Genomic DNA, 57671 nt, shown 5'->3' with positions numbered 1-57671 from the left:
GTGCGAACTTTCCAGGAGAAGATCGATTCCTGCGCTGCGATGATCGTGGTGATCCTGCCGCTCCCTCTGCGCGGGGACCGATAGGTGTCTGAGGCAGGCTGGCCCCTCAATCCTGGGTCTGGTGGGTTGCTGCTTACTTGCCGGCCAGCCACCGCCCAAGTCCGGCTCCGGCCGCAGCGCCGACACCGAATCCGCCCGTGGTTGCAGTGGCCGTCACGTGAACCGCGGCGGGCGGGCACAAAATCGATGCTTTAGCGCCTCCGACTGCGCCGAGGGCGGCTCCGGCGAGCGCGCCGATGCCTGCGCAGATTCGCTCCTCGGGAGATGTGCTTTCGCTGAGGATGGTCTGGTACTTCTTGTTTGCTCGAGCTGCCGATATCGCCATGCTCATGATCGAAACCTCGTCTCACCCTGAGTGTTTGAATCATTGCACAAAGCGAAGGCCTTGGGAATTTGTCGATCGAGGTCTGGTATGCGAGCGGGCTCTGTCACTCGGTTGCAGGTTGTGTATCCGAGTTATTGGCGCCGGTGTCACGGAGGGCGGCAAGCGTTGCCATGGCGCCGTCACGCTGAGAGGTGAACGTGTCGGGATCACGCTCCGCTAGTTCGTGGAAGTATTTGGCGCCCTCGGTGGCCACGGCGACCACGTGGTCGCTGGTCTCGCCAGTGGTGACGGCGAGGCTGCCGATTTTCCAGAGCGACGCAGCCAGGTAAGGGAGATAGTCGTCGCGGTTGACGGTGGCCAGCTCGCGGTAAAGCTCGACTGCTTCCTTTGCCATGATCAGAGCTGCGGCCGGCTGGTCCGTCGATGACAGCCAGATCGAGTGGTTATAGACCGACGTGGCTAGTTGGGACAGGTAGGCATCGCGGTTCGCGGCCGTCAGTTCGCGCCGCAGTCCGAGGGCCTCCTGGCTCGTAGCCAGGGTCTCGTCCATTTGGCCCATCTCCGCCTCCCGGAACGAGTGGTTGTACAGCGACATCGCCAATGACGGCAGGTAGGTCGTGCGGTCGATATCTACCACTCTGCGATAGATATCGACGGCTTCCTGGCTCGCGGTCAGGGCTTCGGCCGGATTGCTGGCTGCGGCTTGCCGGATCGCGTGGTTGTACCAGGCTGAGGCCAAATGGGGCAGGTAAGTGTCGCGATCGGCGTCGGCCAATTCGCGGTAGAGGCCGACGGCTTCCTGACTCGCAGACAACGCCTCGGCCGGCATGTCGGCAGCCGCTAGGCGGTTCGCTTGGATGAACAATGACTTGGCCAGGTCCGGAAGGTGAGCGGCGCGATCGCCGGCGACCAACGTTCGCCGCATGTCAGCGGCCTCTCGGCCGGCGGCTACGGACTCGGCCGGCTGACCCGTTTCCGTCAGGCGGTTCGCGTGGTTGAAAATCGACCTCGCCAGGTGAGTCAGATATTTGTCGCGATGGACGTCAGTCAGTTCCCGATACCGGTCGACGGCCTCCTGGCTAATGGCCAGAGCGTCGGCCGAGCGATCGGCATGAGCTAACCGGATGGCGTGGTTGCTCAGCGAAGCCGCCAGATGATGCGAATAGTCGTCCCGGTTGATAGCGGTCAGCTCGCGATAGAGATCGACGGTTTCCTGGCTTGCCACCAGGGCCTCGGTCGGTCGGCCCGATTCCGCGAGCCGGATCACGTGGTTGTAGATCGATGTGGCCAAGGTGGGTAGATAGGTGCCCCGGTCGGAGGCGGTCAGTGCGCGCCGCAGGTCGACGGCCTCCTGGTTGGTGGCCAGGGCCTCGGCCGGCCGGTCCGCGGCCGCCAGCCAAATCGCATGGTTGTACAACGCCAGGGCCAGCGCGGGAAGGTGGACGTCTCCGTTGGCAGCGACCAGTTCCCGGAACAGGTCGACCGCTTCCCGGCTCGTCCGCAGCGCCTCGGCCGGTCGGCCCGCGCCCGCCAACCGGGTGGCGTAGCTGTCGATCGATCCGGCCAGGCGGGCCTGATAGGCGTCTCGGTGGACCTCGGCGAGTTCACGATAGAGATCAACAGCTTCTTGACTGGCTGCTGCCGCTTCAGCTTGCAGGTCGTTGTCCGCCAGATGGAGAGCCTGGTTACTCACCAAAGCGGCCAGCTTGGGCAGGTAGATCTCCCGGTTGGCGGCAGCCAGTTCACGGAGAAAATTGACGCACTCCCGGTCGGCGGCTATCGCCTCGGCCTTCCGGCCGGTCTCCGCCAGCCGGCTTGCGTGGTTTATCAGAGAGATGGCCAGATTGGGCAGGTAGGCGGCCCGGTTGGCAGTGGCCAGCGCGCCGTACAGATCGACGGCTTCCTGGCTCGCGGCCATTGCTTCGTCTCGTCGGCCTGCGCCCGCCAGTCGATTAGCATAGTTGGTCAGTGACAGCGCGAGGTCAGGCAGATAGGCGTCGCGGTTCACTGTGGTCAACTCCCGCCGGAAGTCGACCGCCTCCTGGCTGGCGGCTATCGCCTCGGCTCCCCGGCCAGCCTCTACCAGCCGTGTGGCGTGGTTGTTCACCGATGCGGCCAGGTAAGGCAAGTAGGCATTCCGATCGGCGGACGTCAACTCTCGATACAGGTCAACGGCTTCCTCGCTGATGGTGAGCGCCTCGGCCCGCCGGCCCGCTTCCGCCAGCACTACCGCGTGGTTGTTCAGTGACATCCCGAGGTTGGCGAGGTGGATGGCCCGGTTGCCAGCCGTCAATTCCCGCTGGAGGTCGACGGCTTCCTGGCTGACGGCGAGCGCCTCGGTCGGTCGGCCTGACTCCGCCAGCCGACCCGCGTGGTTGATCACTGATTGGGCTAACGCGGGCAGATGAGCCTTACGGTTGCCGGAGGCCAGCTCGCGCCGCAGGTTGACGGCTACTTGGCTCACTGCCTCGGCCTCGAGCCGCCAGCCGGTCTCCGCCAGCCATAGAGCGTGTGCGTTATGCCAGTAGGCGCGATCGGCCAAGGGGGTGTCGTCCGGAAAAGTGGCGACTATCCGAGCGGTCAACGCAGCAGCGAGCCGGCCAAGCTCGAGGGATGGAAACCGCACCTTGCTCGCCAGGCCCCGAGCGGTGGGCCAGTCGATGTCGGCCGTGCCGATCAGGGCGATCAGCCGCGGTGTGAACCGGCCGGGGAACTGGACGGCAACCTGCATGACCGCCTCAGCCATCACAGGCAGCGCCGCGCTCAGCACGGCACCGATCAACGCGTCCGCATCCGGTTGATGCACGCAGGCCCGCCCCAGCACCGTCAACGCCCGGACCGCCTGGTCAATGCCGACGCCCGCGAAGATCTCCGTGTATCGACCCGCGGCCGGACTCCGAAGCACTTCCACGGCCAGTGCCTCGGCCAGCAGATCGGGCTGCACGCTGCCGAGGCCGCCGCCGGACAGATCTCTCGGATACACGTGGGCTAGCCAGGTCGTGTACCGCTGCGCTAGGTCGGCCTCTGCGCCGGCTAGGGACGGCACCCGCCGTACCAGTCCGGCCACCTGCTCGTCGCCGCGGGCGCCCAGCAGGGCGGCCAGGCCGGCCAACTGTTGCAGCGCCAGATCGGAACCGGGCACCTCACCGGCCAGAAGCCCGAATCGGGCCGCCGTCGCACGCCAGTAGCGGGCCTCGTGACGCAGCACCTCAGCGAGCACGTCGAACCGACCTTGCCGGTAGCCTCCGTCGAGCACCGCCACTAATGCCTCGCCGTGCAAGCGCAATACCGCGGTGTCGACGTCCCACTGCCGGGCTGGTGCCGGCACCGCAGGACGACCCAGCCGATCCGCGAACGCGGTGATTGCCTCGGCCACGATCTGCTCCGGCGATCGTTCCTCCACCTGTGCGGGCAGTTCCAGCACATTGCCCGGCACGGTCAGCGCATCCACCAGGTGCCCCTGCTGCCGGTATGCCGCCGACAGCGACTGCCACCACAACCCGGCTGTACGGGCCAGCAGCAACAGACGCACGCCACTGGCCTGGGACGCCGTGCACAAGAGTTTCGCCAGCCCGGCCCGGTCCCGTGCCTCGGCGTAGTCCACAAGCAGCAGCGTGCCTGACCCGAACACGCCGGAGGCGATCAGATCGGCAGTCTCCGCCTCCGCGTCGGGATGCACGGCCGTCACCTGCCAGCCGTGCAGCCGCTCGGCGAAGTGCCAAGCCAATCGGGTCTTGCCGACTCCGCCGGCCCCGACCAGCAGGCGTACCACCGATTCGTCCCGATCGGACACCCATGTCTCCAACTGGCGTAACGCCCAGCCACGGCCGAAGAACGGGACCACATGTTCGCGAGGATCCAGCAGCAGGGCCACCGATCCCGGATACGCCGCCGAAGCGATGGCACCCACCAGCCGTGCTCTCAGTTCGCGCTCCCGGTGGCGAGAGGCCCACCGATCCGTGACCGTCGGGCCGAACGCGCCGATCACTGCGGCGGCCGCTGCGGAGACCACCGTCCAGCCGGCCTTGTCATCGGCCAGTGCCGCCCACGCTCCGACACCGGCCACCACCGCGGGCACGCCCGCCCACCACACGCGCCGAAGCCATCCGTTCTGGCCACCACCCACCTCACGACCGTACTGAACGCAATCGAACAAACACAGCATCGATCAGCCGGGGCCTCCACGCCCAAGGTGCTGGTCTCCTGAACCCGACGCAGTGCCGATCAGCACACCTGGATCATCGGCGGCAGGCCGGCGGCGTCGCCCGGCGGCACGCAACGTCATCGACCCGGCAGCACAAAGTAGTCGGAGAAAATCGGCAACCTTTCGTCTGGGCCAAACCACTAGATCACGAAGACGTTGATCTGGAGGAACTCACCGATGAAGCACGCAAAGACCGGCGGGCGCCGACGCGCCGTCCTGGTTGGCGTTACGGCGGCCGTGGTGGCCGGGGCGGTTGGGATCACCGCTACCGCGTTTGCCGGCAGTACGTCGCTCAGCGACAACTTCGAGGACGGGGACACGGCCGGCTGGTCGAAGTCCGGGGGTTCCTGGGCCGTCGTTACCGACGGCAGCAAGGCTCTGCGGCAGTCCGATGCCGCCAGTGCGCTGGCCCGGCAGTTCGCGGGGGACACCGGCTGGACCGACTACACGCTCAGCGCCAAGGTGCGGGCGGTGACCCTCAGCGGGAGCGCGGCCACGGCCGGCATCGCGGCTCGGGCCGGTGGCGCTCACGAGTTCGACCGGCTGGTGCTGGTGCCGGGCGCGGTTCGTCTCGAGGAAGTCAAGGGCTCGGCCGTTACCGTCCTGGGCAGCCTGACCCTCGCCTCGGCCGCGACCGGCTTCCACACGCTGCGCCTGGACGTCTCGGGCAGCACGGTGACCGGCTATGTGGACGGTGCCAAGGTCGGCAGCGGCTCGGCCAAGCTGACCAAGGGCCGGGTCGGCCTGATCACCACCTCGGCCGCCGCGTCCTTCGACGACGTCTCGGTGACCGCGCTGGCCGGCGCCCCGGCGACCACGGCGCCGACCGCGACGGCCACGGCTACCGCATCGCCGACTCCGACCAAGACCACCGCAGCGCCCACCACGGCTTCGCCGAGCCCGACAAAGACCGCCACCGCCACCGCCACGCCCACCGCGGTAGCCACCAGCTGGCCCAAGGCGACCGGCACCACCACCCTCACCGCGACCAAGGCCGTCAGCGGCACGTTCGACGGTGGGAACGTCGAGTTCATCGGCGGCGGCGCCCTCGGTGACGGCGGGCAGGACGAGGGACAGGACCCGTTGTTCCAGCTCGCTGATGGCGCCACGCTGTCCAACGTGATCATCGGGGCGCCGGCGGCCGACGGGGTGCACTGCGCGGGCAGCTGCACGCTGAAGAACGTGTGGTGGCTCGACGTGGGTGAGGACGCGGCCACCTTCAAGGGCACCTCGGCCAGTCAGACCATGACCATCGACGGCGGCGGCGCCATGCACGCGTCGGACAAGGTGTTCCAGCACAACGGGCCGGGGACGTTCGTCATCAAGAACTTCCAGGCCTCGGACATCGGCAAGCTGTACCGCTCGTGTGGCAACTGTTCGAAGCAGTTCGCCCGCAAGGTGCAGATCTCCAACGTCACGGTGACCGCGCCGCTGAAGACCCTGGCCGGGATCAACCCCAACCTGGGCGACACCGCCACGATCACCAACGCCACCATCATCGGCGGCAAGGCGACCAACGTGTGCGCCCTCTTCAAGGGTGTGACCAGCGGCGAACCGACGGAGACGAGCAACGTCCCGGACGGCGTCGCCTGCATCGCCACCGGCATCACCCTCAAGTAGACGGGATCGCGAGCCGGACCCTCGCGATCCGGGGAGCGCCGGTCCAGGACCATTCAGCCCGGCCCTGGACCGGCGCCCCGCACCTTTACAGACGCAGGGCGCCGGGTGCGAAGGCCGGCACCACCGGCTTGTGCGGTGCCACCGCGGCGACCCGCCGGTAGGGCTCGCCGAGCGCGGGGCGTGGGTCCTCGTCGCCGGCGTTCGGCCACATCGACAGGGCCCGTTCCGACAGCGCGGTGATGGTCAGGGACGGGTTCACTCCCAGGTTTGCGGCCACCGCCGAGCCGTCGATCACGTGCAGGCCGGGATGCCCGTACAGCCGGTGGTAGGGGTCTATGACGCCGCGCGCGGCGTCCTCGCCGATGGCGCAACCACCGATGAAGTGCCCGGTGACCGGGCGGCCGATCAGCTCGGTCATCGAGCCCAGCGGGACCCCGTCGATCTTCTCGGCGACCCGGCGCGCGACGTCGTGGGCGGCCGGGACCCAGACCGGGTTCGGCTCGCCGACGCCGGGCCGGCTGCGCAGGCGGCGCCCGAACAGGCCGCGTGACGTGTGCAGGGTGATCGAGTTGTCGAGCGGCTGCATTCCTAGGACCACGATGGTCTGCTCCGACCAGCCGCGCGGGGAGGCGAGCAGGCGCAGATCCTTCCGGTCCCGCCAGAGCTGCCGGATGCCGGCCAGCAGCCTCGATCGGCCGCCGGTGTCGTCCACCAGCACGGTGGCCAGCAACGCCAGGAGATTGCTGCCCGGGCCGTAGCGGACCGGCTCGACGTGGGTGCTCGGATCCGGGTGGATCGACGAGGTGATCGCCACGCCGCGGCTGAAGTCGGCGTCGCGCCGGCGGGTGCGCGCTCCCAGGATGGATTCCGAATTCGTCCGGGACAGCTCGCCCAGCCTAGGAGAGATGTGCGGGAGCCGCCCACGGTCCCGCAACCCGTGCAGCAGCCGCTGGGTGCCGAGGGCACCCGCGGCGAAAATCACCTGCCCGGCGGTCAGCTCACCCTTGGCGATCCCACCCGTTTTGCGGGTACGGACGGAGAAGCCCCCACCCGTAAGAGCCCGCACATCGGTGACGGTGGTCAGCGGCCGCACCTCGGCGCCGGCCTGCTCGGCCAGGTAGAGGTAGTTCTTGACCAGGGTGTTCTTGGCGCCCACCCGGCACCCGGTCATGCAGGCCCCGCAGAGCGTGCAGGCCCGCCGCTCCGGCCCGGCACCCCCGAAGAACGGATCCGCGATCGGCACACCCCGCTCCTGGGAGCGGCCGGCCGCATGAGGGTGATCGGGGATCACGTCAGTCTTGGAGGGGGACGCGAACAGGACGCCCACCGGCGTACGGCGATAGGTCTGCTCTGCTCCCAGGTCTTGGGCCACCGCGCGCAAGGCGCGGTCGGAGGGCGTCTCCACCGGGTTTATTGTCACGCCCAGCATGCGTTTGGCCTGGTCGTAGGCGGGGGCGAGCTCGGACTTCCAGTCCGTGACGGCAGACCACTGTGGATCGGCGAAGAAGGCATCGGGCGGCTCGTAAAGGGTGTTGGCGTAGCCGAGGGAGCCGCCGCCCACGCCGGTGCCGGACATGATCATGGCGTGCCGCAGCAGGGTGAGCCGCAGGATGCCGTAACACCGCAGGGCCGGTGCGTAGAGATATCGGCTCAGCCGCCAGGACGTCTCGGCGAACTCGTCGTCGGCAAAGCGGCGGCCGGCCTCCAGGACCGCCACCCGGTAGCCCTTCTCCGTCAGGCGCAGGGCACTCACGCTGCCACCGAAACCCGACCCGATGATCACGACATCGAAATCATGCGCCATGGCGTACGGTGGCATCGTTGTTGGCGGCATGTCAATAAGCGGAGGCGGCCCGTGCACCATCATCGGCAGGGCAGTGGCAGTCCGATCGTGCTGATTCACGGCATCGGCAGCCGGTGGCAGGTCTGGAAGCCGGTCCTGGATCGCCTCGCCGCATGGCACGACGTGATCGCGCTCGACCTGCCGGGGTTCGGCGGGACGCCGTTCGACGGGGTGCCCGGCTCGGTGCCGCACCTCGCCGATCGGGTGGCCGCGTTCCTAGGATCGCTCGGGGTGGAACGGGCGGCCGTCGGCGGCAGTTCGCTCGGCGGGGGAGTCGCGCTCGAGCTGGCCCGCCGCGGGCTGGCCCGGTCGGTGGTGGCGTTCTCGCCGGTCGGGTTCTTCGGATCGGCCGAGGCGGCCTGGTGCCGCACAGTCGTCGGCGGGGCGCGGGCGGCCGGCACCGCGCTCGGGCCGGCGCTACCGCGGTTGTTCGCCCGCCGGGCCGGGCGGGTGGCGCTGTGCGGGGTCTTCTTCGGGCGGCCGGGTGCGCTGCCGCCGGACGAGTGCCTGGCCGACGCCCGAGCGATGATCACGGCGCCCGGCTTCACCGGCGCGCGGCGCACGCTGGGGGAGTGGCGGCTGGCCGAGCCGATCACCGGCGTCCCGGTGACGATCGCCTGGGGCGACCGCGACCTGGTCCTGCCCTACCGCCAGGCGAAGCAGGCCCGGCGAATACTCCCGCAGGCCCGGCACGTCCGCCTGCCCGGCTGCGGCCACCTCCCCTTCGCCGACGACCCACGCACCTGCGGCCGCCTGCTATTGGAAGCGGCCTGACCGCGCCGCGGCCACGGATCCAGAATTGGATGTTCCCCGGCGGTCTTTACGTCGCGAAAGTTGTCGAGTGAGCGACTATCGACTGAGCGAAGACCCCGCCGACCTCGACCTGGAGCGCGTCATCCGGTGGATCAGCACCGACGCGTACTGGGCGAAGGGGCGCACCCGCGAGGTGATCGAGCGGTCGTTCGCCAACTCGTTCCCGGTCGGCCTGTATGCCCCCGGCGGGCAGCAGGCTGCGGTAGCGCGGATCGTGTCCGATCGCGCGACCTTCGTCTGGCTCTGCGATGTCTATGTCGACCCTGAGCACCGTGGCCGCGGCCTCGGCACCATGCTCGCCGACTGGAGCGTCGGGTGGGCCGAGCGACAGGGCATCAAGCGCGTGATCCTGGCAACCCTCGACGCGCATGGTGTGTATGCGAAGGCCGGCTTCGCGCCGATCGCACATCCGGAGCGCTGGATGGAGATCGACACCCGGCCACCGTTCGGCTAGAGCACGCCGCGCCTCGTGCGGTGGCGGTCCCGCTCGATACTGAACAGCTGGGCGTCCGGGTGGGCCATGCTTGCCATCCAGGCGAGACCGACGCCGTATCCGGTACCGGTTCCCCGATACGCCCGGCGCCGACTCCGGCCGCCAGCGTTTGAAGCAACCGGCCCGGCTGGGGCAGGCATGACGTCGTGAAGCCGTCCCGATGGGCGGCAGTCACCGCATGCACCACGTGAGCCGGTAGATCGGCAAGCGTTTCGTACTGCGCCTTTCCACTGATAGCCATGGATGAATGATGCGGCATTCCAGGTCCCGACGCGTCCGGATGCCGGGGTCAGCGGTCCTTGACCACGATGCCTAGGACGTGGGCCAAGGCGGGGGCCGCCTCGGCCAGCTGGGTGGGGTCGATTACCGCGCCGCGCAGGGCGTCCCAGCCCTGGGCTATGTCCAGCTCTCGGGCTCCTCGGAAGTCGAGCTTCTTCGCCGTTACCTTGTTGAAGCGGGCCCGGCGGATCGCTGAACCCGGGAACGTCACGCCGATCAAGGTTGCTTCGCCGAAGTCGACCTCGCTCAGGTCGCAGTCGCGGAACTCTACGTCCTGCAGCTTTGCGCCTCGCAGGTTGAGACTGTCGATCTTGCAGGACTGGATTACCACCCGGCGCCAGTACGAGCGGTAGGACTGCAGGCCGGCCAGGACGCTGTCCAGGATCGTGGTGTCGAGCAGCTGGGACTCGGCCCAGTTGCCGCCGATCCAGCGGCATCGGGACAACCACACGTCGTCCAGGCGGACGTGGTCGAACTCGCCGCCGCTGAACGTCACGCCGGTGATCGCACTCTCGCCGAATCTGGTGCCGGCCGCCTGTGCCTCCTCCAGTTCGACGCCGTCGAGGTGGACCTCGGTGTGGTCGCCGTCGTGGGTCAGGTCGCCGGTGAACGGCTGCAGGTGCCGGGCGTACGGCAGGGAGGCGAGGTCCTGGACTGCGGGCATGCCCGCGATCTTCGCAGGCCGCCCCGTCGGATCAGAAGCGGCCCGGCCCGGCGGATCGGGAACCGGTTGGGGCTGCGGAAGGAAACGGCTGGTTGGCGTCGGGTTGTCGACACTCGATCAGCCCTATTGGCAGGCTGCCAATAGGGCTGCTACGTTCGGGCGACACGCTGATGAGGGGACGCTGATGAGCCAGCCCCGCGCCACCACCATGACGCCCGAATCTACCATCTTCGATCTGTTGGAATGGGACCTTCTGGTCCTCACCGTCGGGTCCACCGACGGCGAGGACGGCGGCGGCAGCCATTCGCCGGCCGAGTTCGGCACCGGCGACGACCAGCCGGCCGAGGCCGACACCGGCACGGACGAGCCGGACGAGACGACCACCGGGGAGGACGGCGGCGGCAGCCACACGCCCCCGGCCGAGACGGACGACAAGATCGGATGAGCGGACCGCTGACGAAGCCGCGCGTCGTCATCATCGGCGCCGGCTTCGGCGGGATCGCGGCGGCGGCCGAGCTCCTCAAGCAGGGGCTCGACAACCTCGTCCTGCTGGAGAAGGCCGATCAGGTCGGCGGGGTGTGGCGGGACAACTCGTACCCGGGTTGCGCCTGTGATGTTCCGGCGCCGCTCTACTCGTACTCGTTCGCTCTGAATCCGCGCTGGTCGCGGCGGTTTCCGCCGTACGACGAGATTCTCGCCTACGCCCGGCGGACCGCCGACCGGTTCGGCGTGACCGAGCGGGTGCGGTTCGGCATCGAGGTCACCGACGCCGTCTGGGACGCGGAGGCCGAACGATGGCGCCTCACCACCAGCGCCGGCGAGGAGATCGTCGCCGACATCCTGGTGCCGGCGGTCGGGCAGCTCAGCCGGCCGTCCACCCCGTCGCTACTGGGCGTGGAGCGCTTCGCCGGCCGGGCCGTGCACACCGCGCGGTGGGATCCGAGCATTCCGATCGACGGGAAGCGGATCGCCGTCGTCGGCACCGGAGCCAGTGCGATCCAGCTGGTGCCGGCCGTCGCCGGTCGCGCCGAGCACGTGACCGTTTTTCAGCGCAGTGCGCCGTGGACGCTCCCCAAACCGGATCGGCGGTACGGGGCCGGGCGCCGGTTCGCGTACCGGAAGATGCCTTGGCTTTTGCGCCTGCCGCGGGCCGCCACCTGGGCGATGACCATCGTGACCGGCCTGGCCGTCACCGGGAATCGCCCGGCGGGGGCGTTCCTGCGCGGCGTCTCCGGCCTGCAGCGCCGCTGGCAGGTGCGGGATCCGGCGCTGCGCGCCCGGGTGACCCCGGACGAGCCGATGGGCTGCAAGCGGGTGCTGTTCACCAGCTCCTGGCTGCCCACCCTGGCCCGACCGGACGTCACGCTGGTCACCGAGAAGATCGTCGAGGTGGTCCCGGACGGCATTCGGACCGCCGACGGCACGGTGCATGCCTGCGACCTTCTGGTGTACGCGACGGGCTTCGCGGCCACCGAGTTCCTGGCTCCCATGCGGATCACGGGGCGTGACGGCCGCACCCTCGACGAGGAGTGGCGTGACGGTGCGTACGCGTACCTCGGGGTGGCTGTTCCGGATTTCCCGAACCTGTTCCTGATCTACGGCCCGAACACCAACACCGGCAACACCTCGGTGCTCTACTTCCATGAGGCCCAGGCGCGTTATCTGGCCGGGCTGGTCCGCCGGGTCACCGAAGGGCAGACCCCGCTGGAGGTACGCCGGGAGCGCGCCACCGCCTACGACGGCGAGATGCAGTCCCGCCTCGCCGGTAGCGTGTGGACCGGCTGCCAGAGCTGGTACCGGACGGCGACCGGGCGGATCGTGACTAACTGGCCGGGCATGGCGGGCGAGTACCGTCGCCGAACGTCACATGTGGATGACGGTGATTACACGGCCATAACGGCCCGAAACGAAACCGCTGGATGACTGCTAGCGTGGCGCAATGTCGTATCTGCGCCGGGGGCTGGCGCTGTTGATACTGCTGACCAGCGGCATGTCCGCTGCCAGTTGTAAGGGCAAAGAGGCTGACGAGTGGCTGACCGCCCAACTCGTCGACAACAAGATCGTGCTCACTGTCGGTGGACAGTGTGGGGCGCAGAGCTATCTGCGCCGCCTCGAGGTCGCCGACACCGTCACCCCCAATCCGTCCGGTTCTGGATCACCTCGCCATCTATTGTGGGCGGTTCGCCGCCTCGACCCCTCCACCGCCACCCCGACCGTGACCGTCGGCCAGGTGCCGACCGGTTTCGACGAACTCACCCCGATGGGGTCGCTGACCTGGCCCATCTCGCTCGACGTGTGGACAAACTTCCGGTACGGCGTGGACATCCCGCAGGGTGACCTCTCCGGCGGGGCGGCCAAGAAGTACGCACCGCAGCCGATCTGGAACGAAAAATCCGAGGTGCAGCCGCCTAAGTGCTGAAGTGGCGGGTCGCCGCCCGGACCAGGTCGGCGACGGTTCGGGAGCGGCTGTGAGCCGGCCAGGCGATGACCGCGATCACCGCCGGGGCGTCCACGACCGGCACGGCGACGAGGCCTTCGCGCAGGTTGGCGCGGCAGGACTCGGGCAGGATCGCGGTGGTGCGGCCCAGCGCGACCAGCTGCAACAGTTGGGTTTGGTTGTGGGCCTCGGCGCCGGGGCCGTCGGGGTACGTGCCGTCCGGGCCGGGCCAGCGGGCCGGCGGCAGCTCGGGCATGGAGGTGACCTCGGCCAGCCGGAGGTGTGGCCGGGTGGCGTACGGATGGGCGGCGGGCAGGATCGCGACCTGCTGCTCGGTGCTCAGGACCTCGGTGTCCAGGCCGGCCACCGAGTCGAACGGCTGATGCAGCAGCGCCACGTCGGCCCGCCCGTCGTGCAGAGCCTGATCGGTGTGCGATTCGCAGAGCAGTAGGTCGACCGGCACCGCCCCGGGCTCGGCGGCGTAGGCGTCGAGCAACTTCGTCAGCAGTTGGTCGGAGGTGCCGGTCTTGGTGGCCAGCACCAGCGAGGGCCGGCTCGTCCCGGCCTGCCGGGTGCGCCGGCCGGCCGCGGCCAGCGCGCCGAGGACCGCCCGCCCCTCGTCGAGCAGCACCGTCCCGGCCGCGGTCAGCGCGACCTTGCGGCTGGTGCGGTCGAGCAGGGTGGTCCCGAGCTGCTCCTCGAGCTGGCCGATCGCCCGGGACAGCGATGGCTGGGTGATGCCCAGGCGGTCGGCGGCCCGGCCGAAATGCAGTTCCTCGGCGACCGCCACGAAGTACCGCAACTCCCGCGTCTCCACCCGGCCACCCTACCGCCCGATCGATAGCCTGCGGCTATTGGTTGGTGCGGTTCAGGCTGTTGGTCCGGAGCCGGTGCGCGGCCAGGATCGGGGCATGAGCGAGAAGACGTATGCGCTGGTCACCGGCGCGAACAAGGGAATCGGGTACGAGATCGCGGCCGGCCTCGGTGCGCTCGGCCACGTCGTCGGTGTCGGCGCCCGCAACGAGCAGCGCCGCGACGATGCCGTGGCGAAACTGCGCGCGGCCGGGGTGGACGCGTTCGGGGTGCCCCTGGACGTGACCGACGACGCGAGCGTGGCGGCCGCCGCGGAACTGCTGCGGGAGCGGGCCGGGCGGCTCGACGTGCTGGTCAACAACGCCGGCATCATCGCCGACGTCTGGCCGGACAGCCCGTCGGTGATCACCCCGGCAATCCTGCGGTCAGTGCTCGACACCAACGTGCTCGGCGTCGTGCGGGTCACCAACGCGATGTTGCCGCTGCTGCGCCGCTCGGCCCACCCGCGGATCGTCAATCAGTCCAGCCACCTCGGCTCGCTGACGCTGCAGACCACGCCGGGCGTCGAGTTCGGACCGGGCAGCGGGGCCTACACGCCGTCGAAGACCTTCGTCAACGCGATCACCGTGCAATACGCCAAGGAACTGCGCGACACCACCATAAAAATCAACATCAGCTGCCCCGGGTACGTGGCGACCGACCTCAACGGATTCCAGGGCACCAGCACGCCCGCCGACGGCGCCGCGATCGCGATCCGGCTCGCCACCCTGCCGGATGACGGCCCGACCGGCGGGATGTTCGACGCCGACGGTGTCGTTCCCTGGTAACCGGTCAGCCGGGGGTAAGCAGGTAGCGGGTTCCCGGGCGGGCGGTGAACGTGACGCGCTCACCGTCGCGCACGGCGCCGGTCAGGCGGACGCCGGCCGCCCAGGCCGCGCAGCGCAGGGTTATCGGGCCGCCGTGACCGGCCGTTACCGCCACCTCGTGCGCGACCCCGGCCGACCACGCTATGTCGACGGTCAGGTCGCCGCGGGCGCGCAGGCCGGTCACCGAGCCGGACGGCCAGGCTGAGGGCAGGGCCGGCAGGATGTGGACCTCGTCGCCGTGCGACTGCAGCAGCATCTCGATGATGCCGGCGGTGGCGCCGAAGTTGCCGTCGATCTGGAACGGCGGGTGGGTGTCCCAGAGGTTGGCCAGGGTGCTGGTTCGCAGCTGCTCGCTCAGCATCAGGTGGGCGTGGTCGCCGTCCAGCAGCCGCGCCCAGAAGTTGATCTTCCAGGCCTTGCTCCAGCCGGTGCCGCCATCGCCTCGCGCCCGCAGCGTCACCTCGGCCGCCCGGGCCAGGTCGGGGGTCGAGGCCGGGGAGATCTGCCGGCCCGGGTGCAGGCCGAACAGTTGGGAGGTGTGCCGGTGGTGGTCGGCCGGATCGTCCCCGTCGGTCTTCCATTCCTGAAGCTGACCCCAGCTGCCGATCCGGGTGCCCGGATCTAGCCGTTGCAAGGCCGCCGCCACCTCGGCGCCGAACGGTTCGTCGCCCAATTCCGCGGCCGCCTCGGTGACCGCGGTGAACAGGTCCCAGACGATCTGCTGGGACATCGCGGCGCCGGCCGAGAAATCGCCGTGCTCGGGGGAGTAACTGGGGGAGACCACGAGGGTGCCGTCGCGCGGATCGACGATCAGTTCGGCCAGCCAGAAACGGGCCACCTCGCGCATCACCGGGTAGGCCCGGTCGCGCAGGAAACCCTTGTCCAGGGTGAACCGGTAATGGTCGTAGAAATGGTGGGCCAGCCAGGCCGCCGCCTCGGGGAACCAGAACGCGGTCGGCCAGTCGTGCACCCCGGTGAAACCGAACGGGTTGGTCTCGTTGTGCACCACCCAGCCGGGGCTGTCGAACATCTCCCGCGCGGTTCGGGCGCCGGGCGCTCGAAGCGCTTCGACGAATGCGAAGAACGGGCCGGTGGTGTCGCCGAGGTTGGCCGGGTCGGCGAGCCAGTAGTTCATCTGGATATTGATGTTCGTGTGGTAATCGCCGCTCCACGGCGCCATCTCGTACGCGTTCCAGACGCCCTGCAGATTGGCCGGCAGCACGTCGCCGTCCCGGCTCGAGGCGATCAGCAGATACCGGCCGTACTGGAAGAAGAGCTCCTCTAGCGCCGGGTCGGCGCCCTGGTAGGCGGCCAGAACCTGGTCGGTCGGCCGGTCCGGCATCCGCTGCCCGAGGTCCAGCCGCACCCGGTCGAAAAGACCGCGGTGGTCGCGCCGATGCGCTTCCCACAATTGCGGGTACGGGATGACAGCCGCCCGGTCGAGATCAGCCGTAACCCGAGGACCCGGAGCGGGGCCGCGGTATTCGGGATAGACGTCGCTGTAGTCGGTTCCGGCTGCGATGAGGATCGTCGCGCGGTCGGCCGCCGTCACCGTGATCTTGCCGTCCGCGCTATCCGTGCGGGTGCCGCCCTCGGCGAGGATCTGCACCTGCCCCTCGAAACGGAGGCCGTTGTCGGTCAGTGCGCCGGCGGTCGTGATCCGGCCGTTCGCGGCAGTAGACGTGGCCGTCCGATTGGCCGGCAGCCGCACGGCCGCGGTGAAGGTGACCTGGCCGGGCTGGTCCGCGCTCAGATTGACGACGATCACCCGGTGCGGATGGCTGACGAAATGCTCCCGGCGGTGCCGCACGCCGTCCACGGTGTATTCGACGGTGGCGATCGCGTCGGCGATGTCCAGCGCACGCCGGTAATCCGTCACCGGACCGGCCGGCATGGTGAGGATGAGTTCGCCGAAGCTCTGATAACTGCCGTACCCGGCTTTCGGCTGCCCGAGCGCCGCCGCCACTTCGGCGGGCGAAACGCGTACCCGGGCATTGATCTGGTCTTGAATTTCGGCAATGGCTCCCGGCCGGGGTTGCCGCCAGTTCCCGAAGTCGTGCGGCCCGCCGGTCCACAGCGTCTTCTCGTTGAACTGGATCGCCTCGACCCCGACCCGCCCGAAAATCATCGCCCCGAGCATGCCGTTGCCGATCGGCAGAGCCTGACTCTCCCAGTCACCGGCCGGCGCGTCGTACCAGAGCGTGAGCAAGTCCCCTCCCGAGGGCGATCGAAAGACGTCGGGTCAGCGTAGAAGAGCGAATGTGGCGCGCATGTCGTTGACCAGGATTTCGGGCTGTTCGAGTGCGAAGAAGTGTCCGCCTTCGGCGGGTTCGTTGAAGAAGACGATGTCGGCGTAGCGGCGTTCGAGTTGCCGGCGAGACCGTCGGACCGCTTCCTTGGGCGGCATGGTGAATCCGACCGGTGTGGTGATCGGGTCCTCGATCCGTGCCGGCGACGACCATCCGGCCTGGTTCATCTCCCAATACAGGCGCGCGGCACTGGTGCCCGAATTCGGCAGCCAGTAGAGCATGATGTCGTCGAGCATCTCGTCGAGGGTGAAGGACGCTTCGGCGTCGCCCGGGGTTCCGCAGGTGTCCTGGAACATCGCATAGATCCAGGCCGCGAGCCCCACCGGGGAGTCGGCGAGGGAATAGCCGATGGTCTGCGGACGGGTCTGTTGCTCTTTGGCGTAACCGGAGAGGTTGTCCCAGAAGTATTTCGCGTCCGCGAGAGCCGCCCGTTCCTCGGGGGTCGCCTCTCGGATCTCGTCCGGGGTGGGGCCGAACATGGCGAAGTTCAGATGCGAGCCGATGAACCCGGCCGGCTTCAGTTTCGCGATCTCGTCGGTGACGGCGCATCCGAGGTCGCCGCCCTGCGCGCCCCACCGGTCGTAACCGAGACGGCCCATGAGGACGACCCAGGCCCGGGCGATCCGGGGGATGTCCCAGCCGGTCTCGGCGGGCTTGGCCGAGAATCCGAAACCCGGCAGGTTCGGGATGACCAGGTGAAACGCCTGACGGGGGTCTCCCCCGAAGGAGGCCGGGTCGCTGAGCGGGCCGATGACCTTGCGGAACTCCAGCACCGAGCCGGGCCAGCCGTGCGTCAGGACCAGCGGGAGCGCGTCGGGTTCCGGGGAGCGGACGTGGAGGAAGTCGATGTCGAGGCCGTCGATCGTGGTGCGGTACTGGCCCCAGCCGTTCAGCTCGTCCTCGACTGCTCGCCAGTCGTAGCCGTCGCGCCAGTGGTCGGTGAGAGCCTGCAGCTTCCTGACGGTCGGTCCCACCATCGATGGGATCGCTGCCCGGGCCCGGGCAGCGATGACGACGATGTACCGCCGCTGGGCCGACAAGAGTGAACTCGTCGCCGACGCGCTACGCCGCCGAGCGCAAGGCCCGGAACCCGAGGTGCCCGACACCGGCACCCTCCGTGGAGACCTCCTGCTCACCGTTCAGGAGATCGCACAGACCCTCGCCGGCGGCCCGGGACCCTCGCTGATCGGGCTGCTCGAAGCGATCCGGGACGACGCCGCACTGCGTGACCTCATCGGCTCCCAAATCACCCAGCGCAGCCACGAGGTCGGACACATCATCTGCGCTCGCGCCGGCGCCCGCGGCGAGAAGATCGACGTTCGCCGGTCGGATGCCGTGCTCGAGCTCGCATTCGCGAAGGTCTTCACCGACACCCTCTTCCACGGGGGCATCCCGGACACTCCCGCGTTCGAACGCCTCGTCGACCACGTGATCCTTCCCCTGCTGCGTTCCCGGAGTGATTCCATCTTGTCGCGTGTCATCATCTTTTCGGATATGTCAGGGTGCCGGGTCGGGCATCGACGCTCTCCGTTTGTGTGACCTGGGTAACGGTCTTATGTTCACGGCGTAGCCGACCGGCCGGGCGTCCACCGCGCCCCGTCTCCGGCCGCTCCGAACGGAGACGCCCATGAAACGCACGCTTCCGGCAGCCGTCCTGACTCTCACTCTCGCGCTCGCCGCCGGCTGCGACGGTGGTGGGGGCGGCGACGCCGCCAAGGCCAACGCCGCCTCCGGGCCGATCACCATCTGGCTCTCCAACAACCAGGAAGAACTGGCCTGGGGCAAGGCGATGGTGGCGGCCTGGAACACCGCGCACGCCGACCAGGCGATCACCGCGCAGGAGATCCCGGCCGGTAACACCTCGGAGGAGGTCATCGGGGCCGCCATCACGGCCGGTAACGCACCCTGCCTGATCTTCAACACCGCGCCGGCCGCGGTGCCGCAGTTCCAGAAGCAGGGCGGGCTGGTCGCGCTGGACACCTTCGACGGTGCCGCGCAGTACATCGCCGACCGCACCGGGGCGACGGCTGACCAGTACAAATCGCCGGACGGCAAGTTCTATCAGATGCCGTGGAAGTCCAACCCGGTGATGATCTTCTACAACAAGGGTCTCTTCGCCAAAGCGGGCCTGGATTCCGAGAAGCCGGCCCTGTCCACCTACGACGAGTTCCTGACCGCGGCCCGCAAGCTCAAGGCGTCCGGAACAGCCGCCATCTATCCGGCGCCGAGCAGCGAGTTCTTCCAGTCCTGGTTCGACTTCTACCCGCTGTTCGCGGCCGAGAGCGACGGCAAGCAACTCGTGCAGGACGGCAAGGCGCAGTTCAACTCGCCCGAGGGGCAGAAGGTCGCCGCGTTCTGGAAGACGCTGTACGACGAGGGCCTCGCGCCCAAGGAGAAGTACAACGGCGACTCGTTCGGCGACCAGAAGGCGGCCATGGCGATCGTCGGGCCGTGGGCGATCGCGGTCTACGGCGACAAGGTCAAGTGGGGCGCGGTTCCGGTGCCCACCTCGACCGGGAAGCCGGCCGAGCAGATCAAGACGTTCAGCGACGCCAAGAACGTGGCCATGTACAGCGCCTGCCAGAACCGGGCCACCGCGTGGGAGGTGCTGAAGTTCGCCACCAGCAAGGAGCAGGACGGCGAACTGCTGAACAAGACCGGTCAGATGCCATTGCGTACGGGTGTCGCCGCCACCTATCCCGACTACTTCACCAAGAATCCCGCCTACCGGCAGTTCGCCGACCAGGCCGCGCGCACCGTCGAGGTGCCCAACGTGCCCAACTCGGTGGCGATCTGGCAGACGTTCCGGGACGCGTACTCCCAGTCGGTGATCTTCGGTAAGCAGCCGGTGGCCGACGCGTTCGCCGGGGCCGCGGAGAAGGTCGACCAGCTCGCCAGCGGCTCATGAGAGTCCTCGGCCGGCACCCGGTCGGGATGATCCTGTCGGCACCGTACGCGGTCTATCTCGCGGTGATCTTCGCGTATCCCCTGGGGTTCGCGGTCTGGATGAGCTTCCACGACTACTTCTTCGCGGCGCCCGGTGCCATCGTCGACCACCCGTTCGTCGGGCTGGACAACTACCGGGCGGTGCTCACTGATCCCGGCGTACACCAGGCCTTCCAGAATATTTTGATCTTCCTGGTGATCAACGTGCCGCTGACCACCGGGCTCGCCCTGGTGCTGGCGGTGGCGCTCAACCGGGCGGTGCACGGGCGGGCGTTCCTGCGGGTCGCGTTCTACGTGCCGTACGTGACGGCCAGCGTCGCCGTGGTCGGCGTCTGGCTGTTCCTGTTCAACTCCGGCGGCCTGGTCAACTCGGTGCTCGGACCGCTCGCCCCGGACCCGTCCTGGCTGATCAACGAGCACCTGGCCATGCCGACCATCGCCGTGTTCGTCACCTGGAAGCAGCTCGGGTTCTTCATCCTGCTCTACCTGGCCGCTCTGCAGAACGTGCCGAAGGAGCTGTACGAGTCGGCCGCGGTCGACGGCGCCTCGGCCTGGCATCGGTTCTGGTCGGTGACCGTGCCGGCCGTCCGCCCGGCCACCGCGCTCGTGGTGATCCTGGCGCTGATCACCGGCGCCAACCTGTTCACCGAGCCGTACCTGCTCACCGGGGGCGGCGGGCCGAACGGCGCGTCCGCCTCGCCGGTGCTGGTCATGTACCAGCGCGGCCTCCAGCAGGGCGAACCCGACTTCGCGGCGGCGCTCGGCGTCCTGCTGGTCCTCGGCGTGCTGATCGTCGCCTATATCAATCGCCGGCTCATCGAGAGGGACTGACGTGAAAGCGGTGCGCTATGTCGTCCTCTTCGCCGGGGCGCTCATCTTCCTCTTTCCGTTCTACTACATGCTGATCGGCTCGCTGCAATCCGCACCGGACACTTCTATAACTGGTGCTTTCCCTACATCCGGGCTGACGCTCGACAACTACGCCGACATCAACTCGCGGGTCGACCTGGTCGGCTCGCTGATCAACTCGGGGATCTTCACCGGCGGCGTGCTGCTCGGCACGGTCGTCTTCGGCGTCCTGGCCGGCTATGCCCTCGCGCGGCTGCGGTTCCGCGGCCGCGGCACGCTGTTCGTGCTGGTGCTGCTCGTTCAGGTGATCCCGTTCCAGCTGCTGCTCATCCCGCTGTACGTGCTGATCGTGCGCGGCTACGGCCTGGCCGACTCGTACCTCGGGATGATCCTGCCGTTCGCGATCAACACCACGGCGGTCTTCATCTTCCGGCAGTTCTTCCTGCAGCTGCCGGACGACCTGTTCGCCGCGGCCCGCCTGGACGGTGCCGGTGAGCTGCGGGTGCTCTGGTCGGTCGCGCTGCCGCTGGTGCGGCCCGCGCTGCTGACCGCGGTCCTGCTGACCTTCATCGGGCCGTGGAACGAGTTCCTGTGGCCGTTTCTGGTCACCAAGCAGGCCGACATGCAACCCCTCGCGGTCTCGCTGGCCAACTACATCAGCAACGTGTCGGCCCGGGCCGCCAACCCGTTCGGCGCCATCCTGGCCGGCGCCTGCGTCCTCGCGGCCCCGGCGGTCGGCCTCTTCATCGCCTTCCAGCGACACTTCGTCTCCAGCGACCTCGGCTCCGGAGTCAAAGGCTGATGATCATTCCGTACGGCCTGAGCCGGCTGGGCGTGGTCATGGAGCCGGACCTGACCTCTCCGTTCGAGGCGATGGGTGTGCTGAATCCGGGCAGCGGGCGCACCCCGGACGGGCGGCTGCATCTGCTGCCCCGGATGGTGGCGGCCGGCAACGTGTCCCGGATCGGGCTGGCCTCGGTATCCCTTCGCGACGGGGTGCCGGTCGGAGTCGTCCGCCGGGGCGTCGTCCTGGCGCCGGACGAGGGCTGGGAGCAGGGTGTCGGCAACGCGGGCGTCGAGGACCCGCGCGTCACCTGGGTGCCCGATCTCGATCAGCACGTCATGACGTACGTCGCCTTCGGGCCGTTGGGTCCTCGGCTGGCCCTGGCCGTCTCCGGCGATCTGGTGTCGTGGCGGCGGCTCGGCCCGGTGCTGTTCGACTACCAGCCGGATCTTTCCAGCGACCTGAACCTGTTCCCCAACAAGGACGCGGTGTTCTTCCCTTCGCCGGTGCCGGGACCGGGCGGTCCCTGCTTCGCGATGCTGCACCGGCCGATGTGGGACCTCGGGCTGATTCGCGCCGGTGAAGGGGTGCATCGGCCGGCCGGGATCAGCGATCCGCGGCCCGGGATCTGGATCTCCTATGTGCCGGTCGACGAGGTGCTGGCCGACGTCACGGCGTTGGTGCGGCTCCGGGGGCATCGCTGTGTGGCGTTGCCGGAGTTCGGCTATGAGGAGCTGAAGATCGGGGCCGGGCCGCCGCCGCTGCGGGTGCCCGAAGGTTGGCTGCTGCTGCATCACGGGGCTACCGGCTACATTCCGCCCGGCTGGGACCCCACCGGGCAGGACGTCACGTATGCGGCCGGGGCGATGCTGCTCGACCCGGCCGATCCGGGGCGCGTTCTCGCCCGTACCCCTGCGCCGATTCTTGTTCCGTCTGCCGAGGGTGAGCAGCGGGGCCTGGTTCCCGGGGTTGTCTTTCCCACCGCCATCGAGCAGGTCGACGGAGTCCACTACGTCTTCTACGGCATGGCGGACTCCCGGATCGGCGTGGCTCGCCTGGACCGACTCACCGAAGGAGCGCGCCCATGAAACGCCGTTCTGTCCTGATGGGCAGCGGGTTGATCCTGACCGCACCCCTCCTTCGGCTGGAGACAGCTCCGCTCACCAATCTGTCCCACCTGGACTTCCTGCGAGATCGCGTGACGCCGCCGGCGCAGGCGGGGCACACCACCTACGGGGGATCGGCCCTCGGCGTGCTGTGGACCTACGCCGAGCCGAACCCGGACGGGACCTACCGCCGGATCGGCGGGGGAGCGTATGACCCGGCCACCGACACTTACGGCCAGGGCGCCTACAACGCCGACGACATCGCCCGCGCCGCGGTCGTCTATCTGCGGCATTGGCAACAGACCGGTTTGGTACGCAGCCGGGATGCCTCCCGTGAGTTGCTTCGTGGCCTGACCTATCTGCAGAGTCCGTCCGGCAACGTCGTTCTCTGGATGCAGCCGGACGGCACCCTCCACCCGAGCGCCGAGCCACCGGAACTACCCGATCCGTCGGACAGCGGGCCGTCCTACTGGCTGGCGCGCACGGTGTGGGCGTTGGGCGAGGGATACGCGGCCTGGCGCACCGCCGATCCGGCCTTCGCGACGTTCCTGCGGCAGCGGCTCGACCTGGCCATCGCCGCCCTGGACCGTCAGGTCCTCACCCGCTACGGCACGTGGCAGACGATTGACGGCACGCGAGCTCCGGCCTGGCTGATCGTCGACGGCGCGGACGCGACCGCCGAGGCCGTCCTCGGCCTGGCCGCATACGTCTCGTCCGGTGGGTCGGGGATCGCCAAGCGAGCGCTGCGGCAGTTTGCTGAGGGGATCGCGGCGATGGCCGGTGGGGGTCCGCGTTCGTGGCCGTTCGGGGCCGTGCGGCCCTGGGCGCTCTCCCTCTCCGACTGGCATGCCTGGGGATCGCAGATGCCGGCCGCCCTGGCCCGAGCCGGTGAAGCGCTGGGCGACGCGCGGCTGATGCGGACGGCAGTGACCGACGGCGCGGTCTTCACGCCCTGGCTGCTCACCTCCGGCGGGCCCGACAACGGACGCCTGCCCACCCGGGTCGACCGGAGCCAGATCGCCTACGGGGTCGACTCGCGCTTGCAGTCCCTGCTGGCCGTGCCCGACCGGCCCGGTCTCCGCCAGCTCGCCGGGATCGTCGCCGCCTGGTATTTCGGGGCCAACGCGGCCGGCGTCCCCGCCTACGACCCGGCCACCGGCCGCACCGTGGACGGCATCAGCGGCGACGGCACGGTCAACCGCAACGCCGGCGCCGAATCCACCATCCACGGCCTGCTGAGCATGCTGGCCCTGGACGCCCACCCCGGCGTCGCGTCGATCGCGCGCCAGGGCCACATCCTCGACCGGGCCGGAACGACCACTCTGGAAGCCGAACAGGCCGTCCTCACCGGCGGCGCCACGGTGGTCACACCCGCGTCGGCCTGGACCGGGGAGTCGGCGTACAGCAACGGCGCCTACGTGCGGATGCCCGCCGGTGCCGCCGTCCGCTGGCAGCTGCCGGAGCTCACCCAGCCCCACCTGGTGCTCCCGGTCGCCAACCTGCAGCCCGACAGCGCCGCGATCACCCGCTGGTCGCCCGGGGGAGTGCTGCGGCACCGCATCGGCGCGCAGGGCACCTCGCCGGCGCCCGGCGCGTTGCTGCCGGTGACCCTCCCCGGCGAGCTGTTGCCCGGCCGCACCGACCTGACCGCCATCGCGTCCGGCGGCGAGGCCATCCTGGACGCGGTCATGCTGGAACCGCTGATCTCCCGCTACGTGATCGGCGGCAACGGCCACACCACGGCCCTGCTCCGCAGCGCCGCCACCACCCCGCGAACCGTGAACCTGACGGTGACCGGCACAGCCCGAGCGACAATCGACAGCTACGACGCGACCGGCATTCGCCGAGCCACCGCGACCACCTCAGCGATGGAGGTCCGGGCCCTGGTCCTGCCCGGCGGCTTCACCATCATCCGGAGGTGAGGTTCAAGCCTGCAGGGCCATCTCGGTCTTGGTGCGCTGGTGGCCGGCCGGGGCTACCCCGTAATTGCGCAGCGCGGTGGAGATCCGGGCCGCCACCGCGGCGGCCTCGTCGACCGGGCACTTGGCGGAGAGCTCGAGCAGGTCGGAACCGTCCGGGTAGCGCCAGCGCTCGGCGGTCAGCCCGCGAGCGAAGCCGCGCAGCTTGAGGTTGTGGCACCGCACGTCGATCGGCCCGAACACGGTCAGGTCGCGCAGGCGGACGCCCTTAGGGGCGTACCTGGAGAACAGCCGGCGCTGCCGGGCCGACAACAGGCTGGTCAGCGGCCGCCCGGCCGCCAGGGTGCGGGCGACGGCGCCGCGGTCCAGCCGCTTCTTCAGCGCACCCGAGCAGACCGACTGGCCGGGCAGCGCGTCGATCTCCATCCGGAACCGGTCGGCGTCCCGCAGCCAGCCCGGCACCCGGCCAGGGCGGACCGGCCGCAGCTTGATCACCGCGTCGTCCCGCTCCCGGGACCGGTCGCGGAACCGGAGGATCACGCCGTGCCGGTAGAGGTCCAGGTCGGGGGTGTCCAGGAAGTAGACCCGGCGGTTCGGCCGGCGGTCGGGGTCGAGGCCCAGCGACCGGCCGCCGCGCTCCGGCACCACCAGTTTCAGCTCGACGTGCTCGACCTGACCGGCGAGGTTGCGCAACGGCTCCCGCTGCCAGAATCCCGCCGTCTGCTTCAACGTGTCCCCTTCGGTTGCACCGACCCTCAGCCACGGCCGAGGGCGGGGAACACGTACCCCCGTCCACCTTCCGTTAACCTTCCGTACACCCCAAGGGTACCTGATGCCGAAGGCGCAGCTCAGGGGCAGGCCGTGGCGACGAACGTGGGGTGGGTGCCGCGGGTGAACCGGCAGCCGAAGGTGGGTGACGCGACCACCTTCGGGTTGAGGATGGCGTCGCCGGCCGGGCGGTGGCCGGTCTGGATCCAGGTGGTCAGGGCGTCGAAGGCCTCGGTCAGCTCGGGCTGGGTGAAGTCGCAGTGGCCGGTGCCACGGATCGCCCGGGACACGAAATTCCCCGCCCGGCCGTGGGCGGCGGCCCGGGACGCGTAGATCTGTTCCATCGAGAACGGGACGAACAGGTCGCCGATGTCGTGCAGGGAGAGGACCGGGATGCGCGGGTTGCCATCCACCCGCGGGATGCCGGCCAGGCCCGGGTCGGCCGAGGCGGTGTGCTTCACGCGCAGGACCGACGCGTTCAGCCGCCACTCCGCGGCGGTCGGCCGGCGCCGGTCGGTGCTGCGATAGAACGTGAACCGGTTGTCGGTGACGTTGCCGGGGGCGATGTTCGAGGTGCCGCCGCTCAGACCGGGGTAGAGGCCGAACAGGAACGGCAGGTCGTTGAGCGGGGCCAGCGAGGTCGCGGTGTTCCAGTAGGAGAAGGCGCCGTCGAAGCCGGGCCGCTCGCCGCCGGTGCGCCGCTCCACCACGTCCGACCAGGTCTTCCCGGTGGCGGTCAGGACCGGTGGCCGACCGGCCGTCACGCCGAGCGCGGGCAGGATCCGGGCCACCTGGGCGCGCCATTCGTCCTGATAGGAGTCCGGCGGCACGGTGCGCGGGAAGCTGATCTTCACGTCGGTCAGCGCGGCGGCGGTGACGTTGGCGTCCAGGAAGTAGTCGAACAGCGAGGTGTCGCCCAGGACCCCGCAGTACGGCATGGCGCCGCTGAACGTGCGCGGGTAGGTCTCGATGGCCACCGCGGTGACCTGGCCGCCCATCGACTCGCCGGTCATGATGACGCTGCGCGGAGCAAAGCCGGTCAACTGCCGGAAAAGACCGATCAGGCCGTACGAGTCACGCACGCCCTGCCCCACGTCGTAGCCGTTTGTCGCGTAGCTGGAGGCGGCCCACGCGTAGCCGGTGTCGAGGTAGTGCTGCCGCAGGTCGGGATTGTCCACGTAGACGGTGGTGCCGGTGCCGCGGTAGCCGTGCGCGTACACCACGAGCTTGCCGTTCCAGCCGGCCGGCACCTCGATCCGGTAGGCCGCGCCGCCGGTGATTCCGGTGTGGACGGTGGCCCCGGGCAGGGCGGTGAACGGGGCGCCGTTCACCTCGCAGTTCGGGTCGAAGACGGTGTAGCCGGGCTGGGTGGTGCTCGGCACCGGAGCGACACAGGCCGCGGCCGACGCGGGCGACGCGACGGCGGTCAGCGGCAGGGCCAGGAGGACGGCGAGGGCGGCTCGTTTCGACCACGTGATCATCTGATTACCTCCGGGTAACATCCAACGGCTCGACGTTCACAGATGTCAAGGGAGGTGCCGGTCGGTACGGTGATGGCCCAGGCCGGACGGAGGTGGACCGAGCGTGTACGAGTGGGATCCGGTCGACCTGCGCCGGCGTCTCGAGCCGCTGCTACGGGAACTCGCCGTGGACGGCACCGGGGTGACCCTGCGTGAGCTGCGGCCCCGCCCGGAGGACTATCCGAAGGCCTTCACCGCGGCCGTCGTCGACCGGGCGCGGGAGCATTACGAGCGTCTATGGGCCGGGCCGGTCGACTTCCGCCACCCCGAGCCGGACGCGGTCGTCGAGGCCGAGGTGCTGCCGGCGGCCGGCAGCGCGACGCTGATGCCGGGCCGGGTCTGGGCCAGTTGGCGTTACGTGGTGCCGGGGCGGACCGCCGTGCTGTCCTACGACGGCCTGGTCTGGTGCGACTACCACTGGGCCTGGTTTCCCAAGCCGCACCGGCTATGACGACGGGGGAGCGGTGCTCGCCCGGGCCACCAGCGTGGTCGGCACCAGCACGGTCCCGGGCTCGCCGCGGTCGTCCCGGATCTGCGACAGCAGCCCCTGCACGCACCGCCGGCCGACCTCGGCGAAGTCCTGGTGGACGGTGGTGAGCGGCGGCAGGTAGGAGGCCGACTCGGGCAGGTCGTCGAAGCCGACCACGCTCACGTCCTGCGGCACCCGCCGGCCGTTCTCCTGCAGGGCCCGCAGCACGCCGAGGGCCATCTGGTCGTTCGCCGCGAAGATCGCGGTGCATTCCGGGCGGGCGGCGAGGCGCAGGCCCGCCTGGTAGCCGGAGGCGGCCGACCAGTCGCCGCGCTCGATCGGCGGGATCGGCCGGCCGGCGTCGGACAGCACCTCCCGCCAGGCCTGGGTCCGGCGCTCCGAGGAGTACGACTCCTCCGGCCCGGTCACGTGCCAGACGGTGTCGTGGCCCAATTCCAGCAGGTGCCGGACGGCCTGGCGGGCGCCGTCGGCCTGGTCGGTGTCGACGACCGGGTAGCGGTCGCCGGCGTCGGAGTCGACCACCACCACCTGCACGCCCGGCGGCAGCTGCAGCTCGACCGCGTCGAGCAGGTGCACCTCCATGATCACGATGACGCCGTCGACCGCGAGCTCGCCGAGCCGGGTGAACGCCCCGAGCACCCCGTCCTGGGTCGGCACCGCGACCGGGATGAGCGTGATCGCGTACCCCTCCTGGGCGGCCTGGGCCGCGATGGCCTCGACGGTCCGGCTGTTGCCGGTGGTCGCCAGGGTGAACAGGATGACGCCGAGCGTGCGGAACTCGCCGCTCTTGAGCGCCCGGGCCGCGCTGTTGGGGCGATAGCCCAGCTCGCGCATGGCGTCCAGCACCTGGCGGCGGGTCGACTCGACCACCCCGGGGTGGCCGGTGGAGACCCGGGAGACGGTTTGCGACGACACGCCGGCCAGGGCGGCGACATCGGCCATCGATACGCCGCGCGACCGGCGGCGGGAGGGAGTTTCGTTCACAGGCGTGGACTCCTTGACGTTCCGTGCACGCGGTGAAACTATCACCACGATGTTTACGTAAACATCACGTGGTTGAACTACTTGAAACAAAACCGCACATGCAGCCCTGAGCAGCATGTTTACGTAAACATTCGCACGGCCCGGTGCAAGATGTAAGAGGTGAAGAAGTGGCAGTTCCCCAGGTGGCAGCGCCCCCGGGCGTACGCGTGAAGCGCCGCGGCCGGTCATGGAAGGGCTGGCAGTTCGTCGGACCCTTCATGCTGGTGTTCGCATTTGTGTTCCTCGCGCCGATCGCGTACACGATCTACCTGAGCCTGTATCGCAACCAGCTCGTCGGCGGTAACTCGTTCGTCGGGCTGGACAACTACACGAAGGCTCTGCAGGACTCGCAGTTCTGGTCGGCGCTCGGCCGGGTCTCGCTGTTCCTGGTCGTCCAGGTGCCGATCATGCTGGCTCTGGCCCTGATCGTGGCGCTGGCGATCGACAGCGGCCGGCTCTACGGCAAGGCGTTCTTCCGAGTCTCGATCTTCCTGCCGTACGCGGTGCCCGCCGTCGTCGCCACGCTCATGTGGGGCTTCATGTACGGCAACCAGTTCGGCCTGGTCAAGAACATCAACGACTGGCTCGGTACGACGCTGGACCCGCTCGCCCCGAACATCGTGCTGGCCAGCATCGGCAACATCGTGACCTGGGAGTTCATCGGTTACAACATGCTCATTCTGTACTCGGCGCTGGCCACCGTGCCGACGTCTCTGTACGAGTCGGCGGAGATCGACGGCGCCAGCCAGATGAAGATCATTACGGCGATCAAGCTGCCCGCCATCCGCGGCGCCATCACCATCGCCACGATCTTCTCGGTGATCGGCAGCTTCCAGCTGTTCAACGAACCGAGCATCCTGCGGCCGCTCGCGAAGAACGCGATCACCACGTTCTTCACCCCGAACCTGTACGCCTCCTCGCTGACCTTCTCCGGTCAGCAGTACAACTACGCCGCCACCGTCGCGATCATCATGGCCCTGGTCACCATGGTCATCGCGTACGTCGTACAGCTGCGCGGAAGCAGGGACCGCTGATGAGCACCGCGTTGCGTACCCGTCCCGCCGCGGCGGACGTGCCGGTCGCGGTCAAGCGCCGGCGCCGCAAGAGCTACCTGCTCACCGGCCTGGTCGCGCTGTTCGCGATCTACAGCCTGGTGCCGATGGCGTGGCTGCTGATCAACGCGACCAAGACCCAGGACGGCCTGTTCACGTCGTTCGGGCTCTGGTTCGACGACGGCAAGTTCGCGCTGTTCTCCAACATCCACGACACCCTGACGTACCAGGACGGGGTGTTCGTCCGCTGGCTCGGCAACACCGTGCTGTACGTGGTGGTCGGCGCCGGCGGGGCGACGGTCCTGGCCACGCTGGCCGGGTACGGGCTGGCCAAGTTCGACTTCCCGGGCAAGCGCGGCGTCTTCGCGATCGTGATCGGCGCGGTCGCGGTCCCCGGCACGGCCCTCGCGGTCCCGACGTTCCTCATGTTCAGCAAGATGAACCTGACGAATACGCCGTGGGCCGTGATCATCCCGTCGCTGGTGACGCCGCTCGGCTTCTACCTGATGTGGACCTTCTCGGCCGAGGCCGTGCCGGACGAGATCCTCGAGGCGGCCCGGGTCGACGGGGCGGGGGAGTTCCGCACGTTCTTCAAGATCTCGCTGCCGCTGCTCGCTCCCGGCATCGTCACCGTGCTGCTGATCAGCACGGTCGCCACCTGGAACAACTACTTCCTTCCGCTGATCATGCTGAAGGACCCGGACTGGTACCCGATCACGCTCGGCCTCAACGCCTGGAACGCCCAGGCCGCGACCGCCGGTGGCCAGGCCGTTTTCAACCTCGTCATCACCGGATCGCTCCTCACGATCCTGCCGCTCATCGCGGCGTTCCTCCTCCTCCAGCGCTACTGGCAGTCAGGTCTGGCCGCCGGAAGCGTCAAAGAATGAAACCGGGAAAGGATCCCTCCCTGATGCGTAAGTTCCTGCCCATCGCAGCGGTTGCGCTGCTGTCGCTCGGCTTGGCCGCCTGTGGTGGTGGCGACGATTCGTCCGACTCGTCCTCGTCGTCCTCCGGCACCGTCTCCGACGCGGACGTCACCGCGGCCCTCGAAAAGGGCGGCGACCTGACCGTGTGGGCGTGGGAGCCCACGCTCAAGCAGGTCGTGACGAAATTTCAGGAGAAGTACCCGAACGTCAAGGTAAATCTGGTCAACGCCGGTACCGGCAACGACCAGTACACCGCCCTGCAGAACGCGATCGCGGCCGGCAAGGGTGTCCCGGACGTCGCCCAGATCGAGTACTACGCGCTGCCGCAGTTCGCCCTCGGCAAGTCGCTGACCTCGCTCGCCGGGTACGGCGCCGACGCCCTCAAGGCCGACTTCACCCCCGGCCCGTGGTCCTCGGTGACCAGCGGCGGCACCGTCTACGGCCTGCCGATGGACTCCGGCCCGATGGCGCTGTACTACAACAAAGAGGTCTTCGACAAGTACGGCATCGAGGTGCCGAAGACCTGGGACGAGTACCTGGACGCGGCCCGCAAGCTGCACAAGGCCGACCCGAAGGCGTACATCACCAACGACACCGGTGACGCCGGCCTGACCACCAGCCTGATCTGGCAGGCCGGTGGCAAGCCGTACACCGTCGACGGCACCAACGTCACGATCAACTTTGCCGACCAGGGCGCTACCGAGTTCACCAAGGTCTGGCAGCAGCTGATCACCGAGAAGCTGATCGCCCCGATCTCCAGCTGGAGCGACCAGTGGTTCCAGGGCATCGCCGGCGGCACCATCGCCACGGTCGCCACCGGCGCCTGGATGCCCGCGAACTTCACCTCGTCGGCCCCCGGCGGCTCCGGCAAGTGGCGCGCCGCCGAACTGCCGCAGTGGACCGCGGGCGGCACCGCCAGCGCCGAGAACGGCGGCAGCTCTCTCGCGATCATGGACAAGGGCACCAACAAGGAGCTGGCGTACGGCTTCATGAAGTACGCCAACGACGGTGACGGCGTGCAGATCCGCGTCGACAACGGTGCCTTCCCGGCCACCACCAAGCAGCTCAACGACCCCGCGTTCCTGAACACCGAGTTCAAGTACTTCGGCGGCCAGAAGGCCAACGAGATCTTCGCGAAGTCGGCGCAGAACGTGGTCACCGGCTGGTCCTACCTGCCGTTCCAGGTGTACTCGAACAGCATCTTCAACGACACCGTCGGCAAGGCGTACGTCTCCAGCACCACCCTGGCCGACGGCCTGAAGGCGTGGCAGGAGCAGTCCGCCAAGTACGGCACCGAGCAGGGCTTCACCGTCAAGTAGTGACACCCCTGGGGCCCGCGCGGTGGGCGCGCGGGCCCCGGGATTTTATGCAAGGAGATCGTGTGAGTTCCCCCCGATGGCTGCGTCGCGCCGGAGCCCCTCGCCTGGAGTTCGGTGCGGATTACAACCCCGACCAGTGGCCGCGTGCCGTGTGGGACGAGGACGTCCAGCACATGCGTACGGCCGGCGTGACCATCGTTTCGCTCGCGATCTTCTCGTGGGCCAAGCTCGAGCCGGCCGAAGGCGAATACGACTTCGCCTGGCTCGACGACGCCATCGACCTCCTGCACGCCAACGGCATCTCGGTGGACCTCGCGACCGCGACCGCGTCCCCGCCGCCGTGGCTGACCGCCGCCTACCCTGAGATCCTTCCGGTGGACCGCGAGGGGCACACGATCTGGCCCGGCGGCCGGCAGCAGTGGCGACCGACCTCGCCGATCTTCCGCGAGCACGCGCTGCGGCTGGTCCGGGCGCTGGCCGACCGGTACAAGGAGCACCCGGCCGTGGTGGCCTGGCACGTCTCCAACGAGCTCGGCTGCCACAACGTCTACGACTACTCCGACGACGCGGCCCGCGCCTTCCGGGTGTGGCTGCGCGACAAGTACGCGACCCTGGACGAGCTCAACGACGCCTGGGGCACCGCGTTCTGGTCGCAGCGCTACACCGCCTGGGACGAGATCATCCCGCCGCGGCTGGCCGCCACCCACCCCAACCCGGGGCAGCAGCTCGACTTCAAGCGGTTCTCCTCGGACGCGCTCCTGGCGTACCTGCGGGCCGAGAAGGAGATCCTCCGGGAGATCACCCCGGACATCCCGGTGACCACCAACTTCATGGTCATGGGCGAGACCAAGGGGATGGACTACGCGGCCTGGGCCGACGAGGTCGACTTCGTCTCCAACGACCACTACCGGCTGCCCGGCCCGCAGTCCGTGGACGAGCTGTCGTTCTCGGCCAACCTGACCGGCAACCTGGCCGGCGGGCAGCCGTGGTTCCTGATGGAGCACTCGACCAGCGCCGTCAACTGGCAGCCGGTCAACGTGCCGAAGAAGGACGGTGAGCTGGCCCGCGACTCGCTCACCCACGTCGCGCACGGGGCCGACGCGGTCTGCTTCTTCCAGTGGCGGCAGTCCCGGGCCGGCGCCGAGAAGTACCACTCGGCGATGCTGCCGCACGCCGGCGCCGACAGCGACCTGTTCCGCGCGGTCACCGCGCTCGGCGCGCAACTGGCAACGTTGTCAGAGCTGGCCGGCACCCCGCGCACCCGGGCCCGGGCCGCCATCCTGTTCGACTGGCCGTCCTGGTGGGCGTCGGAGCTGGACTCACACCCGACCGACCGGCTGCGCTACCGCCAGGAGGCCCTGGACTGGTACACCACATTCCTCAACCTGGGCGTACGGGCGGACGTGGTCCCGCTGGGCGCACCCCTCGAGGAGTACGACGTACTTGTCGCCCCGGTCCTGCACATCGTTCCCGCTGACCTGGCCAAGCGCCTCGACGCGTACGTGAGCGCCGGCGGCCACCTGGTCACCACGTACTTCAGCGGCATCGTCGACGAGCACGACCACGTGTGGCTGGGCGGCTACCCCGGCGCGCTGCGCGACCTGCTCGGCATCCGCATCGAGGAGTTCGCCCCGCTGCTGGACGGCGAGACGGCTCCGCTCTCCAACGGCACCACGGGAACGCTGTGGACCGACCGGATCGACCTGACCGACCCGGCTGTGGACGTTCTCGCGAGTTACGAGACCGGTGAATTGGCCGGCCGACCGGCAGTGACACGCCGCGCGGTTGGCAACGGCTCCGCCGCGTACGTTTCCTCTCGTCTTGGGCCCGAAGGGCTTGCTCCGGTGTTGACCACCCTGCTGGAGCGAGCCGGCGTGCCGAGCGATCTCCCGGCCGAGCTGCGCGGCAAAGTCGAACTCGCGCAGCGAGGAGACTTCCGTTTCGTGCTGAACCGCACCGACGAGCCGATCGACATCTCGGCCCTGGGAGCAACCGAGGCCACCCTTCCCGCCAGGGGAGTGGCCGTGATCCGCGCCTGACCGTTCCAGGCGTGGATCTCCGGCCCGGCGGCGTGCGGTCAGCGCCGCCGGGCCCTTTTGTGCAATGGTGGAGAGTGAGCCTCTCCCATAAAGACCTCTTCGAGCGGTACATCTACGCCGGCGCCATCACCCGCAACCCCGATGCCTACGCCGACCTGTTCACCCCGGACGGCGTCTACGAGGTGCCGCTGACCGGCCACCGCCTTTCCGGCCGCGAGGCGATCCGGGCTGGCATCGGCGTCTATCAGAGCGTTGTCGTGCCCGGCACGCTCAGCATGGAGAAGTCCCGCTACGTCCTGCACGAGACCGCCGACCCCGACGTGTTCATCGCCGAGATCGACACGGTCTTCGACAACCCGCACAGCACCATGTCGCTGGTCCAGATCTTCCGCCGCGACGGCGATCGGATCGCCCACCTCCGCGACTATTTCCGGCCCTAGGAGCGTGTCGTGCATTTTGTTCGCAGTGACCACGAGCCACCCAGCCCCGAGCAGATGCTGGAGTGGCAGCGCCGGATCTCGCCGCCGGAGAACGAGTTGCCGGCCGGGGCCGGGATCACCGCGCTGCTCAGCAAGACCGACGACACCGCGGTGGGGATCAGCCAGGTCGAGGTCTATTCGACCGGCTTCCGTTTCACGCTCGCGGTCCGGCTGCGGGTGCTCGGCCCGGAGGTGCCGCCCGGCAGCCTGTTCGCGCTGGTCGGCGGGCACGGCCACCCCGGCCTGCCGGTCGCGGCCGAGGACCGCCTGCTGTTCGGCATCGAGTACGCCGACGGCGCCCGGGCCTCCACCCTGGAGGATTTCCGGATGCTCGGCCCGGGCGTGCTCAGCCCGCTGACGCTGACCCGGCAGGGCGGCGGCAGCAGTGGCGACCTGAGCGCCAACCAGACCTTCTGGGTGTCCCCGCTGCCGCCGGCCGGCCCGGTGACGTTCGTCCTGGCCTGGCCGGCCTTCGGCATCACCGAGTCCCGCACCGAGGTCGACGGCGAGGCCATCCGTGCCGCCGCCGACCGCAGCACCCTGCTCTGGCCACCCCAGCCACCGGTCGAACCGACCCCGCCGCCGCCCCCGGTCCGCCCGGCCACCGGCTGGTTCGCGTCAGAGGACGGCGACGGCGTGTAGCAGGAAGTCGACCAGGTCTCGGGCGTGGTCCGGCGTGCGCTTCTCGGCCGGGGTGTTCAGGGCGTGCATCATCGCGCCGCCGACCAGCGTGTCCAGCAGCAGCGTCACCGACGTCTCCGGTGGTAACTCGCCGCGGTCGATGCCACGCCGGACGATCGCCCGGGCCGCTCGGGTCTGGGCCGTGCGCATCGCCGCGTAGTTCTCGGCTATGCCCGGGATCGTGCGGGCCTCCAGGTTGAGCCGCATCGCGGCGCGGCTGGCCGGGCCCAGGTAGAGGTCGATCATCTGGGTGGCCAGCTCGATCAGGTCGCCGTGCACGGTGCCGGTGTCGACGTCGCTGATTCGCACCAGGCCGGTGGTCAGCGCGTCGTTGAGCAGCGCTTCCTTGCTGCTCCACCGCAAATACAGTGAGGCCTTGCCGACGCCCGCGCGCCGGGCGACGGCCTCCATCGCGAAGCCGGCCCAGCCCAGTTCGCCGAACACGTCCAGGGCGGCCTGGCCGATCCGCCGGTCGACCTGCGGGTCCCGGGGCCGGCCCGGCCCGGTGCTAGTCATCGCGCTCAGACTACCGGCCGCGCGCTGGGGAAGCGCTTCCCGAGATTTCGCGCATGTTTCGGCATATGGCGTTGATTAAAACGGGGGAATGTTGAGAGAGCGCTTCCCGAGCCTCGATACTCCTGGCACTCCTGATCCCCGAATCCCCTAGGAGTGTCGATGCATTCATCCCCACGAATCCGCGTGCTTGCGGCCGCCGCCCTCACGGTGGCCGCCACGCTCGTCCTGGCGCCGGCGCGAGCCGACGCCGCCACCATCACCGTCCAGGCCGAGGCCTACGCCGCGCAGTCCGGCGCGCAGGTCGAGGGCACCGCCGACACCGGCGGCGGGCAGAACGTCGCCTACCTCGCCAACGGCGACTGGCTGCGTTACGACAACGTCGACCTCGGCGCGGCCGGCACGCTCACCGTCCAGGCCCGGGTGGCCTCGGCCACCGGCACCGGCAGCATCGAGCTGCGCACCGGCTCGGCGACCGGCCCGGTGCTGGCCACCTTCGCCATCGCCAACACCGGCGGCTGGCAGGTCTGGACCACCCAGACCACCAGCGTGGCCACCCACCCGACCGGCAGCCAGACGGTGTTCGCGCTGCTGCGCAATACCACCGGCGGCGACTTCGTCAACCTCAACTGGTTCTCGTTCGGCGACGGCGCGCCCAGCGGCGGAGCCGGCTGGATCCCGATCGACCAGGCCGCCTGGAACGCCCAGCTGGCCCAGTTCAACGCGCTGACCCCGAAGCCGGTGCCGGCCGGCGTGGTGCGGGTGCCGGAGTTCAACGCGAGCTGCGTCTACAGCCACTCACACACCGACGACCCGATCATCTTCCCCGGCATGCCCGGCGCGTCGCACATGCACACGTTCCTCGGCAACACCAAGACCGACGCGTACACCACGACCTCAACGTTGCTGGCCAACGCCGGCACGTCCTGCAAGCCGGCGCCGGACCTGTCGGCCTACTGGATTCCCACCCTCTACAACGGTGACCAGGCCATCGAGCCGAAGGACGTGGTCGTCTACTACGGCTCCCGGATCACCGACCCGAGCGTCACCAAGCCGTTCCCGCAGGGCTTCCGGATGATCGCCGGCGACGCCAAACTGCAGACGCCGACCCCGGACGGCTCGGTCAACGCGTTCTACTGCGCCGGCCCCGGCGGCCAGATCGGCCGCAGCGCGGATGGCAACTGGCCGATCTGCGCCTCCACCGCCGTACTCATGTTCCACCTGGTCTTCCAAGATTGCTGGGACGGCAAGAACCTGGACAGCCCCACCCACAAGGCCCACGTCGCCTACAGCTACGACGGCACCTGCAAGGGCGACTTCCCGGTCGCCATCCCGAACCTGTCCTTCCTGATCTCCTATCCCACAAGCGGTTCCGCGAACGGTTTCCGCCTGGCCTCGGGCCTGGCGTCGTCGATGCACGGCGACGCGTTCTTCGCCTGGGACAACCTGGCGCAGAGCCAGCGGGTCAAGAACTGCCTGGTCCAAAAAGCCAAATGCAACACCGAAGGCAACTTCTGACGTACGCCGTGCAGGCGCGCACCGCCGCCACGGTGCGCGCCCGGTCAGCGTGGCTCGCGAGCCAGGATCGACTCGACGGCCAGGGTGGCCCGCTCGACCGCGGCCAGGTCGGCGATCATGGTCTTGACCACGTCGTCGCCCGGCGCACCCGCCTCGATGCCGGCCCGGATCGTCTCGACCGCCCGGGCCCATCCCGTGCCGCCCTGCTCGGGGCTGTTCGCGAGCAGGAATTCGGCGATGCGATCAGCTGTCTCGTTGATCTCCTTACGCAGCTTGGCCTCCCGGGCCCGGGCCCGCTTCTCCCGGACCTCCTCGGTGACCTGACGGAACAGCAACGTGCCGAACTCCGCCACGGTGGGCACGATGTTGGCGACGACGTCGACGGTCTTGACCGACTTGGTGACCGCCTCGACGTGCTCCTTGTCGCCGAACTTGCCCTCGCCGGCGAAGTACTCGGCCAGCTTCTCGGCGTCGAATTCCTTCAGCCGGTCCAGCTCGGCCCGGGCCGTCTCGACCGGCATCCCGTGCTTGATCTTGAAGACCTCGCCGCTCAGCCGGCCGGCATGGGCGCTGCCGGTGGTGACGATGTCACCGAAGCGGCCCTTTCCGCCGCCACCGGCGGCACCGGTCTCGCCCAGATCGGCGACCCGGTGCAGGTATTTCCGGAAGGAGCCCGGGCCGGTCGTGGCGAGGGCGCCCTCGGTCGCGGCTTCCTCGGCGATCTCCCGCAACTCGCTGCCCGACCTGGTGAGCCACGCCTCGACACAGCCGCGCAATCGCTGGTCGATCGCCGTGAGCAGGTTGTCCACCGACGCGTAGGCCGTCGCGCTCTTGGCCGACGTCATCTCGTCCCGGATCGACCCGTGCAGATCCGACCGGGCCCGTGCGTCGAGCGCGTCCAGTCGACGCGCCAGCGCCACGGCCCGGCGGCGGTGCTCCTGCGCGTCGGACAGCTCAGCCTGCAGCCCGTTCGCCCGGGTTCGGGCCGCGGCGACGGCCCGCGTGCCGGTGCCGGTCCAGTAGCGGGCCGCGGCCGCCCGGCGTAGCTCGTCCTGTCGCGGCAGGCGGGTGGCGAGATCGGCGCGTAGCTCCTCGATGCCGTCCCAGCCGGCGCTGTCGCCGTAGTCGGCGGGCTGCGGCGCTGCCTTCTTGCCCACCCGGCCGTAGGGGTCGGCGCTGACCGTGTGCACCGCCGACCCGGTGATGTCCCGGGTGGCGAGCAGGGCGAGCAGCTCCGCGCGCTTGCGGCCGGCCAGCTCCCGATAGCCGTCCGGGTCGTACTCCGGGTCCTGCAGCGTGTCCAGCTGGGTGATCACGAAGAGCACCGAGGCCGGCGCGCGGCGGGCCGCCTCCCGGACGGTGGCCAGCAGGCGCGCGGTGTCGCCGCCGAGCAGCTTCGGCGAGACCACCACCAGAAGCACGTCGGCCTGCTCGGCGGTCAGGTGGGCCAGCTCGTCGGAGGCGTCCACGCCGCTGCGGGTGCCCGGCGTGTCGACGTAGACCAGGTCACCGGAGCGGATCGGGCGGCTCTCGTCGGTCTCCGGGTGCCCGGCCACCGTGAGCCAGCCCGGCACCTCGGTGCCGTCCGCCACCAGCAGGCGTTTCAGCAGGGTGGACTTGCCCGCGTCGTACGGGCCGTAGGCGGCCGTCCGCAAACCGGCCTCGGCCGTGTGTTCCGCCCAGCGGGCGTCCGCCTCGCCGTCGTCCAGTGCCGCCAGCGCGGTGCGGAGGTCGGCGAGCCAGCTCTCGATCAGGTCATCGACCATGACGGTTCTCCTCGGTGCCCAGCCGGTGCCGGGCGTCGGCGGCGATGTCGTCGCAGCGGCGGATGCGGTCGCGGACCGCGGCCGCCGGTTCCTCTTCGTTCTCGGCCTCGCGGGACAGCTGCTGCTGGGCCACCCCGAGCGCGCGCAGCACCGCGTCGAGCTCGGCCAGCGACGGATCGGTGGCCACGTAGGCCGCGGCGAGGGCCTGGGCGGTCGCGTCGACCTCCGCGCGCAGCTTGATCTCGGCCCGCGCCCGGGCCTCCTCCTCCTTCGCCTCGCGGATCAGCGAGTACACGTCCCAGAGCATCGTCACGCCCTGCAGCGCGACCGAGAACTTGGCCAGGCTGGAGGCCTTGGCCACCACGTCGGCCGTCGCCTTGGCGGCGCGGGCCGCGTTGATCCGGTCCGCGGCCTTGGCCAGGAAGCCGGTGGCACCGCGGACCACGTCCCGGACGTTGCGGCGGAAGCTCCGGCGGAGCACATCGGTGTTCGGCGAGTCCGGCCGGTCCGGGAAGGCCTGGGCGAACGACTCCCGGTCGACCAGGACCGACAGTCCCTTCCGAGCCTCCTTGCACCAGCCCTTGATCTGTTTGGCGCCGGTCTTCTGCCACCGGTTCACCAGGTCGATGAAGGCCTGGTCCTCGGCCAGGTTGTCCAGCCGCAGGGCCAGCCGCTCCTGGCCGCCCTCCGGCTGCGCGAACGCCTCCCGCACCAGGGCCATGGCGAAGTCGCTGAGCTGCCGCCCGAGCGCCGAGGAGCGCTCCTTGGCCATCGCCCGGCCGGTCTGCTCGCGGCGCTGCATCTCGATGATCAGCTGATCGATCTGCCGGGTGCGCTCGTCGATCGCGGCCAGCTCGGCGCTCAGCCCGGTCCGCCACCGCGCCACCCGGGTGAGGCCGCCGCCCAGGATCGCCACGTCCCCGGCGTTGACCCGCAGCCGTGCGGTGATGTCGGCGAGCGCCTCCCGCAACTCGTCGACGCCGTCCCAGTCCCGGAAGGCGTCATAGTCCGCCGGACGCCGCCCGCCGGACTGGAACGGATCCGCCGCGATGCAGAAGATCTGGTCGAGCGACACCGAGGGAGTGCCGAGCGCGGTGTGCAGCTCCTCCCGCTTGCGGTCGCAGAGCTTCGCGTACCCGTCGAGGTCGGCGACCGGGTCGGGGCACAGCTCGTCGGCCCGGTTGATCACGAACAGGGCCCGGCCGGCCTTCGCCGGCAGACCGACCTCGGGGTCGCCGGCCAGCACCGCGGTCAGGTCGGTCCGGTCGGCGCGCACCAGGTTGCCACCGAAGAGGTAGAGCACCCCGGCCGCGTCGGCCAGGGCGGCCCGGGCCACCTCGGTGTGCGCCGGGACCCCGCTGTGGAAGCCGGGCGTGTCGACCAGGATGAAGTCACCGCAGTCGTACTCGGCGACGACGGCGGTCGTCGGGTTGCCGCGGATCTTGAGGCTGTGCGGCACCGGAAGCCCGGCATCGACCAGGAGCCGGCGGATGAACGAGCTCTTGCCGGTGTCGTAGTCGCCGCACAGGACCACCCGGGGCTTGTCACCGGCGTCGAGCGTGGACAACTCGTCGAGGTATGGCCGGAAGCCCGGCTCGTGCCCGAGCACGTCGCGCGCCTGACCCAGCCACTCCTTCGCGCTGCCCGGACGCGGCACCGCGGTGATCGACTCGGTGAACGTGCGGAGCGTCCGCCGGAACTGGCGGAACACCCGGCGCGGGCGCGGAGCGGCCGGCCGGGCGGCGACGGTGACCACCACCTCGGGCCGTTCCTCGGCCTCGATCCACGACTCGCCGAGCCACAGATCAGCACCGATCAGGCCGGTGGTCTGCTCGTACCGCACCTCGGCGGCCCGCAGGATGTCGGTGGCCGTCCAGTCCTCGGTCTCGCCGCCGGGCCGGCTCTCGGCGCGCCAGGAGCTCTTCGTGTCGTCCACCGCGCGCCGGTGCGCCTGAATGGTCGCCCGCCGTGCGTTCACGGCGGCGACCGACCGGCGCAGGTGGACCGCGCGCGCGGCGGCCGGGGCCGCGGCGCCGGCCTGGCCGTTGGCGATCATCGCGTCGAACTGCCCCAGCAGGGCCTGCTCGAAGCCGTCGAGCGCGTCGTTGACCGCCTGCCGGGCGCCGAGCCGGGCGGCGTTCTGCGCCTCGGCCTTCTTGGCGGCGGCGTTGCGGCGCAGCAGCTTGCCGACCCAGCCGGCGACGAGGCTGACACCGGCGGCGACCAGTACGCCGGTGCCGATCGCCCAGCCGATCGGGCTGATCCCGATGGCGATGGCCACCGCGCCGGCCGCCACCCCGCCGTACTGGACGCCGTAACCCCACTTGCGCAAGTGCCGGCCGGCCCGGCCGTCGACCAGGTCGGTGGCCTTCTCGGCCAGCTTCACCTCGGCCCGCATGTCGGCGACGGCCAGGCCGAGTCCCTCGTCGAGGTACTTCGACAGGTCGGTGAGGACCTGCCGGCTTCGCTCCTCGGCCGCCCTGGAGTCGAAGACGCGGGCGACGAACTGCTCGCTCGTCCACTTCGTGCCGCTGCTGATCGCGGCGTCGACGGCCTCGTCGGCCTTGTGCAGCGCCGCGGTACGCAACGCGGTGGTGGCGCTCGCGATCACGTCCCGGGCGTACCGCTGCGCGGTGCCGGCCTCGACCACCTCGATCGGCCGGCCGTGCACGCCGCGCAGCTCGGCCAGGTGCGCGCGAAGGGTCGCGAGCTGCGGATTGCCGGCGGCCGGTTCACCCAGCTGGGTGAGGATCCGGCGCAGGCCGTCCTCGATCGGCTCGGCGGTCGCCTCGGCCGGTTCCTCGACCTGCTGGTAGAAGATCACATCGGCCCGGTCCAGCGCGCCGATCACCTGCTGGAACACCCGGCCCAGCCGCAGCTCGACCGCATCGGTCGCGATGGCCGTCTCGACCAGGCCGGTGAACGTGCCGAAGTTGGACCACTCCCACAACGTGCCGGCGTCGAGATCCGCACGCTGGCGGTGGATGGCGACCGCGTTCGGCCCGGCGTAGTCGTCGGAGGCACGGGCGGTGAAGGCGCGGTGCGAGTGCACCGCCACGATCGGCACCTCGCCCAGCCCGATCTCGGCCAGTCCGGCGGCGATATGCCCGGCGTGCTCGGCGACCGTCTCGGACAGGCGCAGGCGGGTCTCCGGATCGCCGACCCGGTTCGGCATCCGCCAGAGCGCGTTCTTGACGTTGAAGAGCGCCACCGCGGGCTTGCCGTAGGCCGCCACCCAGGACGCCACCTTGCCGAACTCGGTGTCCTGCTGGCCGAAGCTGTCGAAGCACAGCACGACCAGGTCGGCCTCGGCCACCGCGCCCTCGGCCAGCTCCTCCAGCTGCTCCCGCTCGACCGAGCGGCCCCAGCCGTCGACGCCCGGGGTGTCGTAGAGGCGGTAGCCGTCCAGGTCGATCTTCTCGACCTCGACGGTGTTGTCGCACTGCCCGTCGGAGATGGACCGGCCGTCGCCGCCGATCAGTGTCTCGATCGCGGTGCTCTTGCCGGCCATGGTGCGTCCGAACAGGACGATGTTGAAATGGTCGATCGACCCGCGGAGGACCTCGCGGGTCGCGAGCAACTCGTCGACGACCGCCTCGACGAGAACCCGGTCCAGCTTGGCTGATTCCCTCAGGTCGGGATAGTCGGCCGCGGCCTGCGGCCGGGGCATCTTGCGCAGTGTTCCGGACAGGTCGCCGAGCAGGTCGGAGAGCCAGACTGCGTACGGCCGGCTCTGCTCAACGGCGCGGCGGGTGGCCTCTCCCAGATCCATCGACGTCATCGAAAACCCTTCGAGGAGTGACCGCGTAGGGGCCTTTCATCGGCCTCGGTGTGATGCACGGCGCGACCGCCGGGCATGCATGAACATCAACTTGAGCTGGCATGTCCGAAAGGCGACAACAGCCGATGGCGGCCCGTCCTTCATCGTCCGCGTACTCCGGTCCGGGCTTCAATGTGTTGCCTGTTGCCGATCAGCGCAGGCGGTTGATCTGCGTCCTGGTCTCGGCCGCCCGCTGGTTCCGCGGCCACCGGCGTAGCACCCGGGAGAGCCGGCGCAGCTGGCAGCGGGTGGTGGCCGAGTCCAGCACCCGCGCGTCGGCCAGCAGGAGATCGGCCTGGGCACAGGCCGAGTCGAGGTCACCGCGCAGGGCCTGCGCCACGGCGAGGCGGGCCCGCAGCAGCGTGCGCGCCCGCCGCGCATCGCCGGGCACGGTGGACAGCACCGCGGTGATCTTCTCGGTCGCGGCATCCGGCCGGCCGAGATCGACTTCGCACCACGCGGCGACCATCGCGTGCAGGTCCGGCACCGACGACGAGCCGAACAGATCGTTTCGATGCCGCCCGGCGGGGGAGCGCCCGGCCCACCGCTCCGACGACCGGGCCAGCGCCGCCTCGCACCGGGCGCGGTTGCCGAGCAGCGCGTGCCCGGCCGCCTCCCGCTGGGCGGCCAGCGCACCGATCCGCGGGTTGATCCCGGCGATCTCCTGCGCCTGCGCGGCCAGGGCGATGACCCGGTCGGGACGGTTCCGGTAGAGCGCCAGCTCGGCCCGGCGGACCAGGGCGTACGCCGCCATGTCGGACCGGCCGGTCGGTGAGTTCAGCTGCACCGCGCGGGTCGTCCACTCCAGCGCACCGGCCGGATCGCCGTCCTCCTGCAGCATCCAGCCCACGAACTCGGCATGATGCGCGGCCAGCTCGAACAGCTCGTCGCGGACCGGGCCGTGCGACTGCGCGGCGAGGTCGGTGACGATGCGGGTCTGCACCTTCGCGACCGGGATCACCAGGGCCGGCGCCGTCTGCCGGCCGGTCGCGCGCAATTGGCGGAACGTCTGTCGCAGGGCGTGACGGCTCGCCGGATCGTCGGCTATGGTCCCTCCGGCGGCGAACGAGGCCTCGCCGGCGCCGGCCTCCGGTCGTGGCCCGGGTGCCGGCTCGTCCCGTACCAGGGCGGCCAGCGCACCGCCGGCCGCGAGCGCCTCGTCGCAGAGCCGGGCCAGGTCCGGGCCGGCGTGGCTCAGGCCGTTCTCCACCCGGCTCAGATGTGACGCGGCGTAATGCACAAGTGTTGCCAGCCCGCGCAGGGACACCCCCGCGGCCACCCGGCGGCGCTGGAGCTCCACCCCGAAGTCGTCCGTCCTGGACATGGATCGACGCTAACCGGTCCCGTCCACCCCCGACCACGCGCAGGGAGACCGCCGATGACCGATTCGGACTCCGCCCGCCGGCCGATCTACCGGTTCCCACTGACCGGTGCGGCCGAGACGCTCGACGACCTGGTGGGCACCGCGCCCCGCCCGCGCCCGCGGATCGAGGCCGCGGCCAAGCGGGCCGGTTCGCTGCGGCTGCGCCGGGCCGCCCTCTGGTCCGCGGTGCGGGAACTGCAGGACCGGCCGCGCACCGCCGGTTACCCACCGCGGATCTTCGTCTCCTACCGCTGGGAGGACGAGGCGGTCCAGCAGTGGTGCCGGCGTCTCACCGCGCATCTGCGCGACCGCGGCTACGAGGTGCTGCTGGACCTGGAGAACCTCGAGGAGGACCTCGGGCCGGCCGGGGTCAACATCGCCGGTTACGTGGCCCGGCTGGTCGACGTCCAGGCGGTCCTGCGCATCATCACCCGCCCGTACGTGGACGGCCTGGCCCGGGAGTGGCTGCTGGCCGAGGACCAGCTGATGAAGCTGATGGCGGAGACCGGATGCGCCATCGGCCACGTGCTGCTGCGGGACGGCACCGAGCCGCCGGACTGGGGCCGGCACGGCACGGTGGACCTGCGGGACGCGCCGGAGGACTTCACCCGGCTGGACGCGATCCTGGCGCCGTACCGTGGCCTTGCCCTGCCCGCCGCGGCCGAGGAGGACCTGGTCGAGCTGCTCATCCGGAGCCGGGATCTGCTCGCCGCCGAGCGCCCGGCCGAGGTCGCCGGCCTGCTCGCCCGCCGCCCCGACCTGGCCGGCACGTTCGAGGTGCGGCAGACGCTCGCCCACGCCTGGCTGGCCCAGGGCCGGCTCCGGGAGGCCGCCGAGGTGGCCCTCTCGATCGAGGGGTTGCCCGGGCGGCCCACGGTGGAGACCACCGTCGACGTCGCGCTGATCCTGGAGGAGGCCGGACTGCCGCACGACGCGCTGCGGCTGATCACCAAGGTGATTCTGCTGCCGACCGCGCTGCAGCCGCGGATCCGGCGGGTGGCCGGGAGCCTGCTCGAGGATCTGGGCGCACCGGACGCGGCGCTGCGCCAGCTGCGCTGGGCGTTGGGTCAGCCGGAGACCGCCAAGGACCCGAAGCTCGGCTCCGACCTGCACAACATGATCGGCCACGTGCTGCTGTTCGCGCTCGGCGACGCGACGGCGGCGTTGCCGCACTTCGCCGCCGGTGCCGCCCTCGACCCGGACAACCAGCACCTGGTCACCAACCAGCTGGTCGGCCTGATGACCGCCGGCCACACCGGCGAGGCACGCCGGCTCGCCGCCGGCTGGCAGCGCAGGCCGGGCCTGATCCCGCCGCTGCACCGCATCGTCGAGGCGATCGAGCAGGGCGTCGACGTCCGGGCGCCGTCGGTCCGCACCGGACCGCGGGCGGCGACCCACGTGTGCACCGACTGTGGCGCGGCCTACCGGCTTGATCCGGGCACGGTCCTGTGCGCCGTGTGCGCGGCCACCTCCACCGCGGCCCGGAAGTGTCCGTACTGTGCCTCGTCCCGCTGGTCGTTGGCGGGCTGCCCGACCTGTCACCAGGGGGAGATCGTCCGCCGGCCCGGCGCCCAGCTGTGGTGACCGGGCGCCGGTGCGTCAGCCGGCGGCCAGCTCGGTGCGCATCGCGTCCAGTCCGGTTCGGACGATCTCGAAGAGCTCGCGATCGTCGTCGTGGTCGAGCCACTCCTCGAGGGACACCCGCAGCAGACTCACGGCGGTGTCGGCCAGCAGTGCCGCCCGCATCGCCGCGATGCCCCGGGCGGTGAAGCCGGCCCGGATCGCCGCACTCATGTCGGCCCATTTCTGCAGGTCACGCTCGCGCAGCCCGGAATCGGAGCGAACGATCTCGCGCCGTACGCGTAGGTCTTCCCGCCGCCCCTCGAACCGGGTGGCCACGACGGTCCGCAGGCCTTCCATGATCAGCGCGAGCGGCGGCAGGCCGGCCGGGGCGTCCGCGATGAGCCGGGTGGCGAGGCCGGAGGCATCGGCCCCGGCGTAGAGCACTTCGCGCTTGTCGGCGAAATGCCGGTGGAAGGTGCGTGTGGTGAGGCCGGCCCGTGCGGTGATCTCCGGAACCGTGGTGGCGGCGAACCCCTGCTCCTGGAACAGCTCGATGGCCGCGCGCTCGAGGCGCTCCCGCGCGTCGGTCGGCCATCTGCTCACGGTCCCAGATTACCCGATGACATGGCATGTCATCACGCGCTATGGTGATGACACGCCATGTCATTACGGAGGTCGTCGTGTCGAACGAAGTCTGGATTCTGGGCGGTACCGGCCGCAGCGCCCGAGCAATCGCCGCCGAGCTGCTGCGCCGCGGGGTAGAGCCCGTCCTGGTCGGCCGGGACGAGGCCCGGCTGACGGCCGCGTCACCGGGTGGAGGTCGCGTGGTGGTGGCCTGGGACGTGGCGGCGATGGCCGCCGAGATCCGGGGCCAGCGGCCGGCCGTGGTGATCAACACGATCGGGCCGTTCACCGTGACCGCCGCCCCGATCATCGAGGCGTGCCTGCCCGGCACCCATTACGTGGACCTGGCCAACGACGTGGCCGCGGTCGGCGTCGTGCTCGACCGGCACGAGGCGGCCACGGCCGCCGGCCGGACGCTGGTCACCGGGGCCGGTTTCGGCGTGACGGCCACCGAGAGCGTGGTGGTCAGCCTGTGCGAGGGCCGCCCGCAGCCGTCCCACGTGCGGGTCGACATGATCCCGTCGCTCGACCTGGAGGCCGGGCGGCTGGGCGAGGCGCTGGCCGGCACGATGCTCGAAGGCCTGCCCGGCGTCGAGGGCGGCCGCCGCTTCGGTGGCCGTCGCTATCGGTCCGGCCGGCTCGCCCCCGCGCAACTGGCCGGTGAGCCGCTCGACCTGACCCTGCCGGACGGCGACACGGTCACCACCGCGAGCATGCCGCTCGGCGAGCTGATCGCCGCCCAGCGGGCCAGCGGAGCACCGTCGGTGTTGTCGGCGTCCAGCGAGGCGCCGTCGTCACCGGTGATCCGGGCGGCGCTGCCGATCGCGACCGCCCTGCTGTACCTCGCACCGCTGCGCGCCTTCGCTATCCGCCGCCTGGCATCGGTCGAGTTCAAGGCCCGCAAGCGCCCGCGCGAATTCTCCTGGGGTCACGCCGTCGTGCGCTGGCCGGACGGTTCGACCGCCGAGGGCTGGCTGCGGGTGGGTGAGGCGCAGTCCTTCACCGGCGCGGTCCCGGCCGAGGTGGCCAAGCGCCTGCTGGCCGGCGAGGGAAAGCCCGGCGCGCACTTCCCGGCGGCCCTGTTCGGCCCGTCCCTGGCCGAGTCCTGCGGCGGCGAGTACGTCAGTGCCCACAGTGGTCACGGCCGCCGTTAGCGGGTTGGTTGGGGTTGCCTATGATCGCTGTCTGACGGCCGCCCGATCGAAGGGGTTTTCTGATGACCGAGCCCAACATCGACACGAGTCGGCCCAGCAGTGCTCGGGTCTGGAACTACCTGCTTGAGGGCAAGGACAACTTTGCCGTCGACCGGGAGTTGGGGGAGGCGCTTAGGGCGGCCAACCCGGCGATCGTGGGGGTGGCCCGCGAGCAGCGGCGGTTCCTCATTCAGGCGGTCACGCTCTTCGCCGGGGAGGCGGGGATCCGGCAGTTCCTGGACATCGGGACCGGGCTGCCGACGGCCGACAACACCCACGAGGTCGCGCAGCGGGTGGCGCCCGACTCCCGGATCGTCTACGTCGACAATGACCCGCTCGTGCTCGTGCACGCCCGGGCGCTACTGACCAGCTCGGCCGAGGGGAAGACCGCGTACATCGACTCCGACGTGGAGAACCCGGAGCGGATTCTCAGCGAGGCCGCGCAGACGCTCGATTTCAGCCGGCCGGTCGCGCTGACCATGATCGGCATCCTGGGTAACGTCGCCGACTACGACCAGGCCAAGTCGATCGTCCGGACGCTGCTCGCCGCCGTGCCGTCGGGCAGTTACCTGGCGGTCAGCGACGGGACCAGCACCAGCGCGGAGAGCGTGGAGAGCCAGCGGGTCGCCAAGCAGAGCGGGCACCCCTACAACCTGCGTACGCCCGAGGAGATCGAGGGCTTCTTCGAGGGCCTGGAAATTCTCGAGCCGGGCGTGGTGTCGACCTCGCAGTGGCGGCCGGAGCCGGGCACCTCGCCGGGGCACCTCGACGTCTACTGCGCGGTCGGTCGCAAGCCGTAAGTCACCGGCGCCGGACGTGGTAGATCATGTCCTCCCAGTCCGGCGAAGCGGACTCTGGAAGTAGCCCGGCCGCGATCGCGCAGCGCACGCTGGCGACGTTGCCGGGCTCGATGCCGGCCGCGAACAGCACCACGTCGGCCACCTCGGGCGCGTCCATGCAGGCGCGCAGGATGGCCACGCCGAATCCCTGTCGCCACCGGCGTGGGTCCACGACGTACGCGAATCCCATCGCCGGACCGGGCTCGATCTTGTCGACGACCGGGCCGTCCGGGCCCTCGGAGTACCGGCACCAGCGGTCGTAGACCTCCCCGCCGATGTACCCGACCGCCGTCCCGTCCCGGTCGAAGGCCACCCACGTGTGCGAGCGCAGGACCCGGAGTCCGCGAAAGAGCTCGTCGGAGTGGTCGGCCCGCGGGACCGGCCACGAGGGACCGCCCAGCCAGCGATTCACCTCGGGGTGGTGGAACCAGGGCTGTACGAGGCTCAGCAGCGAGGTGTCGAACGGGCGCAGCACGACCACCCGACGAGTGAACCACACCGGTTATTGACTGATCTCTATCGAAGGCGCCAAAATCTCGGGACAGTTAATTCAAGCTGTGAAAATACTTTCCGAGGGGACCCCACCGATGTCCCGTACCCGTATCGCGGCCGTACTCGCCGCCGTCCTTGCCACCGCCGGCTTCAGCGCCCCGGCCCAGGCGGCCGCGGCCACCACCGTGCAGGTCTATCTCAGCTCCGAGTCGCGCACCGCCGGCTACGAACCGAAGAACGGCAACTGGTACACCAACCCGGCCACCGGCCTGGCCGGCACGCCCTATCAGCTCAGCAAGCAGGCCGACCTGGCCACCGCGGCGGCCGGCGGCACGGCCACCATCACTGTCGACACGAGTCAGCAGTTCCAGTCCGTACTCGGCGTCGGGTCCTCTCTTGAAGAGTCGACCATCTACAACCTTTCCCGGATGAGTGCGGCCGGCCGGGACGCCGCGCTGCGGGCGCTTGTCGACCCGGTCAATGGGGCCGGGTTCAACGTCGCGCGGATCACCCTGGGCACGAGTGATTTCACCTCGCATGAGTTCTATACCTATGACGACGGAGTTGCAGATCCTTCGCTGGCCCGGTTCTCCATCCAGCGCGACATCGACTACCACATCATCTCGACGCTGCAGCAGGCTCTGACGATCAACCCGGATCTGAAGATCTTCGCGAGCGCGTGGAGCGCGCCGCCGTGGATGAAGACCAGCAACAACATCATCGGCGGAAGCCTGCTCAGCCAGTACATCCCGACGCTGGCCACGTATTACGGCAAGGCGGTCCGGGCGTACGCGGCGCTGGGAATTCCGATTCTTGGTCTTACCCTGCAGAACGAGCCGTTGTTCTCGCCGGCCGACTACCCGGGCATGCTGGTCTCGGCCGATCAGGAACGCCAGCTGGCCAAGGCGGTGCGGGCCGAACTGCCGACCACCAAGATCTGGGCGTTCGACCACAACTTCTCCGAGGGCGCGTCGTACGCGGCGGGCGTGCTCACCGCCGACGCCCGCTCCTCGGTCGACGGGATCGCGTTCCACGACTACGCCGGCGAGCCGTCGGTGATGGCGACGGTCAAGGCGACGTACCCGGAGAAGGACGTGCTGATGACCGAGCGCTCGGTGTGGGGGACCGCGGGCGCCGACCGGATCGTGCAGTACTTCCGCAACCAGGCCACGCTCTACGAGGGCTGGGTGTCGATGCTGGACCAGAACCGCTCGCCGGAACGCTGGTCCGGTTCGCCCGACCCGACCATGCTGGTGCAGAGCGCGTCGGCCCCGGACACCTTCTGGAAGACCCCGGACTACAACATGGTCGCCCAGTTCTCGAAGTTCGTGAAAGCCGGCGCGAAGCGGGTGGCCAGCAACTCCGCCGGCTCGGTCTCCAACGTCGCCTTCGTCAACCCTGACAACTCCCTGGTCACGGTCGTCGTCAATCAAACAACTGCAAACCAGACCTTCGCCGTACGGGCGGGAGCGCGCCAGTTCTCCGCGACGCTGCCGGCCAAGACGACCGGAACCTACGTCTGGGCGGGTGCCGGCGACGCGGGGGCAGGCCCTTCCCGCACCGGTCAGATCACCGGTTACGGCGGCAAGTGCGTCGACGTGGCCGGGGCGAGCTCGGCCAACGGCGCCGCGGTGCAGCTCTACACCTGCAACGGCACCGCCGCCCAGTCCTGGACGGTCGGCACCGACGGCACCGTGCGCGCGCTCGGCAAATGCCTCGACGTGACCTCGGCCAGCTCGGCCAACGGCACCAAGATCCAGCTGTACGACTGCAACGGCACCACCGCCCAGCAGTGGACGGCGAACGCCGACGGCACGCTGCGGTCGCTCGGCAAGTGCCTGGACGCCACCGGCCCGAGCTCGGCCGACGGCACCCGGCTGCAGATCTGGGACTGCTCGGCGTCGGCCAACCAGAAGTGGACGCTACCGGCCTGAGGCCTCGTAGTACTCCTTCATCGACGGGTAGTAGTCGTCGAAGCTCGGGTGGGGCTGGTCGTCGCGCGCGGCGACCAGCCCGTCCAGGTAGTACTCCCAGCCGGGCCCGACCTCGCCGACGTTGTCCTTGGCCGTGAGGTGGTGGGTGAACCGCAGCTCGGTCACCCCGGCGGTCTCACTCAGCACCATGTCCAGGCGCCATTCCTGCCCGGCGGACATCGACAATCGGCGCGGCGGCTCGCACGCGTCGATGGTCATGTCCATCCAGGGTTTGCCCTCCTCGTGGACCATCTGCACCTTGATTGTTTTCCCGGGTCCGGCGTCGCCTTCCCACGGGCCGAACCAGCGCGCTGTGCGCTCCGATTCGGTGATGCTGGCCCAGACGTCGTCGATGGGCGCGCGGAACGTGCGGGTCAGCACCAGGTCGTTGCCGAACAGCCGGCCGGTGGGAATCATGCGCTCTCCTTGTTCTCGGCGGCGGTGTGCCGCTCACGGCGGGTGCGGTAGACCTCGGTCTCCAGCGCGTCGAGGTGGTGCTGCCAGCCGGCCGGGCGCATCAGCTGCCCGAGCCACCCGGCCAGCTCGTCGAGCGGCGTGGTGACCAGCGTGTAGACCCGGCGGCGCCCGTCGGCGGTGTCGCGCACCAGGCCGGCCTCGCGCAGCACGCGCAGGTGCCGGCTGACGGCGGGCCGGCTGATCGCGAACCGGTCGGCGATCTGCCCGGCCGAGAGCGCTTCGTCGCGCAGCATCAGCAGGATCTCCCGCCGCACGGGGTCGGCGATCGCCCCGGTTACGTCGTCCACGCGGTGAAGCGTAACCGATGAGTTACACGTTTGCCCATTGCCCCTTAGTGCAAACAAAAACGAACATGATCCATCGCTTATTGACGTTTTCCTGCGTTCGGGCGTAGACCTCGGAGGTCGACATCCTTCGATCTCCTTTCCCCGGGAGCACCCCCATGCGAAGACTCGTCCTGCTCACCCTGTTCATCGGCCTGCTCGTCGGCATCCCCAACGCCGCGCACGCCGCTGCCTCCCTGCCCTGCGACATCTACGCCGCGGCCGGCACCCCCTGCGTGGCCGCGCACAGCAGCACACGGGCCCTGTTCGGCACCTACGGCGGCCCGCTCTACCAGGTCACCCGCGCGTCCGACGGCGCCACCCACGACGTCGGACTGCTGGCCGCCGGTGGTTACGCCAACGCCGCCGACCAGGACTCCTTCTGCAACGGCAGCACCTGCGGCGTCACCAAGATCTACGACCAGACCACCCGGCACAACGACCTCACCGTCTCGCCGGCCGGCACCGCCGGCCCGGCCGACTATCCGGCCGACGCCAGCGAGCTGGCGGTCACCGCGGGCGGCCACAAGGTGTACGGGATCTGGATCTCGCCACAGCACGGCTACCGCCGTACGGCTGGATCCGGGGTTGCGGTTAATGGGCAGGCCGAAGGCATGTACATGGTGGCCAGCGGCACCCACGTCGGCTCGGACTGCTGCTTCGACTACGGCAACGCCGAGATCCAGGTCGCGGACACCGGCAACGGCCACATGGACGCCGTCAGCATCGCCACCACCTGCTACTTCGCCCCGTGCACCGGTTCCGGCCCGTGGGTCGAGGCCGACCTCGAGAACGGCATGTTCCAGGGCGCCAACGGCTCCAACACCGCCAACCTGGGCAACAACAGCACGTACGTCACGGCTCTTTTGAAGAACAACGGCCAGACTACGTACGCGCTGAAGGGCGGAAACTCGCAGTCGGGCGGCCTGAGCACCTGGTGGAACGGCGCGTTGCCGAACCGCGGCGGCTACATCCCGATGCACCAGGAAGGCTCGATCATCCTGGGCACCGGCGGAGACAACAGCAACCGCAACATGGGTACGTTCTTCGAGGGCGTGATGACGTCCGGCTATCCCACCGACGCCGCCGACAACGCGGTCCAGGCCAACATCGTCACGGTCGGCTATTCCGGCCAGACCAACGTCCCGAACGGCCCGCGTGGCACGGTCACCGGCCCCGGCGGCAAGTGCATCGACGTCGCCGCCAACGACACCGGCGTCAACGGCACCGCGGTGCAGCTGTGGGACTGCCAGTCGTACGCCTCCGACCAGCACTGGCAGCACTACGCCGACAACACCCTGCGCACCCTGGGCCGTTGCCTGGACATCGTGGGCAACGGCACGGCCGGCGGCGCCCAACTGGAACTGTGGGACTGCAACGGCGTCGGCGGCCAGAAGTGGGTGCAGCAGGCCGACGGCTCGCTGCGCAACCCGCAGTCCGGCCGCTGCCTGGACTCGCCGAACGGCACCACCGCCAACGGCACCCGGTTGCAGATCTGGGACTGCAACGGCGCGGCCGCCCAGAAGTTCGCGGTCAACGGCGGCGGTGCGGTGCTCGGCCCGGGCGGTAAGTGTGCCGACGTGGCCGCCGACGACACCGGCGGCAACGGGACCGCGGTGCAGTTGTGGGACTGCCAGTCGTACGCGGTCGACCAGCACTGGTTCCACAACAGCTCCTTGCGCACGCTGGGCCGCTGTCTCGACATCGTCGGCAACGGGACCGCCAACGGCACCCAGGTCGAGTTGTGGGACTGCAACGGCGTCGGCGGCCAGGTCTGGCAGCAGCAGGCCGACGGTTCCCTGCTCAACCCGCAGTCGGGCCGCTGTTTGGACTCCCCGAACGGGACCACGGCCAACGGGACCCGGCTGCAGATCTACGACTGCAACGGCAGTGCGGCCCAGAAATTCGCACTGAGCTGAGCTTTTTGCGCGGCGGCCGTCACTTCGCGGTGGCGGCCATCCGCTCGATCTCCGCTTCGACCAGGGCGGGCTTGTCCTTGGGCACGTCGTGCGAGCTGCCCTGGGCGGTGACCAGCGTCCGGCCGGGGCCGGCGGCTACGAACGCGGCGGCCGCGTCCCGCCAGCGCTGAGCGTCCTCCGGAGAACCGTCGAAGGGCGTCTTCTCCGACACGATCACGGTGACCGGCACGTCGTCCGGCCAGGAGACCTGGTGGTAGGCCTGGTGCGTCGGGCCGAAGTCCTCGGCGGTGGCGATGAGCTGGCGGTTCGCCTTGGTCGACGGCTGCTTCTTCAGCTCCTCGATCTGCGGTGCGGTGACCGCGACGAGCCGCTGGATCTCCGCATCGGTGAAGAACTGCGGCAGGTTGGCGTCTACCAGCACTGCGCCGTCGAGCACGCCCGGGTTGGCGCCGGCGAAGTAGCCGGCCACCTCGCCCGCCTGCGAGTGGGACACCAGGACCACGTTCTGCGTGACGCCGAGATCGCTCAGGCCGGCCTGCAGGTCAGCGGCGGCGGCCCGGCCGTCCCACGGACCCTTCACCTCGTCGCTCGCCCCCATACCGGCCCGGTCGTAGGTGATGATCCGCGACCCGGTGGCCTGCGACAGCTGTGGTACCAGCGCGTCCCAGTACGAGGAGTCCTCGCCGCCGCCGGCGTCCAGCACGAGGGTGGGTTCGTGCCCGGCGGTGACATGGAAGGCGAGCCGGCGCTGGTCGTGCGTGATCATGTGCAGACCCGCGGTGGGTTCCGGGCTCGCCATGGCCGCCTTTGGCGTCGCTGATTCGCCGCATCCGCCGACTGCCCCCACCACGAGGACGGATAAGACGAGGGCGGTCAGTTTTTGTGAGGTCATGGAGGATCACTCTTCGCCGTTTCCTGGCTCCGCTCGATCCTGCTGACCACCCGCTCGTGCCGGGGGCTAGCCCTACCGCCGTTGTAGGGTTCCGGACCCTGCGCGCCGTCCACAGTGGTCGTCGTGGATCATACGGTCGTCGCGTTCGGGGGCTGGAGGTCTTGGTGGCGGTCGAGGTTCGGATCCCTGCTGCGTACGTATCGTCAGGTTGGGGCACGCCCACGGTGTGCGCCCGGCACGGCGAACCGCTGGTGGAGCACAAGCGCGTGCAGTTCGCGTCGCCGGTGACGCCCGCGGCGTACCTCCTGGTCCTGCTGGGTTTGATCGGTCTGATCATCCTGGGCGTCATCTTCGGCAACCGGAAACAGGTCCGGGCGGCGGCCTGGCCGTTCTGCGCCCAGTGCCTGACCCGGCGAACGAACGCGGTGTACGCCGGCGCCGGAGTGCTCCTCGGCGGCCTGATCGTGATCGTGGTGTCGGCGACGATCCAGACCGACGAGGGCGCGATCAGCACCGGCCTGCTGCTGGGCGCCCTGGTGCTGATAGCCGGCGGAGTCGTCATGTCCCGCTCGAGTTGGGCGGTGGTCGCCGGCGGCCGGGCCATCGAGGGAGGCCAGACGGTCCAGTTCCGGCAGGCACACGAGGCGTTCGTAGCCCAGGCCTTGTCCGCCCAGCAGGTAGCGGCCCAGCACTACGCAGCCCAGCAGGCAGCAGTAGCCGCCATGTACAACACACAGCAGCCAGGCCCACCCACGCCGCCCTCACCCGACGCCGTTCCCGCGCCGGGCGCTTCTGCGGTGCCGGGTGCCTTTGCCGCGCCGGGCACTCTTGCGGTGCCGGGTGCTCTTGCCGCGCCGGGCGCTCCTGCCGTGTCGGGCGCTCCTGCTGTGCCGGGCGCTTTTGCCGCGCCAGGCGCTCCTGCCGCGCCAGGCGCTCCTGCTGTGTCGGGCGCCGAGGATTTGCGGCCGGCGCCGGCGGATGCTCTGTCCACGCCTGCCGCGCCCACGGACGCTTTGTCCACGCCCGCTGCTGTGCCGCCGCCCACCGATCAGACCTGATCCCGCCACGCCTGCGGAGCGTCGGGGCCTCGATCAAGCGAGCGTGAGAGGCCAGCCGGCGTTGCGGGCCATATCGTCCCGGCCGCCGCGGATGGCGCGGTAGCTGCTCGATGCCCCAGGCCGATGTGGATCCGGTAGTCGCCGCAGCAGCGGATCCCAGGCGTGGGGAGCCCGTGCTGTCGCAACAGCACGGGGCTCACCCCCAGCTGAAGCTCAGCTATCCGTTGCCCAAGGCGGTGGCCTGGCAGGAGAGCGGCTGGCAGAGCAACATCCACAACTGTGACGGCGGCGCCGGGATCATGCAGGTCATGTCGGCCACGGTCGACATCCCAGGCGGGAGGAGCCCGTGCTGCCGCAGCAGTAGCGGATCCCAGGGGGAGCCCGTGCTGCTGCAGCAGCAGCGGAGCCCAAGCGGGAGGAGCCCGCGCCGGCGGAGCCGAGCGGGTATCCCTACCGAGGCTCGATCGTCACATGCGAGATTTGAGGACGTCGACCTCGCAGCCCGGGGCGAACGGGTCGAAGCCGTGGTCGGCGAGCCAGCGGACGTTGAGCAGGCTGCGAAGCGACCACCAGGCGCGGATGGCGGCCGGATCGGCGCCCGGGCCGTAGCCGGCGAGAACGTCGGCGAGGCGGTCCTCGTGGCCCAGCGTCAGCGTGGCGAGGTCGAACATCGGATCGCCATGGCCGGCCTCGGACCAGTCAAGCACCCCGGTGACCCGATCCCCGTCGGTGAAGATGTGCGTGATCTGCAGGTCGCCGTGGGCGAACACCGGCTCGAACGGCCGAAAGGCGGCCTCCGCGACCGCACGGTTGCGGGCGACCAGCCCGGCCGGCAGAACGCCGTTCGCAACGAGCAGCTCACATTCGGCTTCCAGCTCCGCGTGGACCACCGAGTCGGCGCTGCGCCCGGCCCGGGCGGGCAGCGGCGCATCATGCAGGGCGCGGACGGCAGCACCAGCCGCGGCCCAGGCCGCAGCCGACGCGGGCGACGGCTCACCAAGCCGCCCGAGGGCCTCACCGGACAGGGCGCCGAGCGCAATCACCGACGGCTTGCGCCACAGGATCGGCGCCGTCGGAATCGGCGCCGCACCCATAGCCGCAGCCTCAGCGTCCAGGCGAGCCGGGTCGCCGTCCACCTTGAGAAACACGTCGCCAACGCGCAGCGTCACCCGCTCAGAGTGAGCAACCACAACCTGAACCTCATCCACGCAGGCCAGTATCGCGAAAAGCCCACGCAGCCGCCCGCGCTTTATCGCCCGGTCGCCCACCGATCCTCCGTCTCCGGTAGTGAATTGTTTCTTTGATTGGTCACGCAACCGATTTCCGGCTCCGGATTTCATTCAGGATTGGCATGATCGAAAATTGGCGGAGCGGTTCGGCGGCGCGGGAGAATATTAGGCATGCGGTACCAGCAGCTTCAGCTATTCGACCGGTCCACAACTACTTCGCTGCGGGACCGCACAAAAGCACGTAACTATTCTCCTGAGAAAGACGATTTCCGCCGCGACCATGCGCGTTGGCGGCGGCGGTGGGGACTTCCTCGCCGTTATGCGTGGAAGCGGTGCCGGTCGCAGGGCTGCTCGCGTGAGTGCGGCGAGTTGGGTCTGCATGATGAGGCCGAGGCGGTCCCGCCGTTGATCTGGCCTGAGGAGGCGACTTGCCTCGAGCGGCCGTCGCCCCCGCCACCCAGCCGCGGTGTTCCACCTGGCAGTGACCTGTCACCGGGCGGCGACCAACGGCCCGGCGGGTCCGGCGCCGCCGGGCAGGCGATGTCCCAGAGCCGGACAGAAATGGTGCCGCACGCCGGCCCTGCGCACCGGGAAGTCGCTGCTGGCCGAGCTGTGCCTGCCCAGAGTGAAGACGCTCCTGCTCGGCCCGAGCCTGCGCAGGAGAAGGCTGCTGTTGCCCGGTCCGAGCCTGCAAAGGAGGAGGGTGCTGTTGCCCGGCCCGCGTGTGCGCAGGAGAGGCTGCTGCTGACCGGCCTGGGCCTGCCCAGAGGGAAGGTGCTGGTGGTCGGCCTGCCCCTGCCACAGGGGAAAAGTGCTGGTGGTCGACCCGAGCCCGTGCAGGAGAAAGGAGCCGGAGCCGGACGGCAGGCCGGGGCAAGGCCGCAGGTCCGTCCCGCAGGCCCAGCAGGCCGGGTGGGCGATGCAGTGCGCGCCGGCGATGCCAGCTACTTCGGCCCGGTGCGCCGCACCGAACCGGCTGGCCGTGGAGGACCGGCAGGACACAACGAACAACCTCAACCGCCCGACACCACCACGCGGCCCAGACCCGGTTGGCGCCCAACCCGCAAGACCCGGCGGCCGCAACGCCGCTGGCGCCATCACCGGCACGCCGACGATGGCCGAACTACGACCAGGGGCCCGCCGCGGCCGTTGTGGGGGCACACCTACAGGCCCCTGGCCCCTGGCCCGGACCTGGGAGCCGGACCTGGGACCGGGACCTGGGACCGGGACCTGGGACCGGGACCTGGGACCCGGACCCGGACCCGGACCCGGACCCGGACCCGGACCCGGACCCGGACCCGGACCCGGACCCGGACCCGGACCCGGGTCCGGACCCGGACCCGGACCCGGACCCGGGAGCCGGACCTGGGAGCCGGACCCGGGACCCGGACCCGGGAGCCGGACCTGGGAGCCGGACCCGGACCTGGGACCCGGACCTGGGACCCCGACGACCCGGACCTCGGACCTCGGACCTCGGACCTC

47 protein-coding genes and 1 pseudogene are annotated in these 57671 nt (G+C 70.0%); 28 read left to right on the top strand and 20 right to left on the bottom strand.

Going from position 1 to position 57671, the window contains the following annotated elements; translation table 11 throughout:
* Positions 1–133 precede the first annotated feature (133 nt).
* On the bottom strand, positions 134–391 hold the full coding sequence (locus tag Ate02nite_RS14615) for a hypothetical protein (RefSeq protein ID WP_203805601.1): 258 nt from the start codon (positions 389–391) through the stop codon (positions 134–136).
* Between the two features lie 97 nt (positions 392–488).
* A complete protein-coding gene (locus Ate02nite_RS14610) occupies positions 489–4463 on the bottom strand; it encodes a tetratricopeptide repeat protein (protein WP_203805599.1) in 3975 nt (1324 codons plus the stop codon).
* 303 nt (positions 4464–4766) lie between these two features.
* Between Ate02nite_RS14610 and Ate02nite_RS14605 the strand changes: the two genes are divergently transcribed.
* Positions 4767–6209, top strand: coding sequence for a pectate lyase (locus tag Ate02nite_RS14605; protein WP_203805597.1), 1443 nt, complete (start codon positions 4767–4769; stop codon positions 6207–6209).
* 85 nt (positions 6210–6294) lie between these two features.
* Here the strand turns inward: Ate02nite_RS14605 and Ate02nite_RS14600 are convergent, their stop codons facing one another.
* Complete coding sequence (locus Ate02nite_RS14600) at positions 6295–8013, bottom strand: FAD-dependent oxidoreductase (RefSeq protein ID WP_203805595.1); 1719 nt, start codon at positions 8011–8013, stop codon at positions 6295–6297.
* A gap of 51 nt (positions 8014–8064) precedes the next feature.
* Here Ate02nite_RS14600 and Ate02nite_RS14595 point away from each other — a divergent pair, with 51 nt between their 5' ends.
* Together Ate02nite_RS14595 and Ate02nite_RS14590 are read left to right on the top strand one after the other, a co-directional pair.
* A complete protein-coding gene (locus tag Ate02nite_RS14595) occupies positions 8065–8826 on the top strand; it encodes an alpha/beta fold hydrolase (protein ID WP_203805593.1) in 762 nt (253 codons plus the stop codon).
* Positions 8827–8893: 67 nt separating this feature from the next.
* Positions 8894–9319, top strand: a complete 426-nt coding sequence (locus Ate02nite_RS14590; RefSeq protein WP_203805591.1) for a GNAT family N-acetyltransferase — start codon at positions 8894–8896, stop codon at positions 9317–9319.
* Between the two features lie 328 nt (positions 9320–9647).
* On the opposite strand, the gene Ate02nite_RS14585 is transcribed toward Ate02nite_RS14590, so the two are convergent.
* Positions 9648–10301 carry a pentapeptide repeat-containing protein gene (locus Ate02nite_RS14585; RefSeq protein WP_203805590.1) on the bottom strand — a complete coding sequence of 218 codons (654 nt, stop codon included), beginning with the start codon at positions 10299–10301 and terminating at the stop codon, positions 9648–9650.
* Positions 10302–10485: 184 nt separating this feature from the next.
* Between Ate02nite_RS14585 and Ate02nite_RS14580 the strand changes: the two genes are divergently transcribed.
* The 3 genes from Ate02nite_RS14580 to Ate02nite_RS14570 are packed head-to-tail and all read left to right on the top strand — an operon-like array spanning position 10486 to position 12720.
* Positions 10486–10746 carry a hypothetical protein gene (locus Ate02nite_RS14580; RefSeq protein ID WP_203805588.1) on the top strand — a complete coding sequence of 87 codons (261 nt, stop codon included), beginning with the start codon at positions 10486–10488 and terminating at the stop codon, positions 10744–10746.
* Positions 10743–12224: a flavin-containing monooxygenase gene (locus Ate02nite_RS14575; RefSeq protein WP_203805586.1), complete on the top strand. Its 1482-nt coding sequence runs from the start codon at positions 10743–10745 to the stop codon at positions 12222–12224. The genes Ate02nite_RS14580 and Ate02nite_RS14575 overlap by 4 nt, the downstream gene beginning before the upstream one ends.
* A gap of 16 nt (positions 12225–12240) precedes the next feature.
* On the top strand, positions 12241–12720 hold the full coding sequence (locus Ate02nite_RS14570; RefSeq protein ID WP_203805584.1) for a hypothetical protein: 480 nt from the start codon (positions 12241–12243) through the stop codon (positions 12718–12720).
* On the opposite strand, the gene Ate02nite_RS14565 is transcribed toward Ate02nite_RS14570, so the two are convergent.
* Entirely contained in the window at positions 12710–13555 is an 846-nt protein-coding gene (locus tag Ate02nite_RS14565) for a LysR family transcriptional regulator (protein ID WP_203805582.1), read from the bottom strand. The genes Ate02nite_RS14570 and Ate02nite_RS14565 overlap by 11 nt on opposite strands.
* A gap of 94 nt (positions 13556–13649) precedes the next feature.
* Here Ate02nite_RS14565 and Ate02nite_RS14560 point away from each other — a divergent pair, with 94 nt between their 5' ends.
* Positions 13650–14378, top strand: coding sequence for an SDR family oxidoreductase (locus Ate02nite_RS14560; RefSeq protein ID WP_203805580.1), 729 nt, complete (start codon positions 13650–13652; stop codon positions 14376–14378).
* Between the two features lie 4 nt (positions 14379–14382).
* Here the strand turns inward: Ate02nite_RS14560 and Ate02nite_RS14555 are convergent, their stop codons facing one another.
* Together Ate02nite_RS14555 and Ate02nite_RS14550 are read right to left on the bottom strand one after the other, a co-directional pair.
* Positions 14383–16626: a glycoside hydrolase family 95 protein gene (locus tag Ate02nite_RS14555; protein WP_203805578.1), complete on the bottom strand. Its 2244-nt coding sequence runs from the start codon at positions 16624–16626 to the stop codon at positions 14383–14385.
* Between the two features lie 33 nt (positions 16627–16659).
* Positions 16660–17703 (bottom strand): epoxide hydrolase family protein, encoded by a 1044-nt coding sequence (locus Ate02nite_RS14550; RefSeq protein WP_203805576.1) that lies wholly within the window; start codon positions 17701–17703, stop codon positions 16660–16662.
* A 40-nt stretch (positions 17704–17743) separates the two neighbouring features.
* Here Ate02nite_RS14550 and Ate02nite_RS14545 point away from each other — a divergent pair, with 40 nt between their 5' ends.
* The 6 genes from Ate02nite_RS14545 (at position 17744) to Ate02nite_RS14520 (ending at position 24333) form a co-directional block, all read left to right on the top strand.
* The gene (locus Ate02nite_RS14545; RefSeq protein WP_203805574.1) at positions 17744–18265 is read left to right on the top strand and encodes a TetR-like C-terminal domain-containing protein; all 522 of its coding nucleotides are present in this window, start codon (positions 17744–17746) and stop codon (positions 18263–18265) included.
* Positions 18266–18353: 88 nt separating this feature from the next.
* Positions 18354–19634 carry an extracellular solute-binding protein gene (locus Ate02nite_RS14540; protein ID WP_203805571.1) on the top strand — a complete coding sequence of 427 codons (1281 nt, stop codon included), beginning with the start codon at positions 18354–18356 and terminating at the stop codon, positions 19632–19634.
* Entirely contained in the window at positions 19631–20503 is an 873-nt protein-coding gene (locus Ate02nite_RS14535) for a carbohydrate ABC transporter permease (protein ID WP_203805569.1), read from the top strand. Before Ate02nite_RS14540 ends, Ate02nite_RS14535 begins: the two co-directional genes overlap by 4 nt.
* 10 nt (positions 20504–20513) lie before the next feature.
* Entirely contained in the window at positions 20514–21323 is an 810-nt protein-coding gene (locus Ate02nite_RS14530; RefSeq protein WP_203805567.1) for a carbohydrate ABC transporter permease, read from the top strand.
* Positions 21323–22393: a glycoside hydrolase family 130 protein gene (locus Ate02nite_RS14525; RefSeq protein WP_203805565.1), complete on the top strand. Its 1071-nt coding sequence runs from the start codon at positions 21323–21325 to the stop codon at positions 22391–22393. Before Ate02nite_RS14530 ends, Ate02nite_RS14525 begins: the two co-directional genes overlap by 1 nt.
* Positions 22390–24333, top strand: a complete 1944-nt coding sequence (locus Ate02nite_RS14520) for a hypothetical protein (protein WP_203805563.1) — start codon at positions 22390–22392, stop codon at positions 24331–24333. The genes Ate02nite_RS14525 and Ate02nite_RS14520 overlap by 4 nt, the downstream gene beginning before the upstream one ends.
* A gap of 3 nt (positions 24334–24336) precedes the next feature.
* Here Ate02nite_RS14520 and Ate02nite_RS14515 read toward each other — a convergent pair whose 3' ends face one another.
* Positions 24337–25059: a CYTH domain-containing protein gene (locus tag Ate02nite_RS14515; protein ID WP_203805561.1), complete on the bottom strand. Its 723-nt coding sequence runs from the start codon at positions 25057–25059 to the stop codon at positions 24337–24339.
* A gap of 119 nt (positions 25060–25178) precedes the next feature.
* Positions 25179–26579, bottom strand: a complete 1401-nt coding sequence (locus Ate02nite_RS14510) for an alpha/beta hydrolase family protein (RefSeq protein WP_203805560.1) — start codon at positions 26577–26579, stop codon at positions 25179–25181.
* A gap of 103 nt (positions 26580–26682) precedes the next feature.
* Between Ate02nite_RS14510 and Ate02nite_RS14505 the strand changes: the two genes are divergently transcribed.
* Entirely contained in the window at positions 26683–27069 is a 387-nt protein-coding gene (locus Ate02nite_RS14505) for a hypothetical protein (RefSeq protein ID WP_203805558.1), read from the top strand.
* Here the strand turns inward: Ate02nite_RS14505 and Ate02nite_RS14500 are convergent.
* Positions 27064–28050, bottom strand: a complete 987-nt coding sequence (locus Ate02nite_RS14500; RefSeq protein ID WP_203805825.1) for a LacI family DNA-binding transcriptional regulator — start codon at positions 28048–28050, stop codon at positions 27064–27066. The genes Ate02nite_RS14505 and Ate02nite_RS14500 overlap by 6 nt on opposite strands.
* 209 nt (positions 28051–28259) lie before the next feature.
* On the opposite strand from Ate02nite_RS14500, the gene Ate02nite_RS14495 reads away from it, so the two are divergent.
* The 6 genes from Ate02nite_RS14495 to Ate02nite_RS14470 all read left to right on the top strand — a co-directional run bounded on the left by Ate02nite_RS14495 (position 28260) and on the right by Ate02nite_RS14470 (position 34588).
* Positions 28260–29165, top strand: coding sequence for a carbohydrate ABC transporter permease (locus tag Ate02nite_RS14495; protein ID WP_354262369.1), 906 nt, complete (start codon positions 28260–28262; stop codon positions 29163–29165).
* Positions 29165–30070, top strand: coding sequence for a carbohydrate ABC transporter permease (locus Ate02nite_RS14490; RefSeq protein WP_203805556.1), 906 nt, complete (start codon positions 29165–29167; stop codon positions 30068–30070). Before Ate02nite_RS14495 ends, Ate02nite_RS14490 begins: the two co-directional genes overlap by 1 nt.
* A gap of 23 nt (positions 30071–30093) precedes the next feature.
* The gene (locus tag Ate02nite_RS14485) at positions 30094–31428 is read left to right on the top strand and encodes an ABC transporter substrate-binding protein (protein WP_203805554.1); all 1335 of its coding nucleotides are present in this window, start codon (positions 30094–30096) and stop codon (positions 31426–31428) included.
* Positions 31429–31490: 62 nt separating this feature from the next.
* Positions 31491–33467, top strand: coding sequence for a beta-galactosidase (locus tag Ate02nite_RS14480; RefSeq protein ID WP_239147410.1), 1977 nt, complete (start codon positions 31491–31493; stop codon positions 33465–33467).
* Positions 33468–33541: 74 nt separating this feature from the next.
* On the top strand, positions 33542–33907 hold the full coding sequence (locus Ate02nite_RS14475) for a nuclear transport factor 2 family protein (RefSeq protein WP_203805550.1): 366 nt from the start codon (positions 33542–33544) through the stop codon (positions 33905–33907).
* 9 nt (positions 33908–33916) lie between these two features.
* Positions 33917–34588: a hypothetical protein gene (locus tag Ate02nite_RS14470; RefSeq protein ID WP_203805548.1), complete on the top strand. Its 672-nt coding sequence runs from the start codon at positions 33917–33919 to the stop codon at positions 34586–34588.
* Here the strand turns inward: Ate02nite_RS14470 and Ate02nite_RS14465 are convergent.
* Positions 34565–35143, bottom strand: a complete 579-nt coding sequence (locus Ate02nite_RS14465; protein ID WP_203805546.1) for a TetR/AcrR family transcriptional regulator — start codon at positions 35141–35143, stop codon at positions 34565–34567. The genes Ate02nite_RS14470 and Ate02nite_RS14465 overlap by 24 nt on opposite strands.
* Positions 35144–35302: 159 nt before the next feature.
* Between Ate02nite_RS14465 and Ate02nite_RS14460 the strand changes: the two genes are divergently transcribed.
* Positions 35303–36658: a DUF1996 domain-containing protein gene (locus tag Ate02nite_RS14460; RefSeq protein ID WP_203805544.1), complete on the top strand. Its 1356-nt coding sequence runs from the start codon at positions 35303–35305 to the stop codon at positions 36656–36658.
* 44 nt (positions 36659–36702) lie between these two features.
* On the opposite strand, the gene Ate02nite_RS14455 is transcribed toward Ate02nite_RS14460, so the two are convergent.
* The 3 genes from Ate02nite_RS14455 to Ate02nite_RS14445 all read right to left on the bottom strand — a co-directional run bounded on the left by Ate02nite_RS14455 (position 36703) and on the right by Ate02nite_RS14445 (position 43568).
* Positions 36703–38424 carry a GTPase gene (locus Ate02nite_RS14455; protein WP_203805541.1) on the bottom strand — a complete coding sequence of 574 codons (1722 nt, stop codon included), beginning with the start codon at positions 38422–38424 and terminating at the stop codon, positions 36703–36705.
* Positions 38414–42196, bottom strand: a complete 3783-nt coding sequence (locus Ate02nite_RS14450; protein ID WP_203805539.1) for a GTPase — start codon at positions 42194–42196, stop codon at positions 38414–38416. The genes Ate02nite_RS14455 and Ate02nite_RS14450 overlap by 11 nt, the downstream gene beginning before the upstream one ends.
* Before the next feature lie 199 nt (positions 42197–42395).
* The gene (locus Ate02nite_RS14445) at positions 42396–43568 is read right to left on the bottom strand and encodes a helix-turn-helix domain-containing protein (protein ID WP_203805537.1); all 1173 of its coding nucleotides are present in this window, start codon (positions 43566–43568) and stop codon (positions 42396–42398) included.
* 54 nt (positions 43569–43622) lie between these two features.
* Between Ate02nite_RS14445 and Ate02nite_RS14440 the strand changes: the two genes are divergently transcribed.
* A complete protein-coding gene (locus tag Ate02nite_RS14440) occupies positions 43623–45191 on the top strand; it encodes a toll/interleukin-1 receptor domain-containing protein (RefSeq protein WP_203805535.1) in 1569 nt (522 codons plus the stop codon).
* Positions 45192–45206: 15 nt separating this feature from the next.
* Here Ate02nite_RS14440 and Ate02nite_RS14435 read toward each other — a convergent pair whose 3' ends face one another.
* Positions 45207–45773: a TetR/AcrR family transcriptional regulator gene (locus tag Ate02nite_RS14435; protein ID WP_203805534.1), complete on the bottom strand. Its 567-nt coding sequence runs from the start codon at positions 45771–45773 to the stop codon at positions 45207–45209.
* A 77-nt stretch (positions 45774–45850) separates the two neighbouring features.
* Between Ate02nite_RS14435 and Ate02nite_RS14430 the strand changes: the two genes are divergently transcribed.
* The gene (locus tag Ate02nite_RS14430; RefSeq protein WP_203805532.1) at positions 45851–46948 is read left to right on the top strand and encodes a saccharopine dehydrogenase family protein; all 1098 of its coding nucleotides are present in this window, start codon (positions 45851–45853) and stop codon (positions 46946–46948) included.
* Between the two features lie 62 nt (positions 46949–47010).
* On the top strand, positions 47011–47787 hold the full coding sequence (locus Ate02nite_RS14425; protein ID WP_203805530.1) for an SAM-dependent methyltransferase: 777 nt from the start codon (positions 47011–47013) through the stop codon (positions 47785–47787).
* Between the two features lies 1 nt (position 47788).
* On the opposite strand, the gene Ate02nite_RS14420 is transcribed toward Ate02nite_RS14425, so the two are convergent.
* A complete protein-coding gene (locus Ate02nite_RS14420) occupies positions 47789–48325 on the bottom strand; it encodes a GNAT family N-acetyltransferase (protein ID WP_203805528.1) in 537 nt (178 codons plus the stop codon).
* 88 nt (positions 48326–48413) lie between these two features.
* On the opposite strand from Ate02nite_RS14420, the gene Ate02nite_RS14415 reads away from it, so the two are divergent.
* The gene (locus Ate02nite_RS14415) at positions 48414–50252 is read left to right on the top strand and encodes a ricin-type beta-trefoil lectin domain protein (protein ID WP_203805526.1); all 1839 of its coding nucleotides are present in this window, start codon (positions 48414–48416) and stop codon (positions 50250–50252) included.
* On the opposite strand, the gene Ate02nite_RS14410 is transcribed toward Ate02nite_RS14415, so the two are convergent.
* Both Ate02nite_RS14410 and Ate02nite_RS14405 read right to left on the bottom strand, forming a co-directional pair.
* Positions 50241–50708: an SRPBCC family protein gene (locus Ate02nite_RS14410; RefSeq protein ID WP_203805524.1), complete on the bottom strand. Its 468-nt coding sequence runs from the start codon at positions 50706–50708 to the stop codon at positions 50241–50243. The two genes, Ate02nite_RS14415 and Ate02nite_RS14410, sit on opposite strands and share 12 nt — an antisense overlap.
* Positions 50705–51055 carry a metalloregulator ArsR/SmtB family transcription factor gene (locus tag Ate02nite_RS14405; RefSeq protein ID WP_203805522.1) on the bottom strand — a complete coding sequence of 117 codons (351 nt, stop codon included), beginning with the start codon at positions 51053–51055 and terminating at the stop codon, positions 50705–50707. The genes Ate02nite_RS14410 and Ate02nite_RS14405 overlap by 4 nt, the downstream gene beginning before the upstream one ends.
* A gap of 155 nt (positions 51056–51210) precedes the next feature.
* On the opposite strand from Ate02nite_RS14405, the gene Ate02nite_RS14400 reads away from it, so the two are divergent.
* Positions 51211–53010, top strand: coding sequence for an arabinofuranosidase catalytic domain-containing protein (locus tag Ate02nite_RS14400; protein ID WP_203805520.1), 1800 nt, complete (start codon positions 51211–51213; stop codon positions 53008–53010).
* Between the two features lie 19 nt (positions 53011–53029).
* On the opposite strand, the gene Ate02nite_RS14395 is transcribed toward Ate02nite_RS14400, so the two are convergent.
* Positions 53030–53809 carry an alpha/beta fold hydrolase gene (locus tag Ate02nite_RS14395; protein ID WP_239147409.1) on the bottom strand — a complete coding sequence of 260 codons (780 nt, stop codon included), beginning with the start codon at positions 53807–53809 and terminating at the stop codon, positions 53030–53032.
* Between the two features lie 344 nt (positions 53810–54153).
* Between Ate02nite_RS14395 and Ate02nite_RS14385 the strand changes: the two genes are divergently transcribed.
* Positions 54154–54960 carry a hypothetical protein gene (locus tag Ate02nite_RS14385; protein WP_203805859.1) on the top strand — a complete coding sequence of 269 codons (807 nt, stop codon included), beginning with the start codon at positions 54154–54156 and terminating at the stop codon, positions 54958–54960.
* Positions 54961–55184: 224 nt separating this feature from the next.
* Positions 55185–55286 (top strand): annotated as a pseudogene (locus Ate02nite_RS49990) (transglycosylase SLT domain-containing protein); the annotation flags it as partial.
* Between the two features lie 141 nt (positions 55287–55427).
* Here Ate02nite_RS49990 and Ate02nite_RS14375 read toward each other — a convergent pair.
* Entirely contained in the window at positions 55428–56228 is an 801-nt protein-coding gene (locus Ate02nite_RS14375; protein WP_239147408.1) for a phosphotransferase, read from the bottom strand.
* Positions 56229–57671: the final 1443 nt, after the last annotated feature.

This window comes from Paractinoplanes tereljensis (genome assembly GCF_016862435.1).
Taxonomy (GTDB): domain Bacteria; phylum Actinomycetota; class Actinomycetes; order Mycobacteriales; family Micromonosporaceae; genus Actinoplanes; species Actinoplanes tereljensis.
Note: the sequence above shows the minus strand (reverse complement) of the source record. Positions and strands in the feature narration are given on the sequence as shown.

Bases quoted from the DNA above. Each gene is read 5' to 3' on its own strand.
- Ate02nite_RS14615 (WP_203805601.1), bottom strand. From the start codon at position 391: ATGAGCATGGCGATATCGGCAGCTCGAGCAAACAAGAAGTACCAGACC.
- Ate02nite_RS14605 (WP_203805597.1), top strand. From the start codon at position 4,767: ATGAAGCACGCAAAGACCGGCGGGCGCCGACGCGCCGTCCTGGTTGGC.
- Ate02nite_RS14600 (WP_203805595.1), bottom strand. From the start codon at position 8,013: ATGGCGCATGATTTCGATGTCGTGATCATCGGGTCGGGTTTCGGTGGC.
- Ate02nite_RS14585 (WP_203805590.1), bottom strand. From the start codon at position 10,301: ATGCCCGCAGTCCAGGACCTCGCCTCCCTGCCGTACGCCCGGCACCTG.
- Ate02nite_RS14580 (WP_203805588.1), top strand. From the start codon at position 10,486: ATGAGCCAGCCCCGCGCCACCACCATGACGCCCGAATCTACCATCTTC.
- Ate02nite_RS14575 (WP_203805586.1), top strand. From the start codon at position 10,743: ATGAGCGGACCGCTGACGAAGCCGCGCGTCGTCATCATCGGCGCCGGC.
- Ate02nite_RS14570 (WP_203805584.1), top strand. From the start codon at position 12,241: ATGTCGTATCTGCGCCGGGGGCTGGCGCTGTTGATACTGCTGACCAGC.
- Ate02nite_RS14560 (WP_203805580.1), top strand. From the start codon at position 13,650: ATGAGCGAGAAGACGTATGCGCTGGTCACCGGCGCGAACAAGGGAATC.
- Ate02nite_RS14550 (WP_203805576.1), bottom strand. From the start codon at position 17,703: ATGGTGGGACCGACCGTCAGGAAGCTGCAGGCTCTCACCGACCACTGG.
- Ate02nite_RS14545 (WP_203805574.1), top strand. From the start codon at position 17,744: ATGTACCGCCGCTGGGCCGACAAGAGTGAACTCGTCGCCGACGCGCTA.
- Ate02nite_RS14540 (WP_203805571.1), top strand. From the start codon at position 18,354: ATGAAACGCACGCTTCCGGCAGCCGTCCTGACTCTCACTCTCGCGCTC.
- Ate02nite_RS14535 (WP_203805569.1), top strand. From the start codon at position 19,631: ATGAGAGTCCTCGGCCGGCACCCGGTCGGGATGATCCTGTCGGCACCG.
- Ate02nite_RS14525 (WP_203805565.1), top strand. From the start codon at position 21,323: ATGATCATTCCGTACGGCCTGAGCCGGCTGGGCGTGGTCATGGAGCCG.
- Ate02nite_RS14520 (WP_203805563.1), top strand. From the start codon at position 22,390: ATGAAACGCCGTTCTGTCCTGATGGGCAGCGGGTTGATCCTGACCGCA.
- Ate02nite_RS14510 (WP_203805560.1), bottom strand. From the start codon at position 26,579: ATGATCACGTGGTCGAAACGAGCCGCCCTCGCCGTCCTCCTGGCCCTG.
- Ate02nite_RS14500 (WP_203805825.1), bottom strand. From the start codon at position 28,050: ATGGCCGATGTCGCCGCCCTGGCCGGCGTGTCGTCGCAAACCGTCTCC.
- Ate02nite_RS14490 (WP_203805556.1), top strand. From the start codon at position 29,165: ATGAGCACCGCGTTGCGTACCCGTCCCGCCGCGGCGGACGTGCCGGTC.
- Ate02nite_RS14485 (WP_203805554.1), top strand. From the start codon at position 30,094: ATGCGTAAGTTCCTGCCCATCGCAGCGGTTGCGCTGCTGTCGCTCGGC.
- Ate02nite_RS14465 (WP_203805546.1), bottom strand. From the start codon at position 35,143: ATGACTAGCACCGGGCCGGGCCGGCCCCGGGACCCGCAGGTCGACCGG.
- Ate02nite_RS14460 (WP_203805544.1), top strand. From the start codon at position 35,303: ATGCATTCATCCCCACGAATCCGCGTGCTTGCGGCCGCCGCCCTCACG.
- Ate02nite_RS14455 (WP_203805541.1), bottom strand. From the start codon at position 38,424: ATGGTCGATGACCTGATCGAGAGCTGGCTCGCCGACCTCCGCACCGCG.
- Ate02nite_RS14450 (WP_203805539.1), bottom strand. From the start codon at position 42,196: ATGGATCTGGGAGAGGCCACCCGCCGCGCCGTTGAGCAGAGCCGGCCG.
- Ate02nite_RS14445 (WP_203805537.1), bottom strand. From the start codon at position 43,568: ATGTCCAGGACGGACGACTTCGGGGTGGAGCTCCAGCGCCGCCGGGTG.
- Ate02nite_RS14440 (WP_203805535.1), top strand. From the start codon at position 43,623: ATGACCGATTCGGACTCCGCCCGCCGGCCGATCTACCGGTTCCCACTG.
- Ate02nite_RS14425 (WP_203805530.1), top strand. From the start codon at position 47,011: ATGACCGAGCCCAACATCGACACGAGTCGGCCCAGCAGTGCTCGGGTC.
- Ate02nite_RS14415 (WP_203805526.1), top strand. From the start codon at position 48,414: ATGTCCCGTACCCGTATCGCGGCCGTACTCGCCGCCGTCCTTGCCACC.
- Ate02nite_RS14410 (WP_203805524.1), bottom strand. From the start codon at position 50,708: ATGATTCCCACCGGCCGGCTGTTCGGCAACGACCTGGTGCTGACCCGC.
- Ate02nite_RS14400 (WP_203805520.1), top strand. From the start codon at position 51,211: ATGCGAAGACTCGTCCTGCTCACCCTGTTCATCGGCCTGCTCGTCGGC.
- Ate02nite_RS14395 (WP_239147409.1), bottom strand. From the start codon at position 53,809: ATGGCGAGCCCGGAACCCACCGCGGGTCTGCACATGATCACGCACGAC.